This window comes from Streptomyces sp. NPDC037410 (assembly GCF_055602235.1).
In genome coordinates this window covers 57672-103025 of sequence record NZ_JBVJWR010000015.1, presented here as the reverse complement: position 1 = coordinate 103025, position 45354 = coordinate 57672, and the positions used below count along the sequence as shown (strand labels likewise).

Here is a 45354-nt window from a genome sequence, read left to right as displayed (position 1 = left end):
CCCAGGAACACACCCCACGCACCCGAAAAAAACACTCCACGCGAACCCTGCCCCCCCGCCCTTTTTCTCCGCCCACTCCGACACCCCCCCCCCCCCCCCCCCCCCCCCCCGGTTCCGCCCGTCACAGATCGAGCACGAGCCGGTCGCCCCGCGAGCGCCCCACGCAGATCATCATCGTCGTCCCCGAGGCCTTCTCGTCCTCGCCGAGGACGGAGTCGTGGTGCTCGGGCGTCCCGGCGAGCACCTTCGTCTCGCAGGTGCCGCACCAGCCCTCCTCACAGGAGTACGCCACACCCGGCACCACCTCACGCACGGTGTCGAGAAGGGTCCGTCCGGGCTCCACGCGCAGCGTCCGCCCGGTCCTCCGCAGCTCGACCTCGAACCCGCCCTCGCCGGAGGCCCGTTCCACCGGAGCCGCACCGAACCGCTCCACGTGCAGCGGTCCCTCCCAGCGGTCCTCGACGGCCCGCAGCAGCCCCTCGGGACCGCAGCAGTACACGGCCGTTCCGGCGGGCTGCCCGGCCAGGACGGCGTCCAGATCGGGCAGCCCCGCCGTGTCCTGCGGGACCAGCGTGACCCCGGGGAGTCCGGAGAGTTCCGCGCGGTACGCCATGGAGGCGAGGCTGCGCCCGCCGTACAGCAGGGACCACGAGCCCGGTGGCAGGGAACGGATCATCGGGAGCAGCGGGGTGATGCCGATGCCGCCCGCGACGAACAGGTACCGCTCGGCGGGCACCAGCGGGAAGCGGTTGACCGGGCCCCGGACGGTGAGGACCGTGCCCTCCCCGACCGAGGTGTGGATCTCCTCGGAGCCGCCCCGGCCGGCCGGCTCCCGCAGCACGCCGAGCCGGTAGACGCTCCGGTCGGCAGGATCGCCGCAGAGCGAGTAGTGCCGGACCGCCCCGGACGGCAGCGTCACCTCCAGGTGCGCGCCGGGCTCCCAGGGCGCGAGATCGGCGCCCGTGGGATCCGCCAGGAGCAGGCCCCGTACGCCGTCCGCCTCCTCGGTGACCGAGCGGACCGTCAGCCGGACTGTCGGCATGGCATCGGACATGGCATCGGACATGGCATCGGACATCGCATCACCTCGAAGCTCGTGACGGCGGGAGCAGCGGCTCCGGCCACACGCGGCACAGCGCCCCGTACAGCACGGCGGCGACCAGGAAGGAGGCGGGCAGGCTCAGGTCGACCCCGCCCGTGAGGCCGGTCAACGGCCCGGTGTACAGCGGGTTGTTGACCCAGAGGACGCCCACGAAGGCGCCGACGGCGAAGGCCGTGGCGGCTCTCGGATTGACCCCGCCCGTGTACCAGTACCGTCCGCCGCCGCCCGTGGTGAACGCCCGCAGCGCCTCCGCGTCGTACCGGCCCCGGTGGAGCACGTACCCGACGGAGAGCACGGCCGCCCAGGGGGCCACGACGGTGAGGAGCAGCGTCACGAACGCCGACATGGCGTCCATGGCGTCGTACACCACCGCCCCGAGATAGAGGACGGCCGCCGCGAGCAGCGCGACCACCGTGGTCACGGCGGCCCGCGAGGAGCGCCAGAACACCGAGTTCGCGGAGAGGCCGGCCGCGTACAGGCACAGGCCGGCCTGCGGCAGGGTGCCCGCGAAGCCGAAGAGCACCACGGCCACCGCGAACCAGCCCGGCACCGCGTCCGTGAGGCCCTGCAGCCACGGTTCGTCGGGCACGGGGAAGAGGGTCGTCACGTACGCGCCGGTGAGCAGCGCCGCGAGACTGCTGAGGAACATCGAGATCCCGCTCGCCCGCACCACCCGGCCGGTGGGGGTGGCGGCCGGCATGTAGCGGGTGTAGTCGCCCTGGAAGGTGGCGTACGACAGGGGCACGGTCGCGGACGCGGTCGCCGCGAGCAGCCAGGTGTGCAGGGTGCTGTCGAGCGCCAGGGGCCCGCCGGCGTACCCCGCGTCGAACTTCGGCGCGAGCACGAGGGCCGTACCGAGCAGGACCGCCCCGCCGGTGACCGCCGTGATCCGGTACGTGCGGACCAGGGTCTCGTGGCCGCGCACGGCGACGAGGGCGACCGCCGCCGCCGTCACGAACATCGCGACGGTCAGCGCGCCCGGCCCCGTCGGGGTGGAGAACAGCCGGTGCCCGGCGACCATGACGGCCGTGCCGCCCGTCCACACCGCGATGGCGAAGAAGCCGAGCGCCGTCACCACCGTGATGACGTTGCCGACGACCCTGCCCCGCACCCCGAAGTGCGCCCCGCTGGACACCGGATCGTTGGTGCCGGTGCGGACGCCGAACCGGGCGAGCGGCGCGAGCAGCGCCGTCCCGACGGCGACGCCCGCGGCGATCGCGCTCGCCGACGTCCACCAGCCGAGACCGAAGACGACGGGCAGCGCGCCGAGCACCACCGTGCCGAAGGAGAACTGCGCGGAGGGCCAGATCCAGCCGAAGTCGCCCGGTGTCGAGGTGCGTTCCTCCTCGGGCACCGGCGCGATGCCGTCGTGGTCGACCGCCGCACGGGGCGGCGTCACGCTGGACGCCGCCCCGGTCGGTGTGGTGGTCATGAGGCGCCCCCGGCGAGCTCCTCGGGACGGTCCTGGCCGTGCAGCACGTCGACCACCCGGAGGGCGGCGCAGGCCGCCCCCGAGGTGCGCTCTCCGCTGGTCAGGTCGAAGGTCGTGTGGTGCAGGGGGCAGGTGATCCGCAGCCTGTCCCCGTCGACCCTGCCGTACTTGAGCCGGCCCCCGCGGTGGGGGCATACGGCGGCCGCGAGGACCTTGCGGCCGCCGACCTCGACCAGGACCAGGTCCTCGGTCACCTGACGGACGACGGGCTCGCCGGAGCCCCGCCGCCCGGCGGGCACGGCCGTCATGCGACGGTCTCCCGCGCCAGCGCGATCGCCGCTTCCTGGGCCTCGCCGACGATGTCGGAGGCCAGGCGCACGCCCGCCCAGATCTTCGCGAGATCCGGCTCGTCGAGCGCGCGGATCGCCGTACGCATGTGGTTGGAGTGGTACGAGTCGATGTACAGGTGCTCGGTGTAGTAGGCGTCGTGGACGATTCCGAGGCGCCGCGCAGCCCGGGCGAAGCTCTGGAAGGCGTACAGGACGCTGGTCTCGAAGTAGGCGTACGCCCCCAGGAAGTACTGCGGGGACGACGCGCGGCTCGCCAGCCAGTGGAACATGTTGACGTACGCGTAGCACTCCGGCGTGGTCTCGTCGACGTAGTCGTCGAGCTCCAGGCTCATGCCGAACTCGGTGAGCAGGTCCCGGTAGAGCTGGGAGTGCGCCTTCTCCTCGTTGCCGCACCCGAGTTCGTCGATGAGGACCCGGAAGACCGCCATCGCCGAGCGGTACGGCAGCCGGGGGACGACCGGCAGCAGCGACTCGGACTCGGTGAGCCCGTCGAGCGCGAACTGCCGCACGATCACCTTGAACTGGTCGAGCGTCGCGTGCTCGGCGAGGAAGGTCGCGCTCTCCGGGAGCGCGGCCTCCTCCTCGGCGAGGAACTCCTTGAGCGCCTGGAGCAGTTCGCCGGCCGAGCCGAACGCGGGGGCGGAGTCCTCGTAGGCCCGCGCCTTCGGCAGGATCCAGCGCTCCTCGATCGACGCCATCGAGCCGTAGTCGCCGAGGTTGGGCACCCGCCGGTAGAGGGAGTGGAGTTCGCGGTGGGCCGTCGCGGGCGGGGTCGCGAAGGAGCGCGCGGTCACCGGGACGGGCGAGGCGGGGGTGGTGCTCATGCCGCCTTCGCCTCCTCGTGCGTGGTGGGGGAGCTGATCACACCGCGGGTGTGCAGCTCCTTCTTGACCCAGCGGTACCAGTCGTCCTTGAAGACGCCGTACTTCTCGCAGACCGTGTTGATCTCGGCCTGGCGGTCCGGGGTCGGGTCGACCAGCATCGCGTTGCACAGGGCCGGCTCCAGGTTGGCCAGCGGGCCGATGAAGCCCTGGATGCCGCGGGCGTCGACGAGGAGGTTCTCCCAGCCCTCGAAGACCGGGATGCCGGTGCCGGCCTCGGCCATCCTGCGGGTGAAGGCGGCGTCGCCGCTCGACTCCTTGATGCCGACGATCCCGGGGATCTCCTGGCAGATCCGGATCAGGGTCTCGAACTCGATGCGATTGCCCGACAGCGCCTCCTCGTTGTAGAGGAAGATCGGTATGTCGAGGGCCGCGCGGATCGCCCGGTAGTGCTCGACGATCTGGTCCTGCGTCACGTCCGCGCCGAACGGCGTGGTGACGACGACGGCGTCGGCGCCGATCTCGGCGGCCGTGCGGGCCCGGTCGATCACCGAGGCGGTGTCCGGGAGCTGGATGCCGGCGAGCACGGGGAGGCCGGCGGCGTGCTTGACCGTGTACGTGACGACGTCCTGCCACTGCCGGGCGTCGAGCTTCCAGCCCTCGCCGGAGGTCAGGGCCGGCATGAGGCCCGTGACCTCGGCGCGGATGTGGTCCAGGAGCCGGACGACGCTCTGCTCGTCGACGGTGCCGTGCTCGTCGAGGGGCGTGATCAGGGGGACGACCGTCCCGGAGTAGGTGTCAGGCATGAGGTGGGGTGCCCTTCGGAAAAGGTCTTCAGAGGGTGGCGGAGTCGACCGTCAGTACCAGCGAGCGCCGGTAGAGGTCCTCCAGGTACGCGGGGAACGACGGCTCCGCCGCGGCGCCGACCGGCACGACGGGCAGGCCGGTGGTCCGGAGCAGCCGGGGGCTCGCGGTGTGCAGCTCCCCGCCCCGGCCGATGACCTGGGCGAGCAGCAGGCGTTCGTGCGTGGGCAGGCCTTCGAGCGCGGGGGTGGTGAAGGCCCGCCGCAGGTCGTCCTCGTCGTACGGGACGCGGTCGATGGCCAGGTCGGTGTGGAGCACGTCCATGAACGGGTAGTACTCGTCCTGGATCTTCCGCTCGTAACCCCACACGAGGTCGTCGCAGCGGCCGACCTGCTCCCAGTTCATGAAGACCCGGCCGGCGTCCCCGGCGGCCAGCCGGCCGGCGAAGAAGGCCTTCGCGCCGGTCCGGACGGCGTCGTCGGTGCTGTGCATGCCCATGAAGAGCGTGGCGTCGATGAACACCGTGGGGGCGTGGTCAGTCGCGTCGGGGGCGTCAGGCCGCATAGCGCTCGAGCACCTTCCGCATCCGCTCCATCGCGCCGGCGAACACCTCGGGCTCGCGGGCCAGGGCCAGGCGGACGAAGCGCTCGCCCTTCTCCTTGGCGTTCCAGTAGAAGAAGGTGCCCGGCAGGACGTACACCTCCTCGTCGAAGAGGACGGCCTGGAGCTGGGTGGCGGTCAGGTGCTCCGGCTTGATCCGGAACCAGGCGACGCTGGTGCCGACGACCGGCTCCTGGAACTCCAGGATGGTGCCGTCGAGGGCGGCGCGGGCGGCCTCGCCGTTGGTCTTGATGATGTCGCGCACGGAGGCGAAGCCGTCCTCGATGGAGTCCTCGATGTACTGCGTGACCATGTTGAGGACGAACGGCGAGACGTTCAGCAGGACGCTGGTGTGGAGGTTGTAGACCTCCTCCTGGATGTCCCGGCTGGCGGTGATCATGGCGCACTTGGCGTCCTGGATCGGCCAGGTCTTGCCGGTGTCCTCCATGACCATGTAGGTGACGCCGGACTCCTCCAGGAGCTTGTAGATGTCGACGCGGCCGACGCCCTCGTCGCACAGCGCGAAGGAGGCGAAGCAGAAGTCCATCACCAGGACCTTGTCGTGGTCCACGCAGTAGCGGACGACCTCGCGGAAGCCCTCCAGCTTCTCGGCGAGCAGGGTGAACCCGGTCGGGTTGTTCGGGTCGACCAGGTAGATCGCGTCCGCGTGGACCGCCTCGACCAGGCGCTCGTAGATGGCGTCCTTGTCGTGCAGCACCGACTCGTCGACCGGCCCGAGCGGCACCTGCATGTTGCGCAGCAGGTCGACCAGGTTGTCGAAGCAGGGCTCCACCAGCTGCACGGACATCCCGCGCTGCTTGAGGAACATGCCGGCGACCATCGTGGAGACGCTGGCGGAGTACGAAAGGAGGGTGCGGTCCATCGCCCGGGCGGTGGGCTGCTGGTGCAGGCGGAAGAAGGCGTCGACGAACAGGCGCTCGAAGTGGGCCTGCTGCTTCGACTCGGACTCGTGCCAGAGCTCGGGGAGCCGCGAGACGATCCGCTCCTGCGAGGCGGACTGACGCTGGTGCGTGTGGGCGTCGGCCAGGTTGAACCGGGTCTTCAGCGCCTCGATCTCGTGCTGGGTGAGGTCGACGAAGGTGCTGACGTCTGCCTTGTCGGTCAACGACATGAAGAACTCCTGCTGTCGATACGAATCTCGTCCGGAATTCCGGCGGCGTAAACGACTGTAAGAGCTTCGAGCGGCCTTGCGAATAACGGCCGGGTCACGCAATTAATAATCACTGCGATGTTCTGCGAAAGGAAAAAAGGAACGACGGGCAGGCATTCCTCGAAAAGGAATGCCTGTCCGTCGTTCCCGTTTATGCGGCCGCCGGTGGCGGCTTATTCGGTTATTCCGTGGCGGCCCGCAGCAGGATGTCCTCGTACACCTTCGGGTCGTCGGAGGCGATCACCGGCCAGCCGATGCCGTACGCGCCCTCCCAGCCCACGTCGATGCCGGGGTTGGCGTGGTCGGAGCCGTCGGGCAGGAACAGGTGGGGGCTGCAGTTCACGCGGTCGCTCTTGGAGAGCGCGGCCTGATCGGACAGGGCCCGGCGGGCCCGCCCGTCGTCCAGCGCCTCGGTGAGGGCGTCCACGTCGACGGCGCCCGTCTCCGCGGCCACGTCCAGGATCACCTTGCGGTGGCTGATGCACCGCGACTCGGCCCAGAAGGCCCGGCGCAGCCCGAGGTCGAGCTGCTCCGAGGCGTTCAGGCTCTGCTCCTTGGCGGCGAGCACCGCCTCCAGGGCGGGCAGCGTCGTCGAGGGGTACAGCCAGTCCTTGGCCTGCCACAGCTGCCAGCCGGCGGCCGGCTCCAGGCTGGCCATCCGGGCGACCTCGCTGTCCGTGCCGGGGCGCGGGCTCGGGGCGTCGTTCAGCAGCTCCAGCGGGAAGGCGCGCAGGTCGAAGGAGACCTGCTCCTCCAGGCCGAGGCGGGCCCGGGTGGCGTGCAGCCGGTGGATGGCGATGTGCGCGAAGGAACACCAGATGTCGGAGAAGACGGTGACGACTCCGCGCGGCGGGGTCAGATCGGCGGTGGTCGGATCGGACATGGTTCTCCTCGGTTCGGGTGCGGGCGGAGTGGTGCTCAGCCGGCGGTGGACTCGTGGGCGTCCAGCGCGGCCTCGAGGTCGAGGTCGGCGCCGGGCAGCCAGGCGGGCAGGGACGGGATGCGGGCCATCGCGTCGAAGAGCCGGGGCACGGCGCTCTCCTCGACGGTCGGTCCGTGGGCGCTGAGCAGCCGGGCGGGGCGCAGCGCGGCCAGGTCGTGCACGGGCTTCAGGAACTTCGCCTCGTCGACCAGCGCGGTCCACGGGGCGATGGCACGGTTCAGGACCTCGAAGCCGTGGAAGAATTCCTCCTCGGAAAGGTCGGTGAAGTCCTGCTGAATTTCTTCGACGACGGTGCCGAAGCTGTCGGAGCTGTAGAGCGTTCCATCAGAGTGATCGAATACGGCGAGCGTTCCGGGTGAATCGAAGGTGGGCGGCCGGTGAAAACTCAGCTCACGATCGCCGACTTTCACACGACTTCCCGGGTTCGCGGTTACTACCCGTTCCTGCGGAATGCTGAACTCTTCTGCTATTCGCGTCAGTGATATCGCATTGGCGAGCACCTTCGCGTGCGGCGCGGCGTCGAGGATCGCGCGGAGCGAGCCGGTGTGGTCGCGGTCGTCGTGGGTGACGACGACCCAGCGCAGATCGGCCGGGTCGATCAGCTTCCAGAGGGAGTCCAGGAAGCCCTCCCGGTCGACGGGCATGCCGGTGTCCACGAGGAGCGGCTGTCCGGACCGTACGAGGAAGGCGTTCACCGGCTGGTCGCCGAGGCCCGGGATGGGCAGGGCCGAGGGGAGGACGTGGATGTCCGGCCCGGCGGTGTAGGTCGTATCCATGGGAAACCTTTCGTGACGCACCAAGCGGGCCGGGGGTCCCCCGGGCGGGGACCCGGGGGAGGCGCCGGCCTCGGTCAGACGAGCTGGATGGTCAGGGAGCCGGCGATCAGCAGGGCCAGGCCCAGGGCGCGCGGCTTGGTCAGGGAGCGCTGCGGGAGCTTGAACAGGCCCTTGTGGTCGATCAGCGCGGAGGTCAGCTGCTGTCCCGTCACGGTGAGGGCGATGGTCACGGCCGCGCCGATGGTCGGGATGAGCAGGAAGGTGCCGGTGACGTACGCGGCGGCGCAGGCGCCACCGAGCCAGCCCCACCAGGGCATCTTCTTCAGCGGGGCGATCTTGGGCTTCGGGGTCTTCCGGGTCGCGTAGAGCACGAGCAGGACGACGGCGATGGTGAAGGTCGCGACGGCGAAGCTGATCACGGCGACGGTGATGGGCTGCTTCAGCTGGGCGCGCAGCTGGGCGTTGACCGCGCCCTGCACCGGCAGCACGCCGCCGGCCACGATGCCGAGGACGAGCCAGCCGACGCGGCCGGCGCTCGACATCTTGGGGGCGCCGGGAGGGGCCGCGGCCTTCATGCCCCGGATGATCACGACGATGCCCGCGAGGACGGCGAGGGCGCCGAGGACGATGCCGACGCTCAGGTCCCTCTGCTTCAGGCCGAGGAGGCCGAAGAGGTCGAGGGCGAGCGAGGCGAACATCTGGCCGGTGACGAAGAGTCCGACGGCGGCGAGGGCGCCGAGCCGTGGGAACAGCAGGATGCCGCTGGTGATGTAGAGGGGGCTGGCGAGCCCGCCGAGGAGCTGCCACCACTCCACGTCGGGCAGTTTGCCGAGAGCGCCGAGCGCGCCGGCGGCGACCGCGAGCACGACGAGCAGCGTGGTGGCCACGCCGAGCTGGATGGTCGAAGCGCCGTACGGGGTGCCGACGGCCGCGTTGAGCTGGAGGTTCACCGAGGCCTGGACGGCCAGGAGGCAGCCGACCAGCAGGGCCGCGGCGAGGAGCGCGGTGTGCATCTGGATCTCCCTGGGGCGGGATGGCGAGCGGATAAGTGGACACTGAGTCCGTTTAGCATGCCATGCAACATGGCAAATGGACAAGGTGTCCACTTAGCTCCAGGGGAAGTAAGGTCGATCCATGAGCGACGACGAGCAGCGAGGTCGTGGAGCCGCCTCCGTGCACCGGGTCGGCGGACTCCTCGGTGATCTTCAGTCCGCGGACGACCAGCCGGTCGCCCCGCGCAGGCGCGCCGACGCGGAGCGCAACCGCGCCCAGATCCTGTCCGCGGCCGAGCGGCTCTTCGCCGAGCAGGACCCCAGATCGGTCACCATGGGGGAGATCGCCAAGGCCGCGGGCGTCGGCCGCGCCACGCTCTACCGGAGCTTCCCCGACCCGTCCTCGGTCGCCGTGGCCCTGCTCGACGAGCACGAGCGCCGGCTACAGGGGCAGCTCATCTACGGACCGCCGCCGCTCGGACCCGGCGCACCGGCCGGGGAGCGGCTCGCGGCGTTCTACCTGGCGATGCTCGATCTGCTCGAACGGCATCTGCCGCTGGCGCTGGGGGCGGAGACCGGCCCCGCGCGGTTCCGGACGGGCGCGTACGGATTCTGGCGCGTCCACGTCCGGACCCTGCTGGTCGACCACGGGGTCGGGGACCCGGACCCGCTGATCGACATCGCGCTCAGTCCGCTGTCGCCCGAGCTCTTCCAGTTCCAGCGGCACGAGCTCGGCCTCTCGGCCGAGCGCATCGGAGGTTCACTGGCGGTCTTCGCCCGCCGTCTGCTGGAATCAGGAGGCGGTCGCTGACCTGCCCTTCGACGGCGCCTTCGACGACGCCAGGGCTGCCGGGTGGACGAGGCCCGGCAGGATCAACTCCCAGATGCGGCTGAGCCGTTCCTCGGCCGGATCGTGCAGGGCGCCGCTCTCGGCCGGCCAGGGCTCGTCGGCCGGCGCGCTCGGCCGGCGCATCTCCAGCTCCACCCCGGTGATCACATAGCCGATCAGCGCCGCGACCGCCGTCGCGTCCACGCCCGGCCGCAGGGCCTTCTCCGCCACCGCGTACCGCGCGAGTCGGCACACCTCACGCCGCCAGGGGCACTCGTGCCCGGGGCCGGGGCCGGTCGGCTGCAGCTCGCGGGAGAGCCGTTCACCCGCCCGCGCCACGTGATCGGTCTCGAAGAGCCGGATCAGGGCGTGGGTGGTGATCACTAATTTGTCGATCGCGGTGCCGCCCACGCCCTCCGTGGACAGGCAGGCCGACTCGACCGTGACCCGGGTGACCGCGCGGGCCCGGCAGCGCACCGCGGTCGCGAGGTCCCCCTTGGTCGCGAAGTGGAAGACGAGGGCGCCGGTGGTCAGCCGGGCCTCGCCGGCGATCCTGGCGAGGGACGCCCGCTCGTAGCCCACTCTGTCGAACACCCGCGCGGCCGACGACAGGATCGACTGTCTCGTCCGCTCCGCCCGCTGCTGAATCGCCATGAGCTCCCCCGTGGACTTGCGAGAAGGGCCGGAGGGTTGTGTTCCGGCCCGCGCCTGTGACCGTCTCGAAACTATCCGGCCGGAGGGCGCTGAAACGCGCCGTTCCGTCCGTCCGGCCGGAACTGGGGCTTGACACCCGCCTCCCTCCCAGGTCGCGGGCGCCCGCCCCGCACGGGCCGCCCGCGAACTGACCGGAACAGGGGGTATGACCTGTCAGGTGGATTCGGCCGTTCCGGCGGTCACGGCGGCCCGCGAGCGGGATCGGGATACGGCCACGCCCGCGAGGCACAGGGCACCCCCGGCGAGCGTCAGCAGACCCGGCAGTTCACCCAGGAGCACCCAGGCGAGGACCACCACGAGGGCGGGCACGGCGTACGTCGTCGCGCCCATCCGGCCCGCGGTCGTACGGGCGAGGGCGTACGCCCAGGTCGTGAACGCGAGCGCGGTCGGGAACACCCCCAGGTAGACCATGTTCAGGGTCGCCGACAGCGGGGCCCGGCCCGCCTCCTCGACCAGCTGCCCGGCGAACGGCAGACAGGCCGCCGCGCCCACCAGACACCCGAAGGCCGTCACCTGGAGCGCGCTGCCGTGCGCGAGCGCCGGCTTCTGGGCAACGACCCCGCCCGCGTACGCCATCGCCGCGAGCAGACACAGGATCACCCCGAGCGCGGAGGCGTGCCCGCCCGAGCCGCCGCCTGACATCGACAGGCCGACGGCCACCGCGCCCGCGAAGGAGACCGCCATGCCGGCGAGCAGCCGGGGCGGCAGCGATTCCTTGAGGAACCGCGCGCCGAGCAGGGCGATCAGGATCGGGCCGATGTTCACCACCATCGCCGCCGTGCCCGCGTCGACCTCCTGCTCGCCCCAGTTCAGGACCACCATGTACACCCCGAACCAGAGCAGCCCCGAGGTCACGATCCCCGGCCAGGCGGCCCGCGGCGGCAGCCCCTCCCGCCGTACGAGCAGCACGGCCCCGAGGACCAGCGACCCGGCGAGCAGCCGGCCGAGCGCGAGCGCGCCGGGGGAGTAGGCCGCCCCGGCGCTGCGGATGGAGACGAAGGCGGAGGCCCACAGGACGACGGTGACACCGGCGGCGACGAGCGCGAGCCGTGAGGGTTGCTTCTGCATCCCCCGACGGTAGGGCGCGAACGGTTCGGCGCTCACCGCAATATCGGGCGCCGCTCAGCGCAGCGCGTCCGCGCGGATGCCGAGGCCGTCCCGCAGGGCCGTCTCGCCCTCCGGGGTCACCTTCACCGCCCGCTCCGACCCGATCCGTACGCACCACCCCGCGTCGAGCGCGTGCCGGCACAGCGCGGCGCCCGCGAGCCCCGCGAGGTGCGGGCGGCGCTCGGTCCAGTCGAGGCAGCCGCGCGCGACGGTCCGCCGCCCCTTCCGTACGAGGGCGATGCCCTGCTCGTCGAACCAGGCCAGGCCCCGGTCCGTGAGCGCGAACCCGGTGTCCTGGCGCAGCAGTCCGCGGTCCGTCATGGCGTCGGCGATCGCGATGCCCAGCCGTCCGGCGAGGTGGTCGTAGCAGGTCCGGCCACGGGCCATCGCCTGCCCGGCGCTCGCGGCCCGCAGCGAGCGCGGCGGCGCGGGCACCTCGGGCTCGGACCGGGCGGCCAGGTCCTCGACGAGGTGCGCGATGCCGGGGTCGGCGAGGCGTACGTACCGGTGCCGGCCCTGCCGTTCCTCCGCGAGCACCCCGCCCGCGACCAGTTTCCCGAGGTGCGCGCTGGCGGTGGACGGCGCCACCCCGGCGTGCCGGGCGAGCTCCCCGGCGGTCCAGGCCCGCCCGTCGAGCAGGGCGAGCAGGAACGCGGCGCGGCTCTCGTCCGCGAAGAGCGCCGCGAGCGCGGCGAGATCACTGGCTGCCATGGGGCAAGCCTGCCGCACTCACGCTTCGGCGGCGGCCGAAGCGTGCGGGGCCGGGGGTCGGGCCGGGAGCGCCTCGTACTGGAGGCGCAGACCGTCGAGCAGCGCCCGCAGGCCCGTCTCGAAGGCGCCCTCGTCGACCTTCTGGCGGTGTTCCGCGAGGAGGTGGGCCCGGCCGAGGTGGGGGTAGTCGGCCGGGTCGTAGGCCGTCTCGTCGTCGACGAAGCCGCGGGCGAAGGAGCCGAGCGCGGAGCCGGTGACGAAGTACCGCATCAGCGCGCCGATGGAGGTGGCCTGGGCGGGGGGCCAGCCCGCGCGGACCATCCCGCCGAAGACCGCGTCGGCGACCTTGAGGCCCGCCGGGCGGCGGCCGGGGCCCTGGGCGAGGACCGGGACGATGTGCGGGTGGTCGGCGAGGGCGGCGCGGTAGGAGACGGCCCAGTCGTGCAGCGCCGTCCGCCAGTCCCGGCGGTCGCCCTCCGCGAACATCGACAGGTCGATCTTCGCGCTCACCGCGTCCGCGACCGCGTCGAGGATCTCGTCCTTGGTGCGGAAGTGGTTGTAGAGCGAGGGCCCGCTCACCCCGAGCTCGGCGGCGAGCCGCCGGGTGGAGAGCGCCGCGAGGCCCTCCGCGTCCACGAGCGCGCCCGCCGTCTCGACGATGCGTTCTCGGCTGAGCAGGGGCTTGCGCGGTCGGGCCATGGCGCACATAGTAGGCCCGCACCATAGAAACTAGCAGTGGTAATTAAATGGCCGAGTGGGGTGGCACCGCATGAATCTGGAACTGAGCGAGGAGCAGGAGGCCGTACGGCGGCTCGCCGAGGACTTCGTCGCGCGCGAGGTCACCCCGCACGCCGCCGCCTGGGACCGCGCCGAGGAGGTGGACCGGGGCATCGTGAAGAAGCTCGGCGCCGTCGGCTTCCTCGGGCTCACGATCCCCGAGGAGTACGGCGGCTCGGGCGGCGACCACCTCGCGTACTGCCTCGTCACCGAGGAACTGGGCCGCGGCGACTCCTCCGTGCGCGGCATCGTCTCCGTCTCCCTCGGCCTGGTCGCCAAGACGATCGCCGCCTGGGGCGGCGAGGCGCAGAAGCGGGAGTGGCTGCCCCGGCTCGCGTCCGGCGAGGCGCTCGGCTGCTTCGGCCTCACCGAGCCCGGCACCGGCTCCGACGCCGGGAACCTGGCCACCCGCGCCGTCCGCGACGGCGACGCGTACGTCGTCAACGGCAGCAAGATGTTCATCACCAACGGCACCTGGGCCGACGTCGTCCTGCTCTTCGCCCGGACGAACGACACCCCCGGCCACAAGGGCGTCTCCGCCTTCCTCGTCCCCACCGACACCCCCGGCCTCACCCGCCGCCCCGTCCACGGCAAACTCGGCCTGCGCGGCCAGGCCACCGCCGAACTGGTCCTGGAGGACGTCCGCGTCCCCGCGGAGGCCATGCTCGGACCCGAGGGCAAGGGCTTCGCCGTCGCCATGTCCGCCCTCGCCAAGGGCCGCATGTCGGTCGCCGCCGGCTGCGTCGGCATCGCCCAGGCCGCCCTCGACGCGGCGCTGCGGTACGCGGGGGAGCGCGAGCAGTTCGGAAAGCCCATCGCCTCCTACCAGCTGGTCCAGGAACTCCTCAGCGACATCGCCGTCGACGTGGACGCAGCCCGGCTGCTCACCTGGCGGGTCGCCGACCTGATCGACCGCGGCCAGGACTTCGCCACCGCCGCCTCCAAGGCCAAGCTGTACGCCTCCGAAGCCGCCGTCCGCGCCGCGAACAACGCCCTCCAGGTCTTCGGCGGTTATGGCTACATCGACGAGTACCCGGTCGGGAAGCTGGTGCGCGACGCCCGCGTCATGACCCTGTACGAGGGCACCAGTCAGATCCAGAAGCTCATCATCGGCCGGGCGCTGACGGGGGTCTCGGCCTTCTGAGTACCTCGCTGAGTACGCGGACGGATGTGGCGCCCGCCACATCCGTCCGATGCTTGACGCCATGAGCGACACACCGGTCAAGCAGCAGAACACCGCCGCCTACTACCTGCAGGCCGTCATCTCCTTCGGGATCGCGATCGCGGCCGTGGGCATCGGCATCTTCCAGCTCGACGCCAGTGCCTGGGTCCGGGCCTTCCTCGCCATCTCGGTCCTCTACCTCACGACCTCGGCCTTCACGCTCGCCAAGGTCGTCCGCGACCGCCAGGAGGCCGGCCAGATCGTCAGCCGGGTCGACCAGGCCCGCCTGGAGAAGCTCCTCGCCGAGCACGACCCCTTCCGGAAGCTCTAAGCGCTTGCTCACCCTCGTTGTATGGTGTTCGTCCTGACGGGGTCCGAGAAGGAGTGTGGGATGAGCGCGGCGGAGGAGACGCCCGGGGTCGAGGACATGCCCTGGGGCGAGGTCACGCCCGAGGCGGCCCGGCGGCTGCTCGTGGCCGCCGTCGAGGCGTTCGCCGAGCGCGGCTACCACGCCACCACCACCCGGGACATCGCGGGCCGCGCCGGGATGAGCCCCGCCGCGCTCTACATCCACTACAAGACCAAGGAAGAGCTGCTCCACCGGATCAGCCGCATCGGCCACGACCGGGCCCTGGAGATCCTCAGGGCCGCGGCCGACGGCGAGGGCACCGCCGCCGAGCGGCTCGCCGACGCCGTGCGCTCCTTCGTCCGCTGGCACGCCGAGCGCCACACGACCGCGCGGGTCGTCCAGTACGAGCTCGACGCCCTCGGCCCCGAGCACCGCGCCGAGATCGTGCAGCTGCGCCGCGAGTCCGACGCGACCGTGCGCCGGATCCTCGAAGAGGGCGCGGCGGCGGGCGAGTTCGACGTGCTCGACGTGTCCGGCACCGCGGTCGCCGTGCTCTCCCTCTGCATCGACGTCTCGCGCTGGTTCAACACCCAGGGCCGCCGCACCGCCGACGAGGTCGGCGTGCTCTACGCCGGCCTCGTCCTGCGGATGGTCGGCGTTCAGAAGTAGTAGCGGGAGACCGACTCGGCCACGCAGACCGGCTTCTCGGAGCCCTCGCGCTCCACGGTCACCGTCGCCGTCACCTGCACGCCGCCGCCGGCCTCCTCGACCCTCGTCAGGACGGCGGTGGCGCGCAGCCGCGAGCCGACCGGTACCGGGGCGGGGAAACGCACCTTCTCCGTCCCGTAGTTGAGGCCCATCTTCATGCCCTCGACCCGCAGCACCTGCGGGGTGAACAGCGGCAGCAGCGACAGCGTCAGATAGCCGTGCGCGATCGTCGAGCCGAACGGGCCGGTCGCGGCGCGCTCCGGGTCCACATGGATCCACTGGTGGTCCCCGGTGGCCTCCGCGAAGAGATCGATCCGCTTCTGGTCGATCTCCAGCCAGTCGCTGTGCCCCAGCTGCTCACCCACCCCCGCGCGCAGCTCCTCGGCGGAGGTGAAGATCCTCGGCTCGGCCATGTGTCCTCGTCCCTTCTCGTGCGGCGTACCGGCATACCTCATGGTCGGTATCTAAGCGCTTGCTCAGCATGTGGGGTGCGGGGGCCGCTGTCAACGCCCGCCGGTGACGGACCAGTAGGGTTCCCCGGGTGCCGCAGATTCCAGAGAAGATCCACGAACTCACCGTCGGCCAGCTCTCCGCCCGCAGCGGGGCCGCCGTCTCCGCCCTGCACTTCTACGAGACGAAAGGGCTCATCACCAGCCGCCGCACCAGCGGGAACCAGCGCCGCTACGGCCGCGACACGCTCCGCCGCGTCGCCTTCGTCCGGGCCGCGCAGCGGGTCGGGATCCCCCTCGCCACCATCAGGGAGGCACTGGCCCAGCTCCCCGAGGAACGCACACCCACGAACGAGGACTGGGCGCGCCTTTCCGGGGCGTGGCGCACCGAACTCGACGAGCGCATCACGCAGCTCGGGCGGCTCCGCGACCATCTGACGGACTGCATCGGCTGCGGCTGCCTCTCACTGGAGACCTGCGTCCTGTCCAACCCGGACGACCGCCTCGGCGAGCAGATCTCCGGCTCCCGCCTCCTCCCGATCCGCCGCCCACCGACGGACTAGCCCGCGCCTGGCAGGGGGCCCGGTCCGTCACGCCGCCGGGGCCAGCGGGCGGCGGGCCCGGGCCAGTGCTCCCGTCGTCAGGGTCGCGCGCGGGACGCCCACCCCGCAGTCGCCGCATGCCGGGCCGAGTCCCGCCCATTCGATCCGCGGCCCCCCGCACACCGGGCACGCCTCGCCCGGCCCCCGCTCAAGGGCGGTGATCAGCCGCCCCAGCACCTCCGGCAGCGGATCCGAGGGGTGGACCGCCGGGTCCCCGCAGCGGACCACGCCGTTGCCGCCCCAGACGCGCCGGTGCCAGTCGTCGAGCGCGCCGAGCCCGCGCAGCCCCTCGTGCTTCTCGCGCCGCCGCCGCGCGGCGAACCGCTCCTCGTACGCGAGCCACACCGCCCGCGCCTGCTCCAGCTCGTCGAGCGCGGCCACCAGCCGCTCCGGGTCGAGCTCCCGGTCCTCGGGGCCGAATCTGTGTCTGCGGCACAGATGGTCCCAGGTCGCGCGGTGCCCGTACGGCGCGAACCTCTCCAGACACTTGCGCAGTGAGTACCTGCGCAGCGCCGTGTCGCACCCCGGATCGCGCACCTGTCTCGCGAGACTCCGGAAACCGGCCATCCCTCGCCACCTCCGCCGCTGGTCCTTCCGCGCTATCAGAGGGACGAACGGGAGCCCCGCCGTGTTCCATCGAAATTCCGATGGAAGCCATCACCGGCCGGTCCGGGACGCCGAGACCACCACCTCCGCCAGCTCGGTACGGCAGATGTCGCTGTGCGAGCGGACCACCTCGGCCGCGTCCACGCTCACGCACCCGGAGCCCGGCACTCCCGCGCGCAGGGCCTCGGCGATGCTCAGGCCCGCCGTCCCCGGCACCGCCTGCACGCCGTCGTGCCCGATCGCGCCCCAGCGCGGGTCGTCCGCGCCGAGCACCGACTCGGAGTCGTTCGCCAGCCGGGACGCCAGCGGGTACATCACCCCGAGCGCCGTGTCGTGCCGCGAGTAGCAGGCCACGACCGGCCCCCGGACCCGGTTCTGGAGGTCCCGCAGCGAACCGGACCGGCCCGGGTCGTGCGGCAGCCGTGCCGCGAACGCGTAGTGCGAGAAGGCGCCCTGGAGGAGCGTCACGGAGGCGACCGGCCGGGCCCCCGCGGGCAGCCCCCGCAGCGCGTACGCGACGAGCCGGGCGCCCATGCTGTGGCCCACGAGGTGGACCCGGAGGCCGGGAGCGCTCCGGGCGACCTCGCCGAGCAGCGGCCCGAGCCCGTGCTCGCCGACCTGCCCGGCCCGCTTCTTCATCACGTAGTACGTGGCCTGCCGCAGCACCTCCTTGGCGCCCTTCCAGTACTTCTTCAGACCTCCGCCGAAGAAGCCCTCCTCCTGTGGGTCTTCAAGCGCCCCCGTGAACTGGGCGCACACCTGCACCGGGTCCCCCACCAGGAACTCCGGCACCGGCTCCCGTGCGGCCACGGACTCCGCGTCCAGGTCCGTCAGCTCCCGCAGCAGCGCCCCGAACTCCGCGAACGCCGCCTCCTCCGCCGGCGCCGCGTCGAGGAGTTCCGTGAGCCGCCCGATGACCGGCTCCTTCTCCGGGAGAACCGTCACCAGCGCCCGGAAGTCGGGCACCGGCTCGTCCGTGAACATCATCGAGGGCCAGATCACCCCCGCGTACCCCATCTCGGTCCCCGGCGCGAGCAGCCCGGGGAAGGGGGCGAAGAAGTCGGAGCAGAGGCGGGTGGCGCCGGACGGGGAGCTGTTCCATCCGTGCGCGAACAGCACCAGGTCGCCCACCCCCTGGCGCGCCAGCGCGGCCAGCGCGGAGGCCTGGCCCGGCGGCCCGTCGCCGTCCTTGTCGAAGGTGATCTCCCGGTACGGCTCCACACTCATCCCGGTCACGGCCAGACCCGTCCCTCCACGTCGAGGGGGCCGCAGCGCCGAGTGCGCCCCGTGCGCGGGCGGCGGCTCCTTGGCCAGCATGCCCGCGCACGGCCCCGTCCAGACGTGCGACGGCGGGTCAGCGCAGCCGCGCCGCCGAGATCCGGGGGAAGTGGATCAGGAGGTCGTACGCCGTGGAGAGCCGCAGCGACACCACATCACCCGGCCAGGGGAACGCCGTCCCGATGTGCCGGACCGGCCGGGCCACGCCCAGCCAGTCGCGCGCCGCCGGAGTCGTGTTCCGCATGTCCAGGTAGAACGGGCCGGACGCGACCCGGTCCAGGGTGGGGGCGCTGCTGTCGGGGCCGAGCGGGGCGACGGTGAAGCTCCGGATCGGCTCGCCGGGGGCCCCGGTGTCGTGCGCGTTGAAGGAGCCCCGGCCGAAGGAGGCGCCGACGCTGACGTAGTCCCGGCCGAGGAGGTCCCGCAGGAAGGCGCCCTGGAGCCGCGGGTACTGGTCGGGCTTCGGCGTCTCGTAGCCGACGTGGCCGTTGTGCGCGGAGAGCACCATCCGGTCGCCGGTCCGCCGCTGCCACCACACGGTGTTCTCGGCCATGATCCGGTCGCGGTAGAGCATCGCCGCGGCGATCCCCCCGGGAGTCGTCAGGTCGTGGGCGTACTCGGTGCCGACCTGGGCGATCGCGCGCGCGTGCTGCACCGCCCACGCCCGCGCCTCCCGCGCGCCTGGGCCCTTTCCGGGGCCCTGCCGCTCCAGGAGGGCGAGGGCGCGGTTCACCTCGCCGGCCATCCGCTGCCGCTCGGCGAGCGGCTTCTCCATGTACCCCTTCATCCAGGCCTCCACCTCGCCGGTGGGGCGGGAGTCGCGGTACAGCTCCCGGAAGCGGGGGAGGAGGGCCGGGTGGACGCGGGCGACGTACGAGGTGACGGTGTCGAAGAGGTTCGGTCCCGCGTACCCGAGGTCGTTGCCCATGAAGTGCACCGGGCGGTCGGGGTGAAGCCGGTTGTGCTCCCGCATCCACCGGAAGAGGTCGAGGTACTCCTCGGTGTTCCAGAGCCGGTACGACTCCTGGAACTCGTCCCGCATGATCGCCTTGATGTCGCCGCGCCCGGTGCGGACCCAGTCGTCGACGAGGAGCCCGGTGGACCAGGGGGCCTCCAGGGCGAAGGTGGTGAAGCCCCGGGACTCCACGAGGTGTTCGAAGATCCGGTGCTTGGCGGTGAAGAACTCGGCCGAGCTGTGGGTGGCCTCGCCGAGGCCGACGACCTTGGCCGGGCCGATCATCCGGTCGAGCGGACGCAGATCGGTCAGGGGGCGGGCGGAGCGGGCGAGTTCCCGCGCGGGCTCGGGGCCGGCCGGGACCTCGGCGGCACGGGCCGCGGGCGCGAGGGCGCCCAGGCAGGCGGCGAGCAGGAGCCCGACGAGAGGCAGCCGGCGGCTTCGTAAGGAGAGGTTCATGGGACCAGCGTGGTCGGCGGGACGCCCAGGGGGACATCCCGCCGGCCCCCGTCCCGTACGGGGGGCAACCCCCGTCACCGGTACAGGAGCTCGTACGGGGGCAACCCCCGTCACCGGTGCGGCAGCCCGTACAGGGGCAACCCCCGTCACCGGTACAGCAGGTACTCCTCCCGCACCGCCCGGAAGGCCGCCAGGTCCGTCTCCCACGCCCCGACGACCTCGTCCACGCCCGCGCCCGCGTCGATCAGGGTCCGTACCCGGGCCGAGCCGGTCAGCTTGTCGATCCAGTCGTCCGCCCGCCAGGCGAAGCCGGACCAGGAGCTCCTTGCGGTGACCAGGAGCCCGATGCCCGTCCGTACCGGGTCGAAGGACTCCCGGTCGTCGACGTGCAGCTGCACCCCGCCGACGGTCCTCCCCTGGAACTTGGAGAAGGTCGGGGCGAAGTACGCCTCGCGGAAGCGGACCCCGGGCAGGCCGAGGGCGTTCGCGGCCCCGGCCCACCGCCGGTCGATGCCCTCGGCGCCGAGGAGTTCGAACGGCCGGGTGGTGCCGCGCCCCTCGGAGAGGTTCGTGCCCTCGAAGAGGCACGTGCCCGCGTAGACGAGGGCGGTGTCCGGCGTCGGCATGTTCGGGCTGGGCGGCACCCACGGCAGCCCGGTGGCGTCGAAGAACTCCGTCCGCCGCCACCCCGTCATCCGTACGGTCTCCAGGGCGACGGGCTCGGCCAGGAACTCGCCGTTGAACAGCCCGGCCAGCTCGGCGACCGTCATGCCGTGCGCCTGCGCGATCGGCTCCCGGCCGACGAAGGTCGCGAACGCCCGGTCCAGGACGGGGCCGAGCGCCGCCCGCCCGGTCACCGGGTTCGGCCGGTCGAGGACCACGAACCGCTTCCCGGCGAGGGCGGCGGCCGCCATGCAGTCGTACAGCGTCCAGATGTACGTGTAGAAGCGGGCGCCGACGTCCTGGATGTCGAAGACGACCGTGTCCACGCCGGAGGCGGTGAAGACGTCCGCCAGCGGCCGCCCGCTCTTCAGGTACGTGTCGTAGACGGGCAGCCCGGTCGCCGGATCGTCGTACCGCCCCTCGGAGCCGCCCGCCTGGGCGGTGCCCCGGAAGCCGTGCTCGGGGCCGAAGACGGCGACCAGGTCCACCCGGTCGTCGGCGTGCATCACGTCCACGAGGTGGCGGGCGTCCGGGGTGATCCCGGTGGGGTTGGTGACGACGCCGACGCGGTCGCCCGCGAGGAGCGCGTACCCGTCGGCCGCGAGCCGCTCGAAGCCGGTCCGCACCCGGCCGTGACCGGGCGCGGCGGAGGCGGGGGCCGCGGACGTGGCCGCCACCGCCCCGAGCGCGCCTCCGGCGGCCAGCAGACTCCGTCGCGACAGGCTCATGCGGGACCTCCTCGGTGGGACGGGAGTGACACGGGCACGCACGCTAGCGCTCCTGACCGCCCCGGGGAACGAGGCGTGCGGAACGGGTCTTCCGCCTCTCCATACCGACCGGTTAGTCTGTCCCGGTCCCGACAGCGGGTCGTCACAGCCGAGAGGTGGGTCCATGACCACGGACACGAACGAACCCCGGAGCGCCGGCACGGACGGGCTCCGGGGCGCCGGCGTCGTCGTCACCGGAGCGGGCGGCGGCATCGGCGCCGCCCTCGCCCGCCGCTTCGCCGCCGAGGGGGCCCGCGTCGTCGTCAACGACCTCGACCCCGGGCGGACCAAGGCCGTCGCCGAGGAGATCGGCGCCCTCGCCGTCCCCGGCGACGCCTCCGCCGTCGTCGACGAGGCCCGCGAGGCCCTCGGCGGCACCGTCGACATCTGGTGCGCCAACGCCGGACTCTCCTCGCCCGGCGACGCCTTCGCCGACGAGGCCGTCTGGGCCGCCGCCTGGGACGTCAACGTCATGGCCCACGTCCGCGCGGCCCGCGCCCTCCTCCCGGAGTGGCTGGAGCGCGGCAGCGGCCGCTTCGTCTCCACCGTCTCCGCCGCCGGACTGCTCACCATGATCGGCGCGGCGCCGTACAGCGTCTCCAAGCACGGCGCGTACGCCTTCGCCGAATGGCTCTCCCTCACCTACCGCCACCGCGGCCTCAAGGTCCACGCCATCTGCCCCCAGGGCGTCCGTACGGACATGCTCACCGCCGCCGGATCCGCCGGCGAACTCGTCCTCGCCCCCACCGCCATCGAGCCCGAGGACGTCGCCGACGCCCTCCTCGACGCCATCGCCGCCGACCGCTTCCTCGTCCTGCCCCACCCCGAGGTCGCCGGCTACTACCGCAACCGCGCCACCGACCCCGAGCGCTGGCTCGGCACCATGAACCACGTCCAGCGGGCCTGGGAGACGGGCACCGGTCGGCCGTAGCGCCGGCGGATGGGAAGATCTAGCGGCGGGATCGCGTTCCCGTGACCGAAAACGATCATCGAGGAAGGCGGCGGAGCATGGCCAGGACGACGGACGGGGGCGCCGCCCCCGTCCCCCAGAGGCTCCTCGCCGCCGCCACCCGGCTGTTCGCCGAGCGTGGCTACGACCGCACCTCCGTCCAGGAGATCGTCGAGGCCGCGGGGGTCACCAAGGGCGCGCTCTACCACTACTTCGGCTCCAAGGAGGACCTCCTCCAGGAGGTCTACTCCCGGGTGCTGCGCCTCCAGCAGGAGCGGCTCGACGCGTTCGCGGACGCCGACGCGCCCGTCGAGGACCGGCTGCGCGACGCCGCCGCCGACGTCGTCGTCACCACCATCGACAACCTCGACGACGCGTCCATCTTCTTCCGCTCCATGCACCACCTGAGCCCCGAGAAGCACAAGCAGGTGCGGTCCGAGCGGCGCCGCTACCACGAGCGCTTCCGCGCCCTGATCGAGGAGGGCCAGCGGGCGGGCGTCTTCTCCTCCGCCACGCCCGCCGACCTCGTCGTGGACTACCACTTCGGCTCCGTGCACCACCTGTCCACCTGGTACCGCCCGGACGGCCCGCTGACCCCGCAGCAGGTCGCCGACCACCTCGCCGACCTCCTGCTGCGGGCCCTGCGACCGTAACAACCGGTCTACAGCGGTCTACAGGTACTTCTTCAGCTCCCGGCGCGCCAGCGACCGCTGGTGCACCTCGTCCGGGCCGTCCGCCAGCTTGAGCGTCCGCGCCGCCGCCCACAGTTCGGCCAGCGGGAAGTCCTGCGAGACACCGCCCGCCCCGTGCGCCTGCACGGCCTTGTCGATGATGTCGACGACCGCGCGCGGGGTCGCGATCTTGATGGCCTGGATCTCGGTGTGCGCGCCCCGGTTGCCGACGGTGTCCATGAGCCAGGCCGTCTTCAGGACGAGGAGCCGCAGCTGCTCGATCGTCACCCGGGCGTCGGCGATCCAGTTCTGCACGACGCCCTGCTGGGCGAGCGCCTTGCCGAAGGCGGTACGGGAGACGGCGCGCCGGCACATCAGCTCGACCGCCCGCTCCGCCATGCCGATGAGCCGCATGCAGTGGTGGATGCGGCCGGGGCCGAGCCGGGCCTGCGCGATGGCGAAGCCGCCGCCCTCCTCGCCGACGAGGTTCACGGCCGGGACCCGGACCCCGTCGAAGACCACCTCGGCGTGGCCGCCGTGGGAGTGGTCCTCGTACCCGTACACCTGCATCGCGCGGCGCACCTCGACCCCGGGGGTGTCGCGGGGGACCAGGATCATCGACTGCTGGCGGCGCGGGTCGGCCCCGTCGGGGTCGGTCTTGCCCATCACGATGAAGATCTTGCAGTCCGGGTTCATCGCCCCGGAGATGTACCACTTGCGCCCGTCGACGACGTACGAGTCGCCGTCCCGCCGGATCCGGGTCTCGATGTTCGTCGCGTCGGAGGAGGCGACCTCGGGCTCGGTCATCGCGAAGGCCGAGCGGATCTCGCCGGCGAGGAGCGGCTCCAGCCACTGCTTCTTCTGCGCCTCGTCGCCGAACTGGGCGAGCAGCTCCATGTTCCCGGTGTCCGGGGCGGCGCAGTTGAGGGCGGTGGGGGCGAGGTGCGGGCTGCGGCCGGTGATCTCGGCGAGCGGCGCGTACTGGAGGTTGGTCAGCCCGGCGCCGTACTCGGCGTCGGGGAGGAAGAGGTTCCAGAGGCCCTGCCGCTTGGCCTCGGCCTTCAGCTCCTCCACGACCGCCGGGGTGTCCCAGGGCGAGGCGAGCCGGGCGCGCTGCTCCTCGGCGACGGCCTCGGCCGGGTAGACGTGCTCGTCCATGAAGGCGAGGAGCTTCGCGCGCAGTTCCTCGGTGCGGGCGTCGTAGGAGAAGTCCATGGTGGTTCAGCCCTCCTGAAGGGTGGTCAGGCCGTGCTCGATGAAGACGGGGACGAGCTCGCCGATCCGGTCGAAGCCTGCGCCGACGGTCTGCCCGAGGGTCCACCGGTAGTGGATGCCCTCCAGGATCACCGCGAGCTTGAACCACGCGAAGGCCGTGTACCAGGCGAGTCCCGAGGTGTCGCGGCCGGAGCGGGCCGCGTAGCGCTCGACCAGCTCGGCGGTGCTCGGATGCCCGGCGGCGGTGGCGGTCGTGGAGATGGGGGAGCCCGGCAGATCGAGCGGCGTGCTGTACATGACGAGGAGGCCGAGGTCGGTGAGCGGGTCGCCGAGGGTCGACATCTCCCAGTCGAGGACGGCCCGGATCCGGCCGTCCTCGCCGACGAGGACGTTGTCGAGGCGGTAGTCGCCGTGGATCACGGTCGGCGGGGGAGAGGCCGGCAGCGCGCGGCCGAGCGCCGCGTGCAGCTCGTCGATCCCCGGCAGCTCGCGGCCGCGCGAGGCGTCGAGCTGCTTCCCCCAGCGGCGCAGCTGCCGGTCGAGGAAGCCCTCGGGGCGCCCGAAGTCGCCGAGCCCCACCGCCTCCGGGTCGACGGCGTGCAGGTCGACGAGGGTGTCGACCAGTGCGAGGACGGTGGCGCGGGTGCGCTCGGGGCCCAGCGGGGCGAGCTCACGGGCCGAGCGGTACGGCGTCCCTTCGACGAAGTCCATCACGTAGAACGGCGCGCCGAGCACCGACTCGTCCTCGCAGAACAGGACCGTCCCGGGGACGGGCACGTCCGTCGCGTGCAGGGCGCTGATCACGCGGTGCTCGCGGCGCATGTCGTGCGCGGTGGCGAGGACGTGGCCGAGCGGGGGCCGGCGGACCACCCAGCGGCCGGTGCCGTCGCTCACGACGTACGTCAGGTTCGACCGGCCGCCCTCGATGAGCCGGGCGTCCAGGGGCCCGGAGAGCAGCCCGGGCCGCTCACGGTCGAGGTACCGGCGCAGGTGGTCGGGGTCGAGTCCTGGCGGCGGGGCGGAGCTCATAGGGGGTACCTCCGGATCGGCATCGGCGGCGCCCATTGTGACCGACCAGTCGGTATGTCGTCCAGAGGTGACGGCACTCGCACCCGGGCGATGCGCTCGCCCGCCCCCCGTGTGGGCGATCGTCCCGCCCCGGCGGAACGATCGCCCACCACGCACGGCGGGGCTACGCGTGGCAGGCCACCGGTACCCCGCCGTTCATCGTCGCCATGTCCGAGAAGACCGTCACGGGATCCAGCGGCGACCCCTCCGGCAGCCCCTCCAGCTCCGCGTACGCCCGGTGCAGGTTCGCCACGAGCCGCTCGCTCTCCCGCCAGGCCGCGAACTCCCCGAGCGAAGCGCGCCGCGCCGTCTCCAGCGGGGTCGCCCCCTTCGCGTACCCCTCGACGGCGAGTTCCCGCACCCACAGCAGGTACCGCTCCGTGGTGTCGTACACCGAGGGGTCGGTCACCCGCCCGTGCCCGGGCACGACCGTCGGCGCGTCGAGGGACCGCAGCAGGTCGAGCGCGCGCAGCGAACCGGCGAGGGAGCCCATCGGCAGGAACGGCGTCCCGCCGTGGAAGACGAGGTCACCGGTGAAGACGACGCCCTGCTCGGGGAGATGCACGATCGAGTCGCCCGTCGTGTGCGCGGCGCCCGGGTGGAGCAGCCGCACCTCGATCGCGCCGACGTACAGCGTGAGCCGCTCGCTGTACGTCACGGACGGCGGCAGGATGTCGACCCGCCCGAAGTCGGTCTGCGGCCACAGCAGATGGAGCTGGTGCCCGGCCGCGAGCTGCTCGGACCGGCAGTTCTCGTGGCCCACGATCCGCGCCTCGGGGCGGAACACCCCGTTGCCGTAGGTGTGGTCGCCGTGGTGGTGGGTGGAGACGATGGTGCGCGGCAGCGGCAGCCCCTCGGCGAGCACCGCGTCGCGCAGCAGCAGCGCGCGCCGCTCGGTGGCGGCGGTGTCGACGAGCAGCGTCTCGTCGACGTCGCCGATGAACCCGGCGTTGTTCAGGCACCAGCCGCCGTCGGGCTGGACGAAGGCGTGCACGTGCGGAGCGAGCGTGACGACATAGGGATCGGTGGCAGACAAGGGATTCCCCCGGATGAGAGCCCGACTGGACAGGGGAAGAGTGCCAGTCGGCCCCGGGCCCAGGGAAGTCGGAACGACCCCCTCCGGGAAAGGCCCCAACGGCCGGGAAGGGCAGGTCGGAAGCACCGGGGACGCGCAGCTCGGACACGCCCGGGACGGGCAGCTCGGAAGCGGCCGAGACGGACAGCTCGGAGACGGCCGGTACGGGCAGGTCTGACACGGCGGGTACGGGCAGCTCGGACACGCCCGAGTCGGGCAGCTCGGACACGCCCGAGTCGGGCAGGTCGGAAGCGGCCGGTACGCGTCGGCCCGCGTCGGCTACCCCTCGTCCCACCCCTGCGCCGCCGCGAACGCCTCCCCGTACTCCGCCGACCACCGCCCCAGCGCCTCGATCGGCCCGAGCAGTGACCGTCCGAGCGCGGTCAGGCCGTACTCGACCCGGGGCGGTGTCTCCTCGTACGCCCGGCGTTCCACCAGCGCGTACCCCTCAAGGCGTCGCAGCGTCTCCGTCAGGACCTTCGCGCTGATCCCGCCGATCGCCGTCCGCAGCTCGCCGGGCCGGCGCGGTCCGTCCGCGAGCGCGTAGAGGACGACCCCGTTCCAGGTGTGGGCCAGCAGGTCGAAGCCGAGCCGCGCCCGGCAGTCCGCGAGGACCCGGTCGGGGTCCCTGCCGGAGCCGCTGTCGGTAACCATTCGGTAAGTCGCCCCCCGCCTACTGTCGTTGATGTCGGCACGCACAACGGTACGTGAGGGAGGACGCCCCATGCGGGTGGGAATAGTGGGTACGGGAGCGATGGCACGGGCGCTCGGCGGAGGATGGGTCCGGGCGGGCCACGAGGTGCTCGTCGGCGGCCGGGACCCGGAACGGACCGCCGCGCTCGCGGCGAGCACGGGGGCCCGCCCGGGCACCCTCGCCGAGGCCGCCCGCTTCGGCGACGCGACCCTCCTGGCCCTTCCGTACGACGCCGTCCTGCCGGCCCTCGGCTCGGTGGGGCCCGTCGGCTCCTTCGGCGGGCGGATTCTCGTCGACTGCACCAACGCGGTCGGCCCGGGCCCCGTCCTCACCACCGGCCAGGGCCCCGGCGCCGCCCGTACCCTCGCCGCCGCGACGGGCGCCCGGGTGGTGAAGGCCTTCAACCACGTGACGCCGGCGGTGTGGAGCCGTACCCCGCCCGTCTTCGCCGACGGCCCCGTCGCCGTCCCCCTCTGCGGGGACGACGAGGAGGCCCTCGCGCTCGTCTCGGCGCTCGCCGCCGACCTGGGCTGCGCCCCCTTCGTCGCGGGACCGCTGGCCCACGCGGACCTCCTGGAGGCGACCACCGCCTTCCTCATCGGCCTGTGGACCTCGGGCCGCGACCCGCGCGCCATGCTCCCGCCGCCGGCGGCGCTCGGCGGCTGACCCGCCCCGGCTTGCGGCCCGGCCCGGACGCCCTGAGGGTCGTGGTTATGAAGGCGATCAGCTACAGCCGGTACGGCGGCCCCGAGGTCCTGGAGTACGGCGAGCTGCCCGATCCGAAGGTCGGCCCCGACGAGGTCCTGGTCAGGGTGCGGGCGGCCGCCGTCAACCCCGTCGACTGGAAGGCGCAGGCCGGCTATCTCGACGGCATGCTCGACGCGGTGTTCCCCGTCGTGCCCGGCTGGGACGTCTCCGGCGTCGTCGTCCGGACCGGCGTCTCCGTCCCGGAGTACGACGCCGGGGACGAGGTCATGGGGTACGTGCGCGAGGACTTCCTCGCGCACGGCACCTTCGCCGAGTACGTCTCCGCGCCCGTCCGCACCCTCGCCCGCAAGCCCCGCACCATCGGATTCGAGGAGGCCGCGGCCCTCCCGCTCGCCGGCCTCACCGCGTACCAGGTGCTCCAGGCGCAGGCACTCGCGGTGCGCCCCGGCGACACGGTCCTCGTGCACGCGGCGGCGGGCGGGGTCGGTTCGATGGCCGTGCAGCTCGCCCGCCACTTCGGCTGCCGGGTCCTCGGCGCGGCCAGGGACGCGGGCCTGGAGCGGGTCGCCGAGCTCGGCGCCGAACCCGTCCGCTACGACGAGGGGACGTTCGCCGAGCAGGTCCGCGCCCTCGCCCCGAACGGCGTGGACGCCGTCCTCGACACCATCGGGGGCCCGTTCCTGGAGCTCTCCGCCCGGCTCCTCGCCCCCGGAGGCCGCCTGGCGTCCATCGCCGACGGGGAGGTCCTCGCCCTCGGCGGCCGCTACTTCTGGGTCCGCCCCGACGCCGCCGACCTCGCGGCCCTCGCCGACCTGGCGGACGCGGGCGTGATCACCGTACGGGTGGCCAGGACGTTCCCGCTGGAGCGGGCGGCCGACGCCCAGCGCGCCAACGCGGCGGGCGGCCTGAACGGCAAGGTCGTGGTGACCGTGCCCTGACGGGCGCCGCCGTCCCTACCCGTTCGGCGGGATGTTCTGGTTGAGGGCGAAGACGTTCCCCGGGTCGTACCGGTCCTTCAGCGCGACGAGCCGCTCGTACTTCTCCGGCCCGTAGGAGGCCCGCAGCCGGGCGCCCTCGTCGGTGGAGATGAAGTTGGGCACCGACGTCCCGGTCGTCCACGGCCGCATCGCCGCGTGGAAACCGCGCGGCCAGTCGATGTGCCGCTCCCGCCCCTCGTCGCCCCACCAGATGGACAGGCAGAAGTACACCCACTTCGCCGGTGGGGTGGCGAGGGCCATGGCGTCCTGGTCAAGGCGGTCCATCGCCCCGCCCAGTCGGCAGAAGATGGTCTGGGTCATCGGCGAGCTGACCGTCTCGACCTGCGCGATCGCCGTGTCGAGGACCTCGTCCGGCAGCTCGGGCAGGTAGTCGATCTTGAAGTACTCGCTGACGCCCGTCGGCGTCCCGTCGTCCAGGATCCGCTGCAGGGCGGTGTACGGCATGGGCTGGACCATCCGGACCCAGGGCTCGCCCCACTCGACCAGCGGCTTCAGCACCTCCTCGCCCCGCGCGGCGTCGCCGATGTACGCGACGACCACCCCGACGGCGGGCTCGCCCCTGGCCTCCTCCGGCACGAAGTCCTCCGGCGGCGCGGTGACGAGGGCGAGGGCCCCGGTGACCTCGTCCGGCGCCCGCTCCATGAAGTCCCGGTAGAAGCGCGCGAGCGGCCCGGCGACCGAGCGGCGGTGCAGCAGCATCCCGGCGTACAGGAGCGGTCCGACGGGATGGAGCCGGAAGCCGAACTCGGTGACGACGCCGAAGTTGCCGCCGCCGCCCCGCAGACCCCAGAAGAGGTCGGCGTTCTCCTCCTCGTCGGCGCGGAGGATCCGCCCGTCGGCGGTCACCACCTGCGCCGAGACGAGGTTCCAGGCGGAGGGCCCGTACATCCGCTCCAGCCAGCCGGAGCCGCTGCCGAGCGTCAGGCCCGCGACCCCGGTGTCCGAGACCCGCCCGCCGGTCACGGCCAGGCCGAACTCCTGGGTGGCGGCGTCCAGTTCTCCCCAGGTGAGGCCGGCCCCGAAGCGGCCGGTACGGGCCTCGGTGTCGATCTCGACGTGCTTCATCGGGCTGGTGTCGATGACGAGGCCTCCCTCGCAGGAGGCGAAGCCGGCGGTGGCGTGCCCACCGCCCCGCACCGCGACCCCGAGGCTGTTCCCCCGGGCGTGGGCGAGTGCGGCGCGCACGTCCTCGGGGCTCGTGCAGCGGGCGATCAGGGCCGGATGCTGGTCGTGGTCCCGGTTGAAGCACCGCCGCACGGTGTCGTAGTCCGGGTCGGCGGGCCCGATGACCTCGCCCTGGAAGTCCGGGATGCGGGCGGACGGTCTGGTGCTGGTCATGGTGGTGGTCCCTGGTGAGCCGTCTCGGCGGCGGCGGACGCGCGACCACGGGCGCGGGTGCCGCATGCGCGGCCCGTCTCTGCCGACGCGGCCCCGACCGCCCTGTCCTACGCCGTCAGTATGCGACCGGACCCTCCGGTAGGCGATCCGGCCGTCGGGCGGCGGCGGGCGGAGTCACCAGATCACCGCCGCGCCGAAGACCGCGAGCGCGATCGTGCACACCGCCGCGAGCAGCGCGCCCCGGTGGGAGAGCGGGAGCGGCCGGGCCGCGCCCAGGGAACGGATCCGGCGGTGGGCCACCGCCAGGAACGCGATCCACACCAGGGAGGAGAGCGCGAATCCGGTCACCTCCTTCGCCGTGACCTCGTCGCTGATCGTCGCCTTCATCGCGAGCACCGCGACGACCGTGCACGACAGGGTCGTACGCCGCCACGCGAGCCGGGTCCGCTCCGGCTGGAGCCCCGGATCCCGGGCCTCGTCGGCCGGGCTCACTTCCCGGCCCAGCCGAAGACGACGAGCACCACCATGGCGAGCGCCACGACGGCCACGGCGAGGCTGAGCACCGCCGGGAAGCGGGACGTCGGCAGGTCCTCGCCGCGCCGCATCGCCCGCTCGCAGCGCACCCAGTGGTTCACCGCCCGCAGGGCGCACAGGACACCGGCGACGAGCAGCGCGAGCGCGAGCCCGACGCGGACGCCCCAGCGCAGGTCCGGGAGGAACTGGTCGACGGCGAAACCGCCGCCGATCAGGGCGAGCGCGGTCCGGAGCCAGGCGAGGAAGGTCCGCTCGTTGGCGAGGGAGAAGCGGTAGTCGGGGGTGTCACCCTCGTCCCGGATCCGCTGCGGCGCGAACCACAGCCGCAGGTTCTGCACGAAATCGCTCACCCGTGCACCCTAACGGCCGGAAGATCGCCCCGCCCGCCACCGAAAGGCCGGTCCGGGGCGCGCCCGTCCGCCACCGGAACGTCAGCCCTCCGCCCGCAGCAGTTCGTACGCCGCGAGCCCGTCCGGCACCCACTCCCAGGCGCCCGCCGTCCCCGGCAGCCGCTGCTCCAGCTCCTCGTCCGTGAGGAAGCCGTGCCAGGCGACCTCCTCCACCTGCGGGCTGACCGGCAGTTCGCAGCGGACCTCGTAGACCGCCGACCACCACTTCCCGGCCACGCCTCCGGAGTCGTACAGGAAGCGCGTCACCGGCTCGGGGCGGGGCAGCCCGGAGACCCCGAGCTCCTCCTCGGCCTCCCGCAGGGCGGCCTCGTCGTAGGACTCGCCCGCGCCGACGACGCCGCCCACGAACATGTCGTACATCGAGGGGAAGACCAGCTTCGTCGGCGTCCTGCGGTGGACGAAGACGCGGCCCTCGGCGTCCCGCACCCGGATGAAGACGCAGCGGTGGATCAGGCCCCGCGCGTACACTTCGCCGCGCGGGGCCTGCCCGACCACCCGGTCGTTCTCGTCGACGACGTCGAGGATCTCTTCAGAGGCGCTCATGCACCCATGAAATCACTGGCCCATGACGTACTTGACCGTCGGACCGGTCGTCCAGCCGCCGTCCACGGCGAGCTCCGCACCCGTCACGTACGAGGCGGCGTCCGAGAGCAGGAAGACGACCGCGCCGGCGATCTCGTCGGCCTCGCCGACCCGGCCCATCGGCGTGTTCGGGTACTTGCCCTCGCCGCGCTCGATGCCGACGGAGGCCGTCATCGGGGTGTAGGTCATGCCGGGGTGGACGGAGTTGACGCGGATCTTCGCCGTGCCGAGCTCCACCGCGCCGATCTTCGTCAGGCCGCGCACGCCCCACTTGGACGCACCGTACCCGGCGGTCAGGGCCAGGCCCATCAGGCCGGCGGCCGAGGAGATGTTGACGATCGAGCCGCCGCCGGCCTCCTTCATCGCCGGGATCGCGGCCTTCATGCCGATGAAGACTCCGGTCAGGTTGATGTCGAGGACCTTGCGGAAGTGCTCGACGGACTCGGTCTCCAGGAACGCGCCGGTGGAGATGCCGGCGTTGTTCACGAGACCGTGCAGCCCGCCGAACTCCGCCACCGCGAAGGCGACGGCCGCCGCCCACTCCTCCTCGGAGGTCACGTCGTGGTGCAGGAACCGGGCCCGCTCGCCGAGCGCCTCGGCGGTGGCCTTGCCGTCCTCGTCGAGGACGTCGGTGATCACGACGTTCGCTCCGGCGGCCACGGCAAGGCGTGCGGCCTCGGCGCCCAGACCGCGGGCGCCGCCGGTGATGAGCACGGTCTTGCCGGTGAGGTCGTTCATATGAGGTCCTTTCGGCGGGTTCGGACGCTCCGGGGCTGTGCGGCCCGGAGAAGCGCGGTGGTGGTCTCGACGAGGTCGGCGAGGAAGAGCGGCTCGTCGGTGAGGGGTTCGGCGCCGTCGAGGTACTGCCGGGCCCGGTCCGCCATCGCCGCGCCCACCACGGTCAGCGCCAGGTCGAGGCGCTCCAGGAGCAGCGGCTCGGGGAGCCCGCCGGCGGCCAGGCGGTCGGCGATCCGCTCGATCAGGAGCCAGTAGGCGGTACCGGCGAGCGTGGGATGCGGGGTGCGAGTGCGGACGCCGCTCTCGTGGCTGAGCTGCGCGGAGATCCGCAGGCAGCGGCGGCCCCGGTCGGTGCCCAGCTCGGTGGCCTCGGCGGTGACGAGCGCGGCGACGAGCCGCCGGAGGTCCTCGCCCGCGCCGTCCAGAAGAGGAGCGAGTACCTCTTCCGTACGGGTCTGGCGGCCGGCCATGACCGCGTCGAGCAGTCCGGCGCGCGAGCCGAAGTGGTACTGCACGGCGGAGGGGTTGGCCTGTCCGGCCAGCGCCACGATGTCCCGCAGCTGTGCGCCGTCGACGCCCTGCGCGGCGAAGAGCTCCTCCGCGGCGCGGATCAGTTTGTCCCGGGTCTCGGGCCCTGACGTCCTTGCCATAGCCACATATTAATGCTCGACATTAGAAAACGGAAAGGCCGGGGAAGGGCTCGGACGGTTGACTCGATACATCCGTGTATCCAAGATGCGGTCCATGTCCTACGACGCTGATGTGATCGTGATCGGGGCGGGCCTCGCCGGCCTCGTCGCCACCGCCGAGCTGGTCGACGCCGGCCGCTCCGTGATCCTCCTCGACCAGGAGCCGGAGCAGTCCCTCGGCGGTCAGGCCCACTGGTCCTTCGGCGGCCTGTTCCTCGTCGACTCGCCCGAACAGCGCAGGATGCGCGTCAAGGACAGCCACGCCCTGGCCCTCCAGGACTGGTACGGCACCGCGGGCTTCGACCGCGCGGAGGACCACTGGCCCAAGAAGTGGGCGGAGGCGTACGTCGACTTCGCCGCCGGTGAGAAGCGCGCCTGGCTCCACGCGCGCGGGGTGCGCTTCTTCCCCGTCGTCGGCTGGGCCGAGCGCGGCGGCTACGACGCGAACGGCCACGGCAACTCCGTACCCCGCTTCCACATCACCTGGGGCACCGGACCCGGCCTCGTCGCCCCCTTCGAGCGCAAGGTCCGCGAAGGCGCCGCCCGCGGCCTCGTCGACCTCCGCTTCCGCCACCGCGTCACCGGCCTCGGCCGCACGGCCGGAGCCGTCGACACGGTCTCCGGCGAGATCCTGAAACCTTCGACCGCCGCCCGCGGCACCGCCAGCGGCCGCGAGGTCACCGGCACCTTCGAGCTCCGCGCCCAGGCCGTGATCGTCACCTCCGGCGGCATCGGCGGCAACCACGACCTGGTCCGCGCGCAGTGGCCCGCCCGGCTCGGCACCCCGCCCGCCAAGCTGCTCTCCGGGGTCCCCGCCCACGTCGACGGACTGATGCTCGGCATCGCGGAGAAGGCCGGCGCCCACCACATCAACCGCGACCGGATGTGGCACTACACCGAGGGCATCGAGAATTGGAACCCCATCTGGGCCCGGCACGGCATCCGCATCCTGCCCGGACCCTCCTCCCTCTGGCTCGACGCCACCGGCAAGCGGCTGCCCGTCCCGCTCTTCCCCGGCTTCGACACCCTCGGCACCCTCGAACACATCATGCGGACCGGCCACGACCACACCTGGTTCGTCCTCGACAAGCGCATCATCGGCAAGGAGTTCGCGCTCTCCGGCTCCGAACAGAACCCCGACCTCACCGGCAAGTCCGTCCGCGACGTCCTCGGCCGGGCCCGCGCCGACGTGCCGGCACCCGTCCAGGCGTTCATGGACCACGGCGTCGACTTCGTCGTCGAGAACGACCTCTCCGCCCTCGTCCGCGGCATGAACGCCCTCACCGACGAGCCGCTCATCGACGAGGCCGCCCTGCGCCGCGAGATCACCGCCCGCGACCGCGAGATCGCCAACCCGTTCACCAAGGACCTCCAGGTCACGGCGATCCGGGGAGCCCGCAGGTACCTGGGCGACAAGCTGATCCGCACGGCGGCGCCGCACCGCCTCCTCGACCCGAAGGCGGGCCCGCTGATCGCCGTACGCCTCAACATCCTCACCCGCAAGTCCCTTGGCGGCCTGGAGACCGACCTCGACTCCCGCGTCCTCACGGAGGGCGGCGAGCCCCTGGACGGCCTGTACGCGGCGGGCGAGGCGGCAGGCTTCGGCGGCGGCGGGGTCCACGGCTACCGCTCCCTCGAAGGCACCTTCCTCGGCGGCTGCATCTTCTCGGGCCGCGCGGCGGGTCGGGCGGCGGCGAAAGCGGTGGGCTGAGCCGCAGCCTCCCTGTGGTACGGGTCACACGCCGGACCCTTCGTGTCGCGGGCCTCACCGCCGCCCAGGATGAGGCCATGGACATAGGCATCGCCCTGCCGCAGTACGGCACCCACGCCCGCGCCGACCGCATCGCCGCCTTCGCGCGGGACGCCGAGGAGGCCGGATTCGACTCGCTCTGGGTCGGCGACCGCGCCCTCACCCCGGTCGACCCCAGCGACCTCTATCCGGGACACACGCCCGAGAACCCGTACCCCCGCCAGTACAAGACCTTCCTCGACCCGCTCACGGTCCTCACCGTCGCCGCCGGCGCGACCGGCCGCGCCCGGCTCGGCACGAGCACCCTCAACGGCCCCTGGTACCCGCCCGTCCTCCTCGCGCGCTCGCTCACCTCGCTCGACCAGGTCAGCGGCGGCCGCCTCGACGCCGGCCTCGGGATCGGCTGGCTCCGCGACGAGTACACCGCCGTCGGCGCCGACTTCCACCGGCGCGGCGCCCTCCTCGACGAACTCCTCGACGTCCTCCACGGCATCTGGACCGAGGAGGAGTTCGGCCACGAGGGCCCGCACTGGACCATCCCCGCCTCGTACGTCGGGCTGCGCCCCGTCCAGCCGGCCGGCCCGCCCGTCTACCTGGGCGGCTTCAGCCCCGCCGCACTGCGCCGGGTCGGCCGCCGGGCCGCCGGCTGGGTCGGCGCCGTCCTGCCGCCCGCCGTGGCCGGGCACCTGTGGGACGAGGCCCGGCGCGCCGCCGAGGAGACCGGGCGCGACCCCGGCGCCCTGCGTCGGGAGATCCGCCACAACCCGGCCCCGGGCGCCACCGCGGACGCCGTCGCCGCCGTCCTCGCTGGGATACGGGACACGGGCGCCGAAGGCTGCTTCGTCGACCTCCAGCAGTGCGTGGACGAGCCGGGCGAGGCCCTGGAGCTCGGCGTGAAGGTCCTGTCGCTGCTGCGGGGCTGAACGCACGGGAGCCCCGGACGTCCACAAGGACCTCCGGGGCTCCCGCGTCTGCCCGGACGCCTACAGCACCAGCGACAGCAGCAGGACGAACACGATGCCGACGACCGAGATGATCGTCTCCATCACCGACCAGGTCTTGACCGTCTGGCCGACGTTCATGCCGAAGTACTCCTTCACCAGCCAGAACCCGGCGTCGTTGACGTGGCTGAAGAAGAGCGAACCGGCACCGATCGCGAGGACGAGTAGCGAGACCTCACCGGTCGACATGCCCTCGGCGAGCGGGGCCACCAGGCCGGCCGCCGAGATCGTCGCCACCGTGGCCGAGCCGGTCGCGAGCCGGATCGCGACCGCGATCAGCCAGGCGAGCAGCAGGGCCGGGATCGACCAGCTCTTCGAGAAGTCGAGGATCATCTGGCCGACGCCGATGTCGATCAGGGTCTGCTTGAAGCCGCCGCCCGCGCCGACGATCAGCAGGATGCCCGCGATCGGGGCGAGCGACTTCTCGACGGTGGAGGACAGCTGCTCCTTGGTGAAGCCGGCCGCGCGGCCCATCGTGAACATGGCGACTATGACGGCCGCGAGCAGGGCGATCAGCGGCGAGCCGATGACGTCGGTGACCTTCTGCACGCCGTTCTCGGGGTCGTCGATCACGATGTCGACGAGCGCCTTGACGAGCATCAGGACGACGGGCAGCAGGATGGTCGCGACGGTGACGCCGAAGCCGGGGCGCTTCTCCAGGTCCGCGGAGGGGCGCGCCGGGATCATCTTCTCCGGGGCCTGGATGTCCACCCAGCGGGCGGCGTACTTGGAGAAGACCGGACCGGCGATGATCACGGTCGGGACGGCGACGACCAGGCCGAGCGCGAGGGTCACGCCCAGGTTGGCGCCGACCGCGTCGATCGCGACGAGCGGGCCGGGGTGCGGCGGGATGAGACCGTGCATCACGGACAGGCCGGCCAGGGCCGGGATGCCGATCCGCATCAGCGAGTAGTTGCCGCGCTTGGCGACCATGAGGACCACCGGGATCAGCAGCACGATGCCGACCTCGAAGAAGAGCGGCAGGCCGATCACGGAGGCGATGAGGACCATCGCCCAGGGCATGGCCTTCTTGCCGGTCTTCGCCAGGATCGTGTCCACGATCTGGTCGGCGCCGCCGGAGTCGGCGAGCAGCTTGCCGAGGATCGCGCCGAGCGCGATGAGCACGCCCACGCCGGCCACGGTGTTGCCGAGACCGGTGCTGAACGACTTGATGGTGTCCGCGAGCGGGGCACCCGCGAACGCGCCGAGCGCCAGCGACCCGATGGTCAGCGCGAGGAACGCGTGCAGCTTGAACTTGGTGATGAGCAGGACGATGACGGCGATGCCGGCGAGCACGGCGATTCCGAGCTGGGCGTTGCCTGCCGAGGTGATCGGTTCGGCGGCGTCCGCTGCCAGGATCTCGACGCTGAGACTGGTCACGGGTGGTGTCCTTCGTACGGGCAGGAGTCGGGGGACGGGGGTGCGGGGGTTACGGGGAGGGTCAGCCGGCCAGGCCGCGCAGGGCGGCGACGGCGCGGGCGGTGATCTCCTCCGGGGTGCCGGACACGTCGACGGCGACGCCGGCCTCGTCGTCCTGCAGCGGCTGCAGGGTGGCGAACTGGGAGTCGAGGAGCGCCGTCGGCATGAAGTGGCCCTTGCGTGCGGCCATCCGCGCCTCGATGAGCTCCCGGTCACCGGTCAGATGCAGGAAGACGACCCCGGGCGCGGCGGCACGCAGCCGGTCCCGGTAGATCCGCTTGAGGGCCGAGCTGCTCACGACCCCGCCGAGCCCGGCCCGGCCGTGCGCCCACTCCCCGATGGCGTCCAGCCAGGGCCCCCGGTCCGAGTCGTCCAGGGGGACGCCGGCCGACATCTTGGCGACGTTGGCCGCCGGGTGGAAGTCGTCGCCCTCGGCGTACGGCAGCGCGAGCGCCTCCGCGACCAGCGGACCGATGGTGGTCTTGCCGGTCCCGGCGACGCCCATCACGACGACGACCGGGGGAGCGGTGAGGGGGGTGGTGCTCATGGGGGGTGCCTCGCTGTCTTCTTCGACATCGATTCGGTGAATCCGTCGCGCTCATGAAACCCATTGGGTACGACGTATTCAAGAGTCTGTGACGTAAAAGTAGTACTTTTAATTCCTGGTGTGGTCACCGGGTCCCGCCCGCATAGGCTGATCACCATGACGACACCGGCCCAGGGGCTCCACTCACACGTCCTGGCCACCCTGGGCCTCGCGATCACCGCCGGGGAGTACCCCCCGGGCACCGTGCTGCGCACCGACGAGCTCGCCCAGCGCTTCGACGTCTCCCGCACCGTCGTCCGCGAGGTCGTCCGGGTCCTGGAGTCCATGCACCTCGTCGAGTCCCGCCGCCGCGTCGGCGTGACCGTGCTCCCCACGGCCAGCTGGAACGTCTACGACCCCCAGGTCATCCGCTGGCGGCTGGCCGGTGCCGACCGCCCCCGCCAGCTCCGCTCGCTCACCGTGCTCCGCTCGGCCGTCGAGCCCGTCGCCGCCGGGCTCGCCGCGCTGAACGCCACCCCCGAGCAGTGCCGCGAGCTCACCGAGCAGGCCCTCGGCATGGTCGCCACCTCGCGAGGCCGGCGCCTGCAGGAGTACCTCGTCCACGACATCGCCTTCCATCGGGTCGTGCTCATCGCCTCGGGGAACGAGATGTTCGCCCGCCTCGGCGACGTCGTCGCCGAGGTCCTCACCGGCCGCACCCACCACCACGTGATGTTCGAGGACCCCGACCCGGCCGCCGTCACCCTCCACGTCCAGGTCGCCGAGGCCGTACGGGAGCGGGACGCGGCCCGCGCCGAGGAGCTCACCCGCCAGATCGCGGTCGGCGCCCTCCGGGAGCTGGACGTCCTCGCGCCCTAGGGGGTGTCTTGCCGATCAGGCCGACACCCCCTAGCACATCGGTCGTTACGTGCGGGTAAAGCTCTGAACTAGCTCAAATATGGGCGTTCAGTGACATGCGCCACAGTCAGATGGCGCCGTTGCCGTGAGGATGTGCGCTGGCCGTGCCGGGGACACCCCCCGTTCGCCGCGGCCAGGCAAGGCACCGCTCCCCCCTCATGAAGGCGAACAACTCCATGACTGACCGCGTCATCGCGGCCGAGCCGCTGTCCGCCGCACCGGCGAACCCGGCCGCCGCCCCCCACGTCGACGCAGGCGACGCCGGATACCGCAAGGACCTCAAGTCCCGGCACATCAACATGATCGCCATCGGCGGCGCGATCGGCACCGGCCTCTTCCTCGGCGCCGGCGGCCGGATGTCCCAGGCGGGTCCGTCCCTCTTCATCGCGTACGCCGTCTGCGGCGTCTTCGCCTTCTTCGTGGTGCGCGCCCTCGGCGAGCTGGTGCTCTACCGCCCCTCCTCCGGCGCCTTCGTCTCCTACGCCCGTGAGTTCATGGGGGAGAAGGGTGCCTACACGGCCGGCTGGCTGTACTTCCTCAACTGGTCGACCACCGCCGTCGCCGACATCACCGCGGCCGCCACCTACGCCCACTTCTGGGCCATGTTCAGCGACATCCCGCAGTGGGTCCTGGCCCTGATCGCCCTCGCGGTCGTCCTCACCGCCAACCTCATCTCCGTGAAGTACTTCGGCGAGATGGAGTTCTGGTTCGCGATCATCAAGGTGGCCGCCCTGGTCGCCTTCATGCTCGTCGGCATCTTCCTCATCGTCACCTCGCACGACGTCGGCGGCCACACCCCGGGCCTCGCCAACATCACCGACAACGGCGGCATCTTCCCCAACGGCATGATGCCGATGCTGCTGCTCATCCAGGGCGTCGTCTTCGCCTACGCCTCCGTCGAGCTCTGCGGCGTCGCCGCCGGCGAGACCGAGAACCCCGAGAAGATCATGCCGAAGGCGATCAACTCGATCATGTGGCGCGTGGGCCTCTTCTACGTCGGCTCCGTGGTCCTGCTCGCGCTGATCCTCCCGTACACCGCCTACTCCGGCGACCAGAGCCCCTTCGTCACCGTCTTCGACAAGCTGGGCATCCCCGGCGCCGCCGGCGTGATGAACCTCGTCGTCCTCACCGCCGCCCTCTCCAGCCTCAACTCGGGCCTCTACTCCACCGGCCGCATCCTGCGCTCCATGTCGCTCTCCGGCTCCGCGCCCAAGTTCACCGGCGTCATGAACAAGGGCGGCGTCCCCTACGGCGGCATCCTGCTCACCGCGGGCTTCGGCGTCGCCGGTGTCCTCCTCAACTACGTCATGCCCGGCGAGGCCTTCGAGCTGGTCCTCAACTTCGCCTCCATCGGCATCATCGGCACCTGGGCCATGATCATGGTCTGCTCGCTGCTCTTCGTGCGCAGCGCCAAGCAGGGCAAGCTCACCCGCCCCGGCTACCAGCTGCCCTGGGCCCCGTACACCCAGATCGTGACCATCGGCTTCCTCGCGGCCGTCCTCGTCCTGATGTGGATGGACGGCGGCATCAGCCGCACCACCGTCAACTGCCTGCCGCTCATCGCGGCGGCCCTCGTCGGCGGCTGGTTCCTCGTCCGCCGCCGGGTCCGCGCCACCGCCGCGGCCCAGGACTGAGACTCCCCCCACGGGAGACGGCGAGACCCCCACAGGCACGGCCTGCGGGGGTCTCGCCTTTTGTCAGGAGATAGTGGTACGCAAGAGCCTTACAAGATCCGTTGAAGGGAAGGGAAGTCCGCGATGCCGCAGCACGTCCAGGGAGTCATCGCCCCCGGCAGGAACGAACCGGTACGCGTCGAGACCATCGTGATCCCCGACCCCGGCCCCGGCGAGGCCGTCGTCAAGATCCAGGCCTGCGGAGTCTGCCACACCGATCTCCACTACAAACAGGGCGCGATCAACGACGAGTTCCCCTTCCTGCTCGGCCACGAGGCCGCCGGAATCGTCGAGTCCGTCGGCGAGGGCGTCACCGACGTCGCCCCGGGCGACTTCGTGATCCTCAACTGGCGCGCCGTCTGCGGCACCTGCCGCGCCTGCACCCGCGGCCGCCCCTGGTACTGCTTCGCCACCCACAACGCGAAGCAGAAGATGACCCTGCTCGACGGCACTGAGCTCTCCCCGGCCCTCGGCATCGGCGCCTTCGCCGAGAAGACCCTCGTCGCCGCCGGCCAGTGCACCAAGGTCGACCCCTCCGTCGCCCCCGAGGTCGCGGGCCTCCTCGGCTGCGGCGTGATGGCCGGCATCGGCGCCGCGATCAACACCGGGAACGTCGGCCGCGGCGACACCGTCGCCGTCATCGGCTGCGGCGGCGTCGGCGACGCGGCCGTCGTCGGCTCCCGCCTCGCCGGAGCCGCGAAGATCATCGCCGTCGACATCGACGACCGGAAGCTGGACAAGGCCCGCGAGATGGGCGCCACCCACACGGTCAACTCCCGCACCTCCGACGCCGTCGAGGCGATCCGCGAGCTCACCGGCGGCTTCGGCGCCGACGTCGTCATCGAGGCCGTCGGCCGCCCGGAGACGTACGAGCAGGCCTTCTACGCCCGCGACCTCGCCGGCACCGTCGTCCTCGTCGGCGTCCCCAGCCCCGAGATGAAGCTGGAGCTCCCCCTCCTCGACGTCTTCGGCCGCGGCGGCTCGCTCAAGTCCTCCTGGTACGGCGACTGCCTGCCGTCCCGCGACTTCCCCATGCTCATCGACCTGCACCAGCAGGGCCGCATCGACCTCGCCGCCTTCGTCACCGAGACCATCGGCCTCGGCGACGTCGAGAAGGCCTTCGCCCGCATGCACGAGGGCGACGTCCTGCGCTCGGTGGTGGTCCTCTGATGGCCGCCCGCATCGACCACCTCGTCACCTCGGGCACCTTCAGCCTCGACGGCGGCACCTGGGACGTCGACAACAACGTCTGGATCGTCGGCGACGACACCGAGGCCATCGTCATCGACGCCGCCCACGACGCCGACGCGATCCTCGCCGCGCTCGACGGCCGCGCCCTGCGCGCCATCGTCTGCACCCACGCCCACGACGACCACATCGACGCCGCCCCGGCCCTCGCGGCCGCCACCGGCGCCCGGATCCTGCTCCACCCGGCCGACCAGCCGCTGTGGAAGCTCACCCACCCCGACCACAGCCCGGACGGCGAGCTCGCCGACGGCCAGGTCCTCACCATCGCCGGCACGGACCTCACGGTCCTGCACACCCCGGGCCACGCCCCCGGAGCGGTCTGCCTCTACGCCCCCGAGCTCGGCACCGTCTTCTCCGGCGACACCCTCTTCCAGGGCGGCCCCGGCGCGACCGGCCGGTCCTACTCGGACTTCCCGACGATCGTCGGCTCGATCCGCGAGAGGCTCCTCACCCTGCCGCCGGAGACGGTCGTCCGCACCGGCCACGGCGACACCACCACGATCGGCGCGGAGGCCCCGCACCTGGAGGAATGGCTGCGTTAGATATGCGGCTCCGCCGCGTGGCAGGGACCACTGAGAGCCAGCCGGCTCTCGAAGCGCAGCTCGTCACCCGTGAACGGGTCGGTGAACTCCAGCGTCCGCGCGAGCAGTCGCAGCGGACGCGAGAAGTCCTCCGGCCCGTCCTCGCGGACCACGGGATAGACCGGATCGTCGAGGATCGGCAGCCCCAGGCCGTTCATGTGCACCCGCAGCTGATGGGTCCGCCCCGTCACGGGCACGAGCCGGTACCGACCGAGCCCTCCCGCGTGCCCGATCAGCTCGATCCGGCTCTCGGCGTTCGGCTCGCCCGGCACCTCCCGGGCGGCCATCACCCCGCGCTCCTTCTCGATCCGGCTCCGCACCGTCACCGGCAGCGCGACGGCCGGGTCGTGCGGCGCCACCGCCTCGTACTCCTTGCGCACCACCCGGTCCCGGAACAGCGTCTGGTACGCCCCCCGGTCCTCCGGCCGTACGACGAACAGCACGAGCCCCGCCGTCAGCCGGTCGAGCCGGTGCGCGGGCTGGAGGCGCGCAAGCCCCAGGTCACGCCGGAGCCGGGCGAGCGCCGTCTCGGTGACGTGCCGCCCCCGGGGCATGGTGGCCAGGAAGTGCGGCTTGTCCACGACCACGATCCGCTCGTCCCGGTGCACGATCCCGATTTCGAAGGGCACGGGCGTCTCGGCGGGAAAGTCCCGGTGGAACCAGAGGTAGCGCCCCGCGGCATACGGCTCGTCCGCCCCGGCCGCCCGGCCGTCGGCGCCCACGAACCGCCCCTCGCGCAGCATCGTCCGCACCCGCTCGGCGCCCACGGCCCCCGCGTACCGCTCGACGAGATGCTCCCCGACGGTCGCCCAGACCCCCTCGGGGTCCTCGGGCAGCCGCACCCGCACCGGATCGATCCCCGCCCGCTGGGGGAGCGGCGCCTCCGGCGTCTTCCTTCTGCGTCCCACGCGTCCTACCGCCGTAACAGCCGTGACATAACGAGAAAGACCCCACAAGATGTGGGGTCTTTCGCTGGTGTCCGAGGGGGGACTTGAACCCCCACGCCCGATAAAGGGCACTAGCACCTCAAGCTAGCGCGTCTGCCATTCCGCCACCCGGACAGGTGATGTCGTCTTCCGGGCTTCTGTGCCCTTCCGACGAGGAAAACCATAGCAAACATTCGAGGTGGTCGATCACCACCCCCGGGCCGGTGGCAGGCCTTGGGCGGGACGCGGTCCTGGGGCGAGGATGGGAGCGACCACCAGTCATGGGGCACGTAGTGGGAGGAAGCAACGTGAGCGAGTCGAACACCGGCCGGGGCGTCACGGGCGAGGACGAGGTCGTCGACCTGTGCCGGGACCTGATCCGCATCGACACCAGCAACTACGGCGACCACTCGGGACCGGGAGAGCGGGCGGCGGCCGAGTACGTCGCCGAGAAGCTCGCGGAGGTCGGTCTCGAGCCGAAGATCATCGAGTCGCACAAGGGACGGGCCTCCACCGTCGCCCGGATCGAGGGCGAGGACCCGTCGCGCCCGGCCCTGCTCATCCACGGCCACACCGACGTCGTCCCGGCCAACGCCGAGGACTGGACCCACCACCCCTTCTCCGGCGAGATCGCCGACGGCTGCGTCTGGGGCCGCGGCGCCGTCGACATGAAGGACATGGACGCGATGACCCTCGCGGTCGTCCGCGACCGGCTGCGCAGCGGCCGCAAGCCCCCGCGCGACATCGTCCTCGCCTTCCTCGCCGACGAGGAGGCCGGCGGCACCTACGGCGCCCGGCACCTGGTCGACGGGCACCGCGACCTCTTCGACGGGGTCACGGAGGCGATCGGCGAGGTCGGCGGCTTCTCCTTCACCGTCAACGAGAACCTGCGGCTCTACCTGGTCGAGACGGCCCAGAAGGGCATGCACTGGATGCGGCTGACCGTCGAGGGCACGGCCGGCCACGGCTCCATGACCAACGACGACAACGCCATCACGGAGCTCTGCGAGGCCGTGGGCCGCCTCGGCCGCCACCAGTGGCCGGTGAGGGTCACCAAGACCGTACGGAGCTTCCTCGACGAGCTCTCGGACGCGCTCGGCACCCCGCTCGACCCCGAGGACATGGACGGCACCCTCGCCAAGCTCGGCGGCATCGCCAAGATGGTCGGCGCCACCCTCCGCAACTCGGCCGCCCCGACGATGCTCGGCGCCGGCTACAAGGTGAACGTCATCCCCGGCCAGGCCACCGCGCACGTCGACGGCCGCTTCCTGCCCGGCTACGAGCAGGAGTTCCTGGCCGACCTCGACCGGATCCTCGGCCCCCGCGTGAAGCGCGAGGACGTGCACGGCGACAAGGCCCTGGAGACCAGCTTCGACGGCGCCCTGGTCGACGCCATGCAGCTGGCGCTGCGCGCCGAGGATCCGATCGCCCGCGCCGTGCCGTACATGCTGTCCGGCGGCACCGACGCCAAGTCCTTCGACGACCTCGGCATCCGCTGCTTCGGCTTCGCGCCGCTCCAGCTGCCGCCGGAGCTCGACTTCGCCGGCATGTTCCACGGCGTGGACGAGCGGGTCCCGGTGGACGGCCTGAAGTTCGGCGTCCGCGTCCTGGACCGGTTCATCGACGCCTGCTGAGGAACCCGGGATTCGTCCACCCGTTTGCATGTGACCGGAAAGAGTGAATGCCCTCGGGGGCTCGTAGCCCCCACCATTCCCCCTCGTTACAGGTGATGCGGTCCGCGGCTGGGACCGCATTGTCAACTAGGAGGAATAATGATCAAGAAGGTCGTCGCCGCTGCGGCTGCCACCGGCGGTCTCGTTCTCGCGGGCGCGGGCATGGCCGCTGCCGACGCGGGTGCCCAGGGTGCCGCCATCGGTTCCCCCGGCGTGCTCTCGGGCAACGTCGTCCAGGTGCCGGTTCACGTCCCCGTGAACGTGTGCGGCAACACGGTCTCCGTGATCGGCCTGCTGAACCCCGCCTTCGGCAACACCTGCGTCAACGCCTGACGTTGTGCCTCGCCCCGTGAGGGTGTGAGCCGGTCCGGCCCCGGAGTGCGTGCCATGCACTCCGGGGCCGGTGGCCATTTCCGCCCCGGGCCGTCTGCCCGGTGGCACTCTTTCGAAGCCGAGCAGGCAGGGAACAAGCTATGCGACAGGTCACGCGCAAGGGCCTCATCACCGTCGCGGCCGCCGGAGGCGTTTTCGCCGCCGTCGGCGGCGGATATGCGCACGCCGATTCCGGCGCGTACGGCACGGCCACGAATTCCCCGGGCGTCGCGTCCGGGAATTCCGTCCAGGTCCCGGTGCACGCACCGGTGAACGCCTGCGGAAACACCGTCAACGTCATCGGGCTGCTCAATCCGTCCTTCGGCAACCGGTGCGCCAACTCCTCCGGGTCGAGCGGCGGCTCCTCCGCCGGCGGCCACACGAGCAACTCTCCCGGCGTGGGCTCCGGCAACACCGTCGAGGTGCCGGTCGACGCCCCGGTGAACGTGTGCGGCAACAGCGTCACGGGCG

The 45354-nt window shown here is 72.2% G+C and carries 50 protein-coding genes and 1 tRNA gene (1 of these 51 cut by a window edge); 18 read left to right on the top strand and 33 right to left on the bottom strand.

All coding sequences use genetic code 11. From position 1 onward, the window contains the following. Positions 1-121: 121 nt before the first annotated feature. The 10 genes from ACZ7HT_RS24530 to ACZ7HT_RS24485 form a co-directional block, all read right to left on the bottom strand. Entirely contained in the window at positions 122-1078 is a 957-nt protein-coding gene (locus ACZ7HT_RS24530; protein ID WP_471169602.1) for a PDR/VanB family oxidoreductase, read from the bottom strand. 4 nt (positions 1079-1082) lie between these two features. Then, the gene (locus ACZ7HT_RS24525; RefSeq protein WP_471169599.1) at positions 1083-2534 is read right to left on the bottom strand and encodes a purine-cytosine permease family protein; all 1452 of its coding nucleotides are present in this window, start codon (positions 2532-2534) and stop codon (positions 1083-1085) included. After that, positions 2531-2842: a Rieske (2Fe-2S) protein gene (locus ACZ7HT_RS24520; protein ID WP_471169596.1), complete on the bottom strand. Its 312-nt coding sequence runs from the start codon at positions 2840-2842 to the stop codon at positions 2531-2533. The genes ACZ7HT_RS24525 and ACZ7HT_RS24520 overlap by 4 nt, the downstream gene beginning before the upstream one ends. Continuing rightward, positions 2839-3708: an iron-containing redox enzyme family protein gene (locus ACZ7HT_RS24515; protein ID WP_471169593.1), complete on the bottom strand. Its 870-nt coding sequence runs from the start codon at positions 3706-3708 to the stop codon at positions 2839-2841. The genes ACZ7HT_RS24520 and ACZ7HT_RS24515 overlap by 4 nt, the downstream gene beginning before the upstream one ends. Beyond that, positions 3705-4511 (bottom strand): dihydrodipicolinate synthase family protein, encoded by an 807-nt coding sequence (locus ACZ7HT_RS24510; RefSeq protein WP_471169590.1) that lies wholly within the window; start codon positions 4509-4511, stop codon positions 3705-3707. Before ACZ7HT_RS24510 ends, ACZ7HT_RS24515 begins: the two co-directional genes overlap by 4 nt. Before the next feature lie 28 nt (positions 4512-4539). Then, positions 4540-5073 carry a DUF6190 family protein gene (locus ACZ7HT_RS24505; protein WP_471169587.1) on the bottom strand — a complete coding sequence of 178 codons (534 nt, stop codon included), beginning with the start codon at positions 5071-5073 and terminating at the stop codon, positions 4540-4542. Further along, on the bottom strand, positions 5063-6241 hold the full coding sequence (locus ACZ7HT_RS24500) for an aminotransferase class I/II-fold pyridoxal phosphate-dependent enzyme (protein WP_471169584.1): 1179 nt from the start codon (positions 6239-6241) through the stop codon (positions 5063-5065). The genes ACZ7HT_RS24505 and ACZ7HT_RS24500 overlap by 11 nt, the downstream gene beginning before the upstream one ends. A 220-nt stretch (positions 6242-6461) precedes the next feature. Beyond that, positions 6462-7163, bottom strand: coding sequence for a DsbA family oxidoreductase (locus tag ACZ7HT_RS24495; protein ID WP_184932429.1), 702 nt, complete (start codon positions 7161-7163; stop codon positions 6462-6464). 35 nt (positions 7164-7198) lie between these two features. After that, the gene (locus ACZ7HT_RS24490; RefSeq protein ID WP_471169580.1) at positions 7199-7999 is read right to left on the bottom strand and encodes an MBL fold metallo-hydrolase; all 801 of its coding nucleotides are present in this window, start codon (positions 7997-7999) and stop codon (positions 7199-7201) included. Between the two features lie 74 nt (positions 8000-8073). Continuing rightward, entirely contained in the window at positions 8074-9012 is a 939-nt protein-coding gene (locus ACZ7HT_RS24485) for a DMT family transporter (protein ID WP_471169577.1), read from the bottom strand. A gap of 121 nt (positions 9013-9133) precedes the next feature. Between ACZ7HT_RS24485 and ACZ7HT_RS24480 the strand changes: the two genes are divergently transcribed. Beyond that, complete coding sequence (locus tag ACZ7HT_RS24480) at positions 9134-9802, top strand: TetR/AcrR family transcriptional regulator (RefSeq protein ID WP_471169574.1); 669 nt, start codon at positions 9134-9136, stop codon at positions 9800-9802. On the opposite strand, the gene ACZ7HT_RS24475 is transcribed toward ACZ7HT_RS24480, so the two are convergent. From ACZ7HT_RS24475 to ACZ7HT_RS24460, 4 genes are all read right to left on the bottom strand, one after another. Next, positions 9785-10474, bottom strand: a complete 690-nt coding sequence (locus ACZ7HT_RS24475) for a TetR family transcriptional regulator (protein ID WP_471169571.1) — start codon at positions 10472-10474, stop codon at positions 9785-9787. The genes ACZ7HT_RS24480 and ACZ7HT_RS24475 overlap by 18 nt on opposite strands. 213 nt (positions 10475-10687) lie before the next feature. Beyond that, complete coding sequence (locus ACZ7HT_RS24470) at positions 10688-11602, bottom strand: DMT family transporter (RefSeq protein ID WP_471169568.1); 915 nt, start codon at positions 11600-11602, stop codon at positions 10688-10690. A gap of 54 nt (positions 11603-11656) precedes the next feature. Next, positions 11657-12352, bottom strand: coding sequence for an ArsR/SmtB family transcription factor (locus tag ACZ7HT_RS24465; RefSeq protein WP_471169565.1), 696 nt, complete (start codon positions 12350-12352; stop codon positions 11657-11659). An 18-nt stretch (positions 12353-12370) separates the two neighbouring features. Beyond that, positions 12371-13060 (bottom strand): TetR/AcrR family transcriptional regulator, encoded by a 690-nt coding sequence (locus tag ACZ7HT_RS24460; RefSeq protein ID WP_471169562.1) that lies wholly within the window; start codon positions 13058-13060, stop codon positions 12371-12373. Between the two features lie 61 nt (positions 13061-13121). Here ACZ7HT_RS24460 and ACZ7HT_RS24455 point away from each other — a divergent pair, with 61 nt between their 5' ends. The 3 genes from ACZ7HT_RS24455 to ACZ7HT_RS24445 all read left to right on the top strand — a co-directional run bounded on the left by ACZ7HT_RS24455 (position 13122) and on the right by ACZ7HT_RS24445 (position 15309). Beyond that, a complete protein-coding gene (locus tag ACZ7HT_RS24455) occupies positions 13122-14273 on the top strand; it encodes an acyl-CoA dehydrogenase family protein (RefSeq protein ID WP_471169559.1) in 1152 nt (383 codons plus the stop codon). Between the two features lie 61 nt (positions 14274-14334). Further along, positions 14335-14622, top strand: a complete 288-nt coding sequence (locus ACZ7HT_RS24450; protein WP_471169556.1) for a YiaA/YiaB family inner membrane protein — start codon at positions 14335-14337, stop codon at positions 14620-14622. Positions 14623-14682: 60 nt separating this feature from the next. Beyond that, the gene (locus ACZ7HT_RS24445) at positions 14683-15309 is read left to right on the top strand and encodes a TetR/AcrR family transcriptional regulator (RefSeq protein WP_471169553.1); all 627 of its coding nucleotides are present in this window, start codon (positions 14683-14685) and stop codon (positions 15307-15309) included. On the opposite strand, the gene ACZ7HT_RS24440 is transcribed toward ACZ7HT_RS24445, so the two are convergent. Beyond that, positions 15300-15761, bottom strand: coding sequence for a MaoC family dehydratase (locus tag ACZ7HT_RS24440; protein WP_471169550.1), 462 nt, complete (start codon positions 15759-15761; stop codon positions 15300-15302). The two genes, ACZ7HT_RS24445 and ACZ7HT_RS24440, sit on opposite strands and share 10 nt — an antisense overlap. Positions 15762-15889: 128 nt before the next feature. Between ACZ7HT_RS24440 and soxR the strand changes: the two genes are divergently transcribed. Next, positions 15890-16360: a redox-sensitive transcriptional activator SoxR gene (gene soxR / locus ACZ7HT_RS24435; RefSeq protein ID WP_471169547.1), complete on the top strand. Its 471-nt coding sequence runs from the start codon at positions 15890-15892 to the stop codon at positions 16358-16360. Between the two features lie 27 nt (positions 16361-16387). On the opposite strand, the gene ACZ7HT_RS24430 is transcribed toward soxR, so the two are convergent. The 4 genes from ACZ7HT_RS24430 to ACZ7HT_RS24415 all read right to left on the bottom strand — a co-directional run bounded on the left by ACZ7HT_RS24430 (position 16388) and on the right by ACZ7HT_RS24415 (position 21088). Next, positions 16388-16966: a hypothetical protein gene (locus ACZ7HT_RS24430; RefSeq protein WP_471169544.1), complete on the bottom strand. Its 579-nt coding sequence runs from the start codon at positions 16964-16966 to the stop codon at positions 16388-16390. Between the two features lie 90 nt (positions 16967-17056). Beyond that, positions 17057-18232, bottom strand: coding sequence for an alpha/beta hydrolase family protein (locus tag ACZ7HT_RS24425; RefSeq protein WP_471169842.1), 1176 nt, complete (start codon positions 18230-18232; stop codon positions 17057-17059). A gap of 127 nt (positions 18233-18359) precedes the next feature. Then, positions 18360-19697 carry an erythromycin esterase family protein gene (locus ACZ7HT_RS24420; RefSeq protein ID WP_471169542.1) on the bottom strand — a complete coding sequence of 446 codons (1338 nt, stop codon included), beginning with the start codon at positions 19695-19697 and terminating at the stop codon, positions 18360-18362. Between the two features lie 146 nt (positions 19698-19843). Next, on the bottom strand, positions 19844-21088 hold the full coding sequence (locus tag ACZ7HT_RS24415; RefSeq protein WP_471169539.1) for an exo-beta-N-acetylmuramidase NamZ family protein: 1245 nt from the start codon (positions 21086-21088) through the stop codon (positions 19844-19846). Positions 21089-21251: 163 nt separating this feature from the next. Between ACZ7HT_RS24415 and ACZ7HT_RS24410 the strand changes: the two genes are divergently transcribed. Next, positions 21252-22058, top strand: a complete 807-nt coding sequence (locus ACZ7HT_RS24410; RefSeq protein ID WP_471169536.1) for an SDR family oxidoreductase — start codon at positions 21252-21254, stop codon at positions 22056-22058. Between the two features lie 77 nt (positions 22059-22135). Next, positions 22136-22729: a TetR/AcrR family transcriptional regulator gene (locus ACZ7HT_RS24405; RefSeq protein WP_471169533.1), complete on the top strand. Its 594-nt coding sequence runs from the start codon at positions 22136-22138 to the stop codon at positions 22727-22729. An 18-nt stretch (positions 22730-22747) separates the two neighbouring features. Here the strand turns inward: ACZ7HT_RS24405 and ACZ7HT_RS24400 are convergent, their stop codons facing one another. From ACZ7HT_RS24400 to ACZ7HT_RS24385, 4 genes are all read right to left on the bottom strand, one after another. Next, positions 22748-23962, bottom strand: coding sequence for an acyl-CoA dehydrogenase family protein (locus tag ACZ7HT_RS24400; RefSeq protein ID WP_471169530.1), 1215 nt, complete (start codon positions 23960-23962; stop codon positions 22748-22750). A gap of 6 nt (positions 23963-23968) precedes the next feature. Continuing rightward, complete coding sequence (locus ACZ7HT_RS24395; RefSeq protein WP_471169527.1) at positions 23969-24991, bottom strand: phosphotransferase family protein; 1023 nt, start codon at positions 24989-24991, stop codon at positions 23969-23971. Positions 24992-25154: 163 nt separating this feature from the next. Next, positions 25155-26066, bottom strand: coding sequence for an MBL fold metallo-hydrolase (locus ACZ7HT_RS24390; RefSeq protein ID WP_471169525.1), 912 nt, complete (start codon positions 26064-26066; stop codon positions 25155-25157). Positions 26067-26384: 318 nt separating this feature from the next. Continuing rightward, entirely contained in the window at positions 26385-26759 is a 375-nt protein-coding gene (locus tag ACZ7HT_RS24385; protein ID WP_471169522.1) for a winged helix-turn-helix transcriptional regulator, read from the bottom strand. A 70-nt stretch (positions 26760-26829) separates the two neighbouring features. Here ACZ7HT_RS24385 and ACZ7HT_RS24380 point away from each other — a divergent pair, with 70 nt between their 5' ends. Together ACZ7HT_RS24380 and ACZ7HT_RS24375 are read left to right on the top strand one after the other, a co-directional pair. Beyond that, complete coding sequence (locus tag ACZ7HT_RS24380; RefSeq protein WP_471169519.1) at positions 26830-27465, top strand: NADPH-dependent F420 reductase; 636 nt, start codon at positions 26830-26832, stop codon at positions 27463-27465. Between the two features lie 47 nt (positions 27466-27512). After that, positions 27513-28445, top strand: coding sequence for an NADP-dependent oxidoreductase (locus ACZ7HT_RS24375; RefSeq protein ID WP_471169515.1), 933 nt, complete (start codon positions 27513-27515; stop codon positions 28443-28445). A 15-nt stretch (positions 28446-28460) separates the two neighbouring features. Here the strand turns inward: ACZ7HT_RS24375 and ACZ7HT_RS24370 are convergent, their stop codons facing one another. The 6 genes from ACZ7HT_RS24370 to ACZ7HT_RS24345 all read right to left on the bottom strand — a co-directional run bounded on the left by ACZ7HT_RS24370 (position 28461) and on the right by ACZ7HT_RS24345 (position 32757). Beyond that, positions 28461-29843 carry an FAD-binding oxidoreductase gene (locus ACZ7HT_RS24370; RefSeq protein ID WP_471169512.1) on the bottom strand — a complete coding sequence of 461 codons (1383 nt, stop codon included), beginning with the start codon at positions 29841-29843 and terminating at the stop codon, positions 28461-28463. A gap of 174 nt (positions 29844-30017) precedes the next feature. Next, a complete protein-coding gene (locus ACZ7HT_RS24365; RefSeq protein WP_471169509.1) occupies positions 30018-30335 on the bottom strand; it encodes a DUF202 domain-containing protein in 318 nt (105 codons plus the stop codon). After that, positions 30332-30727: a YidH family protein gene (locus ACZ7HT_RS24360; RefSeq protein WP_471169506.1), complete on the bottom strand. Its 396-nt coding sequence runs from the start codon at positions 30725-30727 to the stop codon at positions 30332-30334. The genes ACZ7HT_RS24365 and ACZ7HT_RS24360 overlap by 4 nt, the downstream gene beginning before the upstream one ends. Before the next feature lie 81 nt (positions 30728-30808). Beyond that, positions 30809-31330: an NUDIX domain-containing protein gene (locus ACZ7HT_RS24355; protein ID WP_471169503.1), complete on the bottom strand. Its 522-nt coding sequence runs from the start codon at positions 31328-31330 to the stop codon at positions 30809-30811. Between the two features lie 12 nt (positions 31331-31342). Further along, entirely contained in the window at positions 31343-32107 is a 765-nt protein-coding gene (locus ACZ7HT_RS24350) for a glucose 1-dehydrogenase (RefSeq protein ID WP_471169500.1), read from the bottom strand. Further along, entirely contained in the window at positions 32104-32757 is a 654-nt protein-coding gene (locus ACZ7HT_RS24345; protein WP_471169498.1) for a TetR/AcrR family transcriptional regulator, read from the bottom strand. Before ACZ7HT_RS24345 ends, ACZ7HT_RS24350 begins: the two co-directional genes overlap by 4 nt. A 94-nt stretch (positions 32758-32851) precedes the next feature. Between ACZ7HT_RS24345 and ACZ7HT_RS24340 the strand changes: the two genes are divergently transcribed. Beyond that, entirely contained in the window at positions 32852-34507 is a 1656-nt protein-coding gene (locus ACZ7HT_RS24340) for an FAD-binding dehydrogenase (RefSeq protein WP_471169495.1), read from the top strand. A gap of 77 nt (positions 34508-34584) precedes the next feature. Further along, entirely contained in the window at positions 34585-35469 is an 885-nt protein-coding gene (locus tag ACZ7HT_RS24335) for a TIGR03619 family F420-dependent LLM class oxidoreductase (RefSeq protein WP_471169492.1), read from the top strand. Positions 35470-35529: 60 nt separating this feature from the next. On the opposite strand, the gene ACZ7HT_RS24330 is transcribed toward ACZ7HT_RS24335, so the two are convergent. Together ACZ7HT_RS24330 and ACZ7HT_RS24325 are read right to left on the bottom strand one after the other, a co-directional pair. Next, complete coding sequence (locus ACZ7HT_RS24330) at positions 35530-36927, bottom strand: GntT/GntP/DsdX family permease (RefSeq protein WP_471169489.1); 1398 nt, start codon at positions 36925-36927, stop codon at positions 35530-35532. Positions 36928-36988: 61 nt separating this feature from the next. Further along, positions 36989-37513 carry a gluconokinase gene (locus ACZ7HT_RS24325; RefSeq protein ID WP_471169486.1) on the bottom strand — a complete coding sequence of 175 codons (525 nt, stop codon included), beginning with the start codon at positions 37511-37513 and terminating at the stop codon, positions 36989-36991. Between the two features lie 156 nt (positions 37514-37669). Between ACZ7HT_RS24325 and ACZ7HT_RS24320 the strand changes: the two genes are divergently transcribed. From ACZ7HT_RS24320 to ACZ7HT_RS24305, 4 genes are all read left to right on the top strand, one after another. After that, positions 37670-38371, top strand: a complete 702-nt coding sequence (locus ACZ7HT_RS24320) for a FadR/GntR family transcriptional regulator (RefSeq protein WP_471169483.1) — start codon at positions 37670-37672, stop codon at positions 38369-38371. A gap of 215 nt (positions 38372-38586) precedes the next feature. Then, complete coding sequence (locus tag ACZ7HT_RS24315) at positions 38587-40044, top strand: amino acid permease (RefSeq protein WP_471169480.1); 1458 nt, start codon at positions 38587-38589, stop codon at positions 40042-40044. A 123-nt stretch (positions 40045-40167) separates the two neighbouring features. Then, complete coding sequence (locus ACZ7HT_RS24310) at positions 40168-41253, top strand: S-(hydroxymethyl)mycothiol dehydrogenase (protein WP_471169477.1); 1086 nt, start codon at positions 40168-40170, stop codon at positions 41251-41253. Next, positions 41253-41873, top strand: coding sequence for an MBL fold metallo-hydrolase (locus ACZ7HT_RS24305; protein WP_471169474.1), 621 nt, complete (start codon positions 41253-41255; stop codon positions 41871-41873). Before ACZ7HT_RS24310 ends, ACZ7HT_RS24305 begins: the two co-directional genes overlap by 1 nt. Here the strand turns inward: ACZ7HT_RS24305 and ACZ7HT_RS24300 are convergent. After that, entirely contained in the window at positions 41870-42820 is a 951-nt protein-coding gene (locus ACZ7HT_RS24300) for an RluA family pseudouridine synthase (protein ID WP_471169472.1), read from the bottom strand. The two genes, ACZ7HT_RS24305 and ACZ7HT_RS24300, sit on opposite strands and share 4 nt — an antisense overlap. A gap of 65 nt (positions 42821-42885) precedes the next feature. Continuing rightward, positions 42886-42973 (bottom strand) — tRNA-Leu (locus ACZ7HT_RS24295). A gap of 173 nt (positions 42974-43146) precedes the next feature. Between ACZ7HT_RS24295 and ACZ7HT_RS24290 the strand changes: the two genes are divergently transcribed. The 3 genes from ACZ7HT_RS24290 to ACZ7HT_RS24280 all read left to right on the top strand — a co-directional run. Beyond that, positions 43147-44472: a M20/M25/M40 family metallo-hydrolase gene (locus tag ACZ7HT_RS24290; protein ID WP_471169469.1), complete on the top strand. Its 1326-nt coding sequence runs from the start codon at positions 43147-43149 to the stop codon at positions 44470-44472. A 138-nt stretch (positions 44473-44610) separates the two neighbouring features. Beyond that, positions 44611-44844 carry a chaplin ChpH gene (chpH, locus tag ACZ7HT_RS24285; RefSeq protein ID WP_116161861.1) on the top strand — a complete coding sequence of 78 codons (234 nt, stop codon included), beginning with the start codon at positions 44611-44613 and terminating at the stop codon, positions 44842-44844. Positions 44845-44984: 140 nt separating this feature from the next. After that, positions 44985-45354: the 5' portion of a chaplin gene (locus ACZ7HT_RS24280; RefSeq protein WP_471169467.1), read on the top strand. It continues 437 nt past the right edge of the window; only the first 370 of its 807 coding nucleotides appear in the window; its start codon is at positions 44985-44987; the stop codon falls past the right edge of the window.

Excerpts from the sequence above, each read along its gene's own strand:
- ACZ7HT_RS24500 (WP_471169584.1), bottom strand. The coding sequence starts at position 6,241 with ATGTCGTTGACCGACAAGGCAGACGTCAGCACCTTCGTCGACCTCACC.
- ACZ7HT_RS24440 (WP_471169550.1), bottom strand. The coding sequence starts at position 15,761 with ATGGCCGAGCCGAGGATCTTCACCTCCGCCGAGGAGCTGCGCGCGGGG.
- ACZ7HT_RS24490 (WP_471169580.1), bottom strand. The coding sequence starts at position 7,999 with ATGGATACGACCTACACCGCCGGGCCGGACATCCACGTCCTCCCCTCG.
- ACZ7HT_RS24410 (WP_471169536.1), top strand. The coding sequence starts at position 21,252 with ATGACCACGGACACGAACGAACCCCGGAGCGCCGGCACGGACGGGCTC.
- ACZ7HT_RS24310 (WP_471169477.1), top strand. The coding sequence starts at position 40,168 with ATGCCGCAGCACGTCCAGGGAGTCATCGCCCCCGGCAGGAACGAACCG.
- ACZ7HT_RS24320 (WP_471169483.1), top strand. The coding sequence starts at position 37,670 with ATGACGACACCGGCCCAGGGGCTCCACTCACACGTCCTGGCCACCCTG.
- ACZ7HT_RS24420 (WP_471169542.1), bottom strand. The coding sequence starts at position 19,697 with ATGAACCTCTCCTTACGAAGCCGCCGGCTGCCTCTCGTCGGGCTCCTG.
- ACZ7HT_RS24325 (WP_471169486.1), bottom strand. The coding sequence starts at position 37,513 with ATGAGCACCACCCCCCTCACCGCTCCCCCGGTCGTCGTCGTGATGGGC.
- ACZ7HT_RS24525 (WP_471169599.1), bottom strand. The coding sequence starts at position 2,534 with ATGACCACCACACCGACCGGGGCGGCGTCCAGCGTGACGCCGCCCCGT.
- ACZ7HT_RS24530 (WP_471169602.1), bottom strand. The coding sequence starts at position 1,078 with ATGTCCGATGCCATGTCCGATGCCATGTCCGATGCCATGCCGACAGTC.
- ACZ7HT_RS24400 (WP_471169530.1), bottom strand. The coding sequence starts at position 23,962 with ATGGACTTCTCCTACGACGCCCGCACCGAGGAACTGCGCGCGAAGCTC.
- ACZ7HT_RS24445 (WP_471169553.1), top strand. The coding sequence starts at position 14,683 with ATGAGCGCGGCGGAGGAGACGCCCGGGGTCGAGGACATGCCCTGGGGC.
- ACZ7HT_RS24510 (WP_471169590.1), bottom strand. The coding sequence starts at position 4,511 with ATGCCTGACACCTACTCCGGGACGGTCGTCCCCCTGATCACGCCCCTC.
- ACZ7HT_RS24335 (WP_471169492.1), top strand. The coding sequence starts at position 34,585 with ATGGACATAGGCATCGCCCTGCCGCAGTACGGCACCCACGCCCGCGCC.
- ACZ7HT_RS24315 (WP_471169480.1), top strand. The coding sequence starts at position 38,587 with ATGACTGACCGCGTCATCGCGGCCGAGCCGCTGTCCGCCGCACCGGCG.
- ACZ7HT_RS24405 (WP_471169533.1), top strand. The coding sequence starts at position 22,136 with ATGGCCAGGACGACGGACGGGGGCGCCGCCCCCGTCCCCCAGAGGCTC.
- ACZ7HT_RS24465 (WP_471169565.1), bottom strand. The coding sequence starts at position 12,352 with ATGGCAGCCAGTGATCTCGCCGCGCTCGCGGCGCTCTTCGCGGACGAG.
- ACZ7HT_RS24345 (WP_471169498.1), bottom strand. The coding sequence starts at position 32,757 with ATGGCAAGGACGTCAGGGCCCGAGACCCGGGACAAACTGATCCGCGCC.
- ACZ7HT_RS24350 (WP_471169500.1), bottom strand. The coding sequence starts at position 32,107 with ATGAACGACCTCACCGGCAAGACCGTGCTCATCACCGGCGGCGCCCGC.
- chpH (WP_116161861.1), top strand. The coding sequence starts at position 44,611 with ATGATCAAGAAGGTCGTCGCCGCTGCGGCTGCCACCGGCGGTCTCGTT.
- ACZ7HT_RS24505 (WP_471169587.1), bottom strand. The coding sequence starts at position 5,073 with ATGCGGCCTGACGCCCCCGACGCGACTGACCACGCCCCCACGGTGTTC.
- ACZ7HT_RS24470 (WP_471169568.1), bottom strand. The coding sequence starts at position 11,602 with ATGCAGAAGCAACCCTCACGGCTCGCGCTCGTCGCCGCCGGTGTCACC.
- ACZ7HT_RS24450 (WP_471169556.1), top strand. The coding sequence starts at position 14,335 with ATGAGCGACACACCGGTCAAGCAGCAGAACACCGCCGCCTACTACCTG.
- ACZ7HT_RS24515 (WP_471169593.1), bottom strand. The coding sequence starts at position 3,708 with ATGAGCACCACCCCCGCCTCGCCCGTCCCGGTGACCGCGCGCTCCTTC.
- ACZ7HT_RS24425 (WP_471169842.1), bottom strand. The coding sequence starts at position 18,232 with ATGAGTGTGGAGCCGTACCGGGAGATCACCTTCGACAAGGACGGCGAC.
- ACZ7HT_RS24495 (WP_184932429.1), bottom strand. The coding sequence starts at position 7,163 with ATGTCCGATCCGACCACCGCCGATCTGACCCCGCCGCGCGGAGTCGTC.
- ACZ7HT_RS24380 (WP_471169519.1), top strand. The coding sequence starts at position 26,830 with ATGCGGGTGGGAATAGTGGGTACGGGAGCGATGGCACGGGCGCTCGGC.
- ACZ7HT_RS24355 (WP_471169503.1), bottom strand. The coding sequence starts at position 31,330 with ATGAGCGCCTCTGAAGAGATCCTCGACGTCGTCGACGAGAACGACCGG.
- ACZ7HT_RS24395 (WP_471169527.1), bottom strand. The coding sequence starts at position 24,991 with ATGAGCTCCGCCCCGCCGCCAGGACTCGACCCCGACCACCTGCGCCGG.
- ACZ7HT_RS24385 (WP_471169522.1), bottom strand. The coding sequence starts at position 26,759 with ATGGTTACCGACAGCGGCTCCGGCAGGGACCCCGACCGGGTCCTCGCG.
- ACZ7HT_RS24485 (WP_471169577.1), bottom strand. The coding sequence starts at position 9,012 with ATGCACACCGCGCTCCTCGCCGCGGCCCTGCTGGTCGGCTGCCTCCTG.
- ACZ7HT_RS24475 (WP_471169571.1), bottom strand. The coding sequence starts at position 10,474 with ATGGCGATTCAGCAGCGGGCGGAGCGGACGAGACAGTCGATCCTGTCG.
- ACZ7HT_RS24415 (WP_471169539.1), bottom strand. The coding sequence starts at position 21,088 with ATGAGCCTGTCGCGACGGAGTCTGCTGGCCGCCGGAGGCGCGCTCGGG.
- ACZ7HT_RS24455 (WP_471169559.1), top strand. The coding sequence starts at position 13,122 with ATGAATCTGGAACTGAGCGAGGAGCAGGAGGCCGTACGGCGGCTCGCC.
- ACZ7HT_RS24340 (WP_471169495.1), top strand. The coding sequence starts at position 32,852 with ATGTCCTACGACGCTGATGTGATCGTGATCGGGGCGGGCCTCGCCGGC.
- ACZ7HT_RS24430 (WP_471169544.1), bottom strand. The coding sequence starts at position 16,966 with ATGGCCGGTTTCCGGAGTCTCGCGAGACAGGTGCGCGATCCGGGGTGC.
- ACZ7HT_RS24520 (WP_471169596.1), bottom strand. The coding sequence starts at position 2,842 with ATGACGGCCGTGCCCGCCGGGCGGCGGGGCTCCGGCGAGCCCGTCGTC.
- ACZ7HT_RS24370 (WP_471169512.1), bottom strand. The coding sequence starts at position 29,843 with ATGACCAGCACCAGACCGTCCGCCCGCATCCCGGACTTCCAGGGCGAG.
- ACZ7HT_RS24480 (WP_471169574.1), top strand. The coding sequence starts at position 9,134 with ATGAGCGACGACGAGCAGCGAGGTCGTGGAGCCGCCTCCGTGCACCGG.
- ACZ7HT_RS24460 (WP_471169562.1), bottom strand. The coding sequence starts at position 13,060 with ATGTGCGCCATGGCCCGACCGCGCAAGCCCCTGCTCAGCCGAGAACGC.
- ACZ7HT_RS24305 (WP_471169474.1), top strand. The coding sequence starts at position 41,253 with ATGGCCGCCCGCATCGACCACCTCGTCACCTCGGGCACCTTCAGCCTC.
- ACZ7HT_RS24375 (WP_471169515.1), top strand. The coding sequence starts at position 27,513 with ATGAAGGCGATCAGCTACAGCCGGTACGGCGGCCCCGAGGTCCTGGAG.